General features: G+C 68.8%; 61 protein-coding genes (2 of these 61 running past the window's edge). 31 read left to right on the top strand and 30 right to left on the bottom strand.

All coding sequences use genetic code 11. The features are described 5' to 3' along the window. The 3 genes in view from petA to AC1DYP_RS04785 are tightly spaced (at most 5 nt apart) and all read left to right on the top strand, a layout consistent with a single transcriptional unit that may run on beyond the window. Positions 1-2 carry a 2-nt sliver of a ubiquinol-cytochrome c reductase iron-sulfur subunit gene (petA, locus tag AC1DYP_RS04795; RefSeq protein WP_477035230.1) on the top strand. The gene continues 550 nt to the left of window position 1, outside the view, so only 2 of the gene's 552 nt are visible here; its start codon lies off the left edge, out of view; only part of the stop codon is in view: it crosses the left edge, with 2 bases visible at positions 1-2. A 5-nt stretch (positions 3-7) separates the two neighbouring features. After that, positions 8-1327, top strand: coding sequence for a cytochrome b (locus tag AC1DYP_RS04790; protein ID WP_477035231.1), 1320 nt, complete (start codon positions 8-10; stop codon positions 1325-1327). 5 nt (positions 1328-1332) lie between these two features. Beyond that, on the top strand, positions 1333-2187 hold the full coding sequence (locus AC1DYP_RS04785) for a cytochrome c1 (RefSeq protein ID WP_477035232.1): 855 nt from the start codon (positions 1333-1335) through the stop codon (positions 2185-2187). 22 nt (positions 2188-2209) lie between these two features. On the opposite strand, the gene AC1DYP_RS04780 is transcribed toward AC1DYP_RS04785, so the two are convergent. Continuing rightward, entirely contained in the window at positions 2210-3007 is a 798-nt protein-coding gene (locus tag AC1DYP_RS04780; RefSeq protein ID WP_477045351.1) for a pepsin/retropepsin-like aspartic protease family protein, read from the bottom strand. Positions 3008-3133: 126 nt separating this feature from the next. Here AC1DYP_RS04780 and AC1DYP_RS04775 point away from each other — a divergent pair, with 126 nt between their 5' ends. Next, a complete protein-coding gene (locus AC1DYP_RS04775) occupies positions 3134-3706 on the top strand; it encodes a DUF1579 domain-containing protein (RefSeq protein ID WP_477045350.1) in 573 nt (190 codons plus the stop codon). Here the strand turns inward: AC1DYP_RS04775 and AC1DYP_RS04770 are convergent. The 5 genes from AC1DYP_RS04770 to ychF form a co-directional block, all read right to left on the bottom strand. Further along, complete coding sequence (locus AC1DYP_RS04770; protein WP_477045349.1) at positions 3703-4395, bottom strand: dienelactone hydrolase family protein; 693 nt, start codon at positions 4393-4395, stop codon at positions 3703-3705. The genes AC1DYP_RS04775 and AC1DYP_RS04770 overlap by 4 nt on opposite strands. Continuing rightward, positions 4388-5077 carry a hypothetical protein gene (locus tag AC1DYP_RS04765; RefSeq protein ID WP_477045348.1) on the bottom strand — a complete coding sequence of 230 codons (690 nt, stop codon included), beginning with the start codon at positions 5075-5077 and terminating at the stop codon, positions 4388-4390. The genes AC1DYP_RS04770 and AC1DYP_RS04765 overlap by 8 nt, the downstream gene beginning before the upstream one ends. Positions 5078-5158: 81 nt before the next feature. Beyond that, positions 5159-5839 carry a dienelactone hydrolase family protein gene (locus AC1DYP_RS04760; protein WP_477045347.1) on the bottom strand — a complete coding sequence of 227 codons (681 nt, stop codon included), beginning with the start codon at positions 5837-5839 and terminating at the stop codon, positions 5159-5161. Then, positions 5836-6273 carry a hypothetical protein gene (locus AC1DYP_RS04755; protein ID WP_477045346.1) on the bottom strand — a complete coding sequence of 146 codons (438 nt, stop codon included), beginning with the start codon at positions 6271-6273 and terminating at the stop codon, positions 5836-5838. The genes AC1DYP_RS04760 and AC1DYP_RS04755 overlap by 4 nt, the downstream gene beginning before the upstream one ends. A 110-nt stretch (positions 6274-6383) precedes the next feature. Continuing rightward, positions 6384-7484, bottom strand: coding sequence for a redox-regulated ATPase YchF (gene ychF / locus AC1DYP_RS04750; RefSeq protein WP_477045345.1), 1101 nt, complete (start codon positions 7482-7484; stop codon positions 6384-6386). Between the two features lie 869 nt (positions 7485-8353). Between ychF and AC1DYP_RS04745 the strand changes: the two genes are divergently transcribed. After that, positions 8354-8572, top strand: a complete 219-nt coding sequence (locus AC1DYP_RS04745) for a hypothetical protein (RefSeq protein ID WP_477034058.1) — start codon at positions 8354-8356, stop codon at positions 8570-8572. Positions 8573-8576: 4 nt separating this feature from the next. Here AC1DYP_RS04745 and AC1DYP_RS04740 read toward each other — a convergent pair whose 3' ends face one another. The 4 genes from AC1DYP_RS04740 to AC1DYP_RS04725 form a co-directional block, all read right to left on the bottom strand. Then, complete coding sequence (locus AC1DYP_RS04740; protein WP_477034059.1) at positions 8577-8825, bottom strand: DUF2188 domain-containing protein; 249 nt, start codon at positions 8823-8825, stop codon at positions 8577-8579. 101 nt (positions 8826-8926) lie between these two features. After that, on the bottom strand, positions 8927-9514 hold the full coding sequence (locus AC1DYP_RS04735) for a hypothetical protein (RefSeq protein WP_477045344.1): 588 nt from the start codon (positions 9512-9514) through the stop codon (positions 8927-8929). A 98-nt stretch (positions 9515-9612) separates the two neighbouring features. Further along, entirely contained in the window at positions 9613-10620 is a 1008-nt protein-coding gene (gene cobS / locus AC1DYP_RS04730; protein WP_477045343.1) for a cobaltochelatase subunit CobS, read from the bottom strand. A 127-nt stretch (positions 10621-10747) separates the two neighbouring features. Continuing rightward, positions 10748-11140, bottom strand: coding sequence for an RcnB family protein (locus tag AC1DYP_RS04725; RefSeq protein WP_477034061.1), 393 nt, complete (start codon positions 11138-11140; stop codon positions 10748-10750). A 275-nt stretch (positions 11141-11415) separates the two neighbouring features. Here AC1DYP_RS04725 and AC1DYP_RS04720 point away from each other — a divergent pair, with 275 nt between their 5' ends. Then, positions 11416-12081: a phosphatase PAP2 family protein gene (locus tag AC1DYP_RS04720; protein ID WP_477045342.1), complete on the top strand. Its 666-nt coding sequence runs from the start codon at positions 11416-11418 to the stop codon at positions 12079-12081. Positions 12082-12084: 3 nt separating this feature from the next. Here the strand turns inward: AC1DYP_RS04720 and AC1DYP_RS04715 are convergent, their stop codons facing one another. Further along, complete coding sequence (locus AC1DYP_RS04715; protein WP_477034062.1) at positions 12085-12735, bottom strand: J domain-containing protein; 651 nt, start codon at positions 12733-12735, stop codon at positions 12085-12087. 59 nt (positions 12736-12794) lie between these two features. Here AC1DYP_RS04715 and AC1DYP_RS04710 point away from each other — a divergent pair, with 59 nt between their 5' ends. Both AC1DYP_RS04710 and cdd read left to right on the top strand, forming a co-directional pair. Then, positions 12795-13067 (top strand): BolA family protein, encoded by a 273-nt coding sequence (locus AC1DYP_RS04710; RefSeq protein WP_056441183.1) that lies wholly within the window; start codon positions 12795-12797, stop codon positions 13065-13067. A 90-nt stretch (positions 13068-13157) separates the two neighbouring features. After that, positions 13158-13592, top strand: a complete 435-nt coding sequence (gene cdd, locus AC1DYP_RS04705; RefSeq protein WP_477045341.1) for a cytidine deaminase — start codon at positions 13158-13160, stop codon at positions 13590-13592. Between the two features lie 56 nt (positions 13593-13648). On the opposite strand, the gene AC1DYP_RS04700 is transcribed toward cdd, so the two are convergent. Beyond that, on the bottom strand, positions 13649-15682 hold the full coding sequence (locus AC1DYP_RS04700) for an alpha/beta hydrolase family protein (RefSeq protein WP_477034065.1): 2034 nt from the start codon (positions 15680-15682) through the stop codon (positions 13649-13651). Positions 15683-16003: 321 nt separating this feature from the next. On the opposite strand from AC1DYP_RS04700, the gene AC1DYP_RS04695 reads away from it, so the two are divergent. Further along, a complete protein-coding gene (locus AC1DYP_RS04695) occupies positions 16004-19021 on the top strand; it encodes a TonB-dependent receptor plug domain-containing protein (RefSeq protein ID WP_477045340.1) in 3018 nt (1005 codons plus the stop codon). A gap of 120 nt (positions 19022-19141) precedes the next feature. Here AC1DYP_RS04695 and AC1DYP_RS04690 read toward each other — a convergent pair whose 3' ends face one another. The 3 genes from AC1DYP_RS04690 to AC1DYP_RS04680 form a co-directional block, all read right to left on the bottom strand. Continuing rightward, positions 19142-19510, bottom strand: coding sequence for a response regulator (locus AC1DYP_RS04690; RefSeq protein ID WP_165184675.1), 369 nt, complete (start codon positions 19508-19510; stop codon positions 19142-19144). Between the two features lie 3 nt (positions 19511-19513). Then, entirely contained in the window at positions 19514-21103 is a 1590-nt protein-coding gene (locus AC1DYP_RS04685; RefSeq protein WP_477045339.1) for a sensor histidine kinase, read from the bottom strand. Positions 21104-21283: 180 nt separating this feature from the next. After that, the gene (locus AC1DYP_RS04680) at positions 21284-22567 is read right to left on the bottom strand and encodes an HlyC/CorC family transporter (RefSeq protein WP_477045376.1); all 1284 of its coding nucleotides are present in this window, start codon (positions 22565-22567) and stop codon (positions 21284-21286) included. Positions 22568-22683: 116 nt separating this feature from the next. Between AC1DYP_RS04680 and AC1DYP_RS04675 the strand changes: the two genes are divergently transcribed. The 4 genes from AC1DYP_RS04675 to AC1DYP_RS04660 all read left to right on the top strand — a co-directional run bounded on the left by AC1DYP_RS04675 (position 22684) and on the right by AC1DYP_RS04660 (position 25966). Beyond that, positions 22684-23622, top strand: a complete 939-nt coding sequence (locus tag AC1DYP_RS04675) for a LysR family transcriptional regulator (RefSeq protein WP_477045338.1) — start codon at positions 22684-22686, stop codon at positions 23620-23622. Positions 23623-23759: 137 nt separating this feature from the next. Next, complete coding sequence (locus tag AC1DYP_RS04670) at positions 23760-24470, top strand: SDR family NAD(P)-dependent oxidoreductase (protein WP_477045337.1); 711 nt, start codon at positions 23760-23762, stop codon at positions 24468-24470. Between the two features lie 115 nt (positions 24471-24585). Beyond that, the gene (locus AC1DYP_RS04665; RefSeq protein ID WP_477034070.1) at positions 24586-24822 is read left to right on the top strand and encodes a tautomerase family protein; all 237 of its coding nucleotides are present in this window, start codon (positions 24586-24588) and stop codon (positions 24820-24822) included. A 91-nt stretch (positions 24823-24913) separates the two neighbouring features. Continuing rightward, positions 24914-25966, top strand: a complete 1053-nt coding sequence (locus AC1DYP_RS04660; protein WP_477045336.1) for an NAD(P)H-dependent flavin oxidoreductase — start codon at positions 24914-24916, stop codon at positions 25964-25966. An 11-nt stretch (positions 25967-25977) separates the two neighbouring features. Here the strand turns inward: AC1DYP_RS04660 and aroB are convergent, their stop codons facing one another. After that, entirely contained in the window at positions 25978-27087 is a 1110-nt protein-coding gene (gene aroB / locus AC1DYP_RS04655) for a 3-dehydroquinate synthase (protein ID WP_477045335.1), read from the bottom strand. Beyond that, on the bottom strand, positions 27084-27701 hold the full coding sequence (locus AC1DYP_RS04650) for a shikimate kinase (RefSeq protein ID WP_477045334.1): 618 nt from the start codon (positions 27699-27701) through the stop codon (positions 27084-27086). Before AC1DYP_RS04650 ends, aroB begins: the two co-directional genes overlap by 4 nt. 121 nt (positions 27702-27822) lie before the next feature. Between AC1DYP_RS04650 and AC1DYP_RS04645 the strand changes: the two genes are divergently transcribed. From AC1DYP_RS04645 to AC1DYP_RS04635, 3 genes are all read left to right on the top strand, one after another. Beyond that, a complete protein-coding gene (locus tag AC1DYP_RS04645; RefSeq protein WP_477045333.1) occupies positions 27823-29262 on the top strand; it encodes a hypothetical protein in 1440 nt (479 codons plus the stop codon). Next, a complete protein-coding gene (locus AC1DYP_RS04640) occupies positions 29259-30188 on the top strand; it encodes a site-specific tyrosine recombinase XerD (RefSeq protein ID WP_477045332.1) in 930 nt (309 codons plus the stop codon). Before AC1DYP_RS04645 ends, AC1DYP_RS04640 begins: the two co-directional genes overlap by 4 nt. 150 nt (positions 30189-30338) lie before the next feature. After that, the gene (locus AC1DYP_RS04635) at positions 30339-30560 is read left to right on the top strand and encodes an alkylphosphonate utilization protein (protein ID WP_056758688.1); all 222 of its coding nucleotides are present in this window, start codon (positions 30339-30341) and stop codon (positions 30558-30560) included. On the opposite strand, the gene AC1DYP_RS04630 is transcribed toward AC1DYP_RS04635, so the two are convergent. The 4 genes from AC1DYP_RS04630 to AC1DYP_RS04615 form a co-directional block, all read right to left on the bottom strand. After that, the gene (locus AC1DYP_RS04630) at positions 30557-31219 is read right to left on the bottom strand and encodes a hypothetical protein (protein ID WP_477034076.1); all 663 of its coding nucleotides are present in this window, start codon (positions 31217-31219) and stop codon (positions 30557-30559) included. The genes AC1DYP_RS04635 and AC1DYP_RS04630 overlap by 4 nt on opposite strands. After that, a complete protein-coding gene (locus tag AC1DYP_RS04625; RefSeq protein WP_477045331.1) occupies positions 31219-31536 on the bottom strand; it encodes a PadR family transcriptional regulator in 318 nt (105 codons plus the stop codon). The genes AC1DYP_RS04630 and AC1DYP_RS04625 overlap by 1 nt, the downstream gene beginning before the upstream one ends. Before the next feature lie 218 nt (positions 31537-31754). After that, positions 31755-32237, bottom strand: coding sequence for a VOC family protein (locus AC1DYP_RS04620; RefSeq protein ID WP_477034078.1), 483 nt, complete (start codon positions 32235-32237; stop codon positions 31755-31757). Positions 32238-32334: 97 nt separating this feature from the next. After that, positions 32335-32661: a DUF1330 domain-containing protein gene (locus tag AC1DYP_RS04615; protein ID WP_477034079.1), complete on the bottom strand. Its 327-nt coding sequence runs from the start codon at positions 32659-32661 to the stop codon at positions 32335-32337. Positions 32662-32785: 124 nt separating this feature from the next. On the opposite strand from AC1DYP_RS04615, the gene AC1DYP_RS04610 reads away from it, so the two are divergent. Then, positions 32786-33919 (top strand): aminotransferase class I/II-fold pyridoxal phosphate-dependent enzyme, encoded by a 1134-nt coding sequence (locus tag AC1DYP_RS04610; RefSeq protein WP_477045330.1) that lies wholly within the window; start codon positions 32786-32788, stop codon positions 33917-33919. Here the strand turns inward: AC1DYP_RS04610 and AC1DYP_RS04605 are convergent. Next, positions 33891-34373: an Lrp/AsnC family transcriptional regulator gene (locus tag AC1DYP_RS04605; protein WP_477045329.1), complete on the bottom strand. Its 483-nt coding sequence runs from the start codon at positions 34371-34373 to the stop codon at positions 33891-33893. The two genes, AC1DYP_RS04610 and AC1DYP_RS04605, sit on opposite strands and share 29 nt — an antisense overlap. A gap of 111 nt (positions 34374-34484) precedes the next feature. Here AC1DYP_RS04605 and AC1DYP_RS04600 point away from each other — a divergent pair, with 111 nt between their 5' ends. The 4 genes from AC1DYP_RS04600 to AC1DYP_RS04585 all read left to right on the top strand — a co-directional run bounded on the left by AC1DYP_RS04600 (position 34485) and on the right by AC1DYP_RS04585 (position 38998). Further along, complete coding sequence (locus AC1DYP_RS04600) at positions 34485-35084, top strand: glutathione S-transferase family protein (RefSeq protein WP_477045328.1); 600 nt, start codon at positions 34485-34487, stop codon at positions 35082-35084. A gap of 192 nt (positions 35085-35276) precedes the next feature. After that, positions 35277-36281: an aldo/keto reductase gene (locus AC1DYP_RS04595; RefSeq protein WP_477045327.1), complete on the top strand. Its 1005-nt coding sequence runs from the start codon at positions 35277-35279 to the stop codon at positions 36279-36281. A 220-nt stretch (positions 36282-36501) separates the two neighbouring features. Then, positions 36502-37527, top strand: coding sequence for a mechanosensitive ion channel family protein (locus AC1DYP_RS04590; RefSeq protein WP_477045326.1), 1026 nt, complete (start codon positions 36502-36504; stop codon positions 37525-37527). A gap of 421 nt (positions 37528-37948) precedes the next feature. Continuing rightward, the gene (locus tag AC1DYP_RS04585) at positions 37949-38998 is read left to right on the top strand and encodes an HpcH/HpaI aldolase/citrate lyase family protein (RefSeq protein ID WP_477045325.1); all 1050 of its coding nucleotides are present in this window, start codon (positions 37949-37951) and stop codon (positions 38996-38998) included. A 147-nt stretch (positions 38999-39145) separates the two neighbouring features. Here the strand turns inward: AC1DYP_RS04585 and AC1DYP_RS04580 are convergent, their stop codons facing one another. Both AC1DYP_RS04580 and AC1DYP_RS04575 read right to left on the bottom strand, forming a co-directional pair. Continuing rightward, positions 39146-39562 (bottom strand): OsmC family protein, encoded by a 417-nt coding sequence (locus AC1DYP_RS04580; RefSeq protein WP_477045324.1) that lies wholly within the window; start codon positions 39560-39562, stop codon positions 39146-39148. Positions 39563-39650: 88 nt separating this feature from the next. Continuing rightward, complete coding sequence (locus AC1DYP_RS04575) at positions 39651-39851, bottom strand: hypothetical protein (RefSeq protein ID WP_337687235.1); 201 nt, start codon at positions 39849-39851, stop codon at positions 39651-39653. Positions 39852-40246: 395 nt separating this feature from the next. On the opposite strand from AC1DYP_RS04575, the gene AC1DYP_RS04570 reads away from it, so the two are divergent. The 4 genes from AC1DYP_RS04570 to AC1DYP_RS04555 all read left to right on the top strand — a co-directional run bounded on the left by AC1DYP_RS04570 (position 40247) and on the right by AC1DYP_RS04555 (position 43694). After that, the gene (locus AC1DYP_RS04570; RefSeq protein WP_477045323.1) at positions 40247-41209 is read left to right on the top strand and encodes an acetyl-CoA carboxylase carboxyltransferase subunit alpha; all 963 of its coding nucleotides are present in this window, start codon (positions 40247-40249) and stop codon (positions 41207-41209) included. Between the two features lie 95 nt (positions 41210-41304). Next, positions 41305-41997 (top strand): hypothetical protein, encoded by a 693-nt coding sequence (locus AC1DYP_RS04565; protein WP_477045322.1) that lies wholly within the window; start codon positions 41305-41307, stop codon positions 41995-41997. 91 nt (positions 41998-42088) lie between these two features. Beyond that, positions 42089-42523, top strand: a complete 435-nt coding sequence (locus tag AC1DYP_RS04560) for a carboxymuconolactone decarboxylase family protein (RefSeq protein ID WP_477034091.1) — start codon at positions 42089-42091, stop codon at positions 42521-42523. Between the two features lie 193 nt (positions 42524-42716). Next, the gene (locus tag AC1DYP_RS04555; protein ID WP_477045321.1) at positions 42717-43694 is read left to right on the top strand and encodes an NAD(P)H-dependent flavin oxidoreductase; all 978 of its coding nucleotides are present in this window, start codon (positions 42717-42719) and stop codon (positions 43692-43694) included. Positions 43695-43709: 15 nt separating this feature from the next. On the opposite strand, the gene AC1DYP_RS04550 is transcribed toward AC1DYP_RS04555, so the two are convergent. Continuing rightward, a complete protein-coding gene (locus AC1DYP_RS04550; protein ID WP_477045320.1) occupies positions 43710-43910 on the bottom strand; it encodes a hypothetical protein in 201 nt (66 codons plus the stop codon). A 188-nt stretch (positions 43911-44098) separates the two neighbouring features. Between AC1DYP_RS04550 and AC1DYP_RS04545 the strand changes: the two genes are divergently transcribed. From AC1DYP_RS04545 to AC1DYP_RS04530, 4 genes are all read left to right on the top strand, one after another. Continuing rightward, complete coding sequence (locus AC1DYP_RS04545; RefSeq protein ID WP_477045319.1) at positions 44099-46342, top strand: putative bifunctional diguanylate cyclase/phosphodiesterase; 2244 nt, start codon at positions 44099-44101, stop codon at positions 46340-46342. 157 nt (positions 46343-46499) lie between these two features. After that, positions 46500-46970, top strand: coding sequence for a recombinase family protein (locus AC1DYP_RS04540; RefSeq protein WP_477045318.1), 471 nt, complete (start codon positions 46500-46502; stop codon positions 46968-46970). A 10-nt stretch (positions 46971-46980) separates the two neighbouring features. Beyond that, positions 46981-47817 carry a helix-turn-helix domain-containing protein gene (locus AC1DYP_RS04535; protein ID WP_477045317.1) on the top strand — a complete coding sequence of 279 codons (837 nt, stop codon included), beginning with the start codon at positions 46981-46983 and terminating at the stop codon, positions 47815-47817. Positions 47818-47901: 84 nt separating this feature from the next. Further along, positions 47902-48435, top strand: coding sequence for a DUF1579 family protein (locus tag AC1DYP_RS04530; RefSeq protein WP_477045316.1), 534 nt, complete (start codon positions 47902-47904; stop codon positions 48433-48435). Here the strand turns inward: AC1DYP_RS04530 and AC1DYP_RS04525 are convergent. The 3 genes from AC1DYP_RS04525 to AC1DYP_RS04515 all read right to left on the bottom strand — a co-directional run bounded on the left by AC1DYP_RS04525 (position 48432) and on the right by AC1DYP_RS04515 (position 51305). Continuing rightward, a complete protein-coding gene (locus AC1DYP_RS04525) occupies positions 48432-49451 on the bottom strand; it encodes a beta-eliminating lyase-related protein (RefSeq protein ID WP_477045315.1) in 1020 nt (339 codons plus the stop codon). The two genes, AC1DYP_RS04530 and AC1DYP_RS04525, sit on opposite strands and share 4 nt — an antisense overlap. A gap of 53 nt (positions 49452-49504) precedes the next feature. Next, on the bottom strand, positions 49505-50605 hold the full coding sequence (locus AC1DYP_RS04520; protein ID WP_477045314.1) for a Zn-dependent alcohol dehydrogenase: 1101 nt from the start codon (positions 50603-50605) through the stop codon (positions 49505-49507). A gap of 232 nt (positions 50606-50837) precedes the next feature. Continuing rightward, positions 50838-51305 (bottom strand): chemotaxis protein CheW, encoded by a 468-nt coding sequence (locus AC1DYP_RS04515; protein ID WP_477045313.1) that lies wholly within the window; start codon positions 51303-51305, stop codon positions 50838-50840. 234 nt (positions 51306-51539) lie between these two features. Here AC1DYP_RS04515 and AC1DYP_RS04510 point away from each other — a divergent pair, with 234 nt between their 5' ends. Beyond that, positions 51540-51929 (top strand): hypothetical protein, encoded by a 390-nt coding sequence (locus tag AC1DYP_RS04510; RefSeq protein WP_477045312.1) that lies wholly within the window; start codon positions 51540-51542, stop codon positions 51927-51929. A 155-nt stretch (positions 51930-52084) separates the two neighbouring features. Here AC1DYP_RS04510 and AC1DYP_RS04505 read toward each other — a convergent pair whose 3' ends face one another. Both AC1DYP_RS04505 and AC1DYP_RS04500 read right to left on the bottom strand, forming a co-directional pair. After that, complete coding sequence (locus tag AC1DYP_RS04505) at positions 52085-52885, bottom strand: inositol monophosphatase family protein (protein ID WP_477045311.1); 801 nt, start codon at positions 52883-52885, stop codon at positions 52085-52087. A gap of 155 nt (positions 52886-53040) precedes the next feature. Further along, the gene (locus AC1DYP_RS04500; protein WP_477045310.1) at positions 53041-53271 is read right to left on the bottom strand and encodes a hypothetical protein; all 231 of its coding nucleotides are present in this window, start codon (positions 53269-53271) and stop codon (positions 53041-53043) included. Between the two features lie 173 nt (positions 53272-53444). On the opposite strand from AC1DYP_RS04500, the gene AC1DYP_RS04495 reads away from it, so the two are divergent. Then, on the top strand, positions 53445-53580 hold the start of the coding sequence (locus tag AC1DYP_RS04495) for a hypothetical protein (RefSeq protein WP_477045309.1). Its footprint extends 257 nt past the window's final position; the window shows 136 of its 393 coding nt (coding positions 1-136); the start codon lies at positions 53445-53447; its stop codon lies off the right edge, out of view.

Here is a 53580-nt window from a genome sequence, read left to right as displayed (position 1 = left end):
AAGCGAGATGAGCGGACATTCGACCTACGAACCCAAGACCGGTTTCGAGCGCTGGCTCGACGCCCGTCTGCCGATCGTGCGCCTGGGCTACGACAGCTTTGTCGACTACCCCACGCCGCGTAACCTGAACTACTGGTGGACCTTCGGCGGCATCCTGTCGCTGTGCCTGGCCTCGCAGCTGATCACCGGCATCATCCTGGTGATGCACTACACGCCGAGCGCCGACCACGCCTTCGCCAGCGTCGAGCACATCATGCGCGACGTGAACTACGGCTGGCTGATCCGCTACATGCACGCCAACGGCGCGTCGATGTTCTTCATCGCCGTCTACATCCACATGCTCCGCGGCCTCTACTACGGCTCCTACAAGGCGCCGCGCGAAGTGCTGTGGCTGCTGGGCTGCGTGATCTACCTGCTGATGATGGCCACGGCCTTCATGGGCTACGTCCTGCCCTGGGGCCAGATGAGCTTCCACGGCGCGGTCGTGATCACCAACCTGTTCGGGGCCCTGCCGCTGGTCGGCGAGAGCATCACCACCTGGCTGTGGGGCGGCTTCGCGGTCGACAACCCCACCCTGAACCGCTTCTTCTCGCTGCACTACCTGCTGCCCTTCATGATCGCCGGCGTGGTGATCCTGCACATCTGGGCGCTGCACGTGGTGGGCCAGAACAACCCGACCGGCGTCGAGCCCAAGTCGAAGGCCGACACCCTGCCCTTCACCCCGTACGCGACGGTGAAGGACGGGTTCGCGATGAGCGTCTTCCTGATCCTCTTCGCCTGGTTCGTCTTCTTCATGCCCAACGCCCTGGGCCACGCCGACAACTACATCCCGGCCAACCCGCTGGTGACGCCGTCGCACATCGTTCCGGAATGGTACTTCCTGCCGTTCTACGCGATCCTGCGCGCCGTTCCGGACAAGCTGATGGGCGTTCTCGCCATGTTCGGCGCGATCGCCTGCCTGTTCGCCCTGCCGTGGCTGGACACGTCGAAGGTGCGCTCGATGCGCTACCGCCCGACCGCGAAGATCCACTTCTTCATCTTCGTGGTGGCGTGCTGCATCCTGGGCGTCTGCGGCGCCAAGCTGCCGGACGACCAGGTCATCCCGGGCCTGACCACGTTCCAGCTGATGTCTTCGGACCTCAACAGCTTCGTGTGGCTCAGCCGCGTGGCCGCGCTGTACTACTTCGCTTTCTTCCTGGTGATCCTGCCGCTGCTGGGCCTGACCGAAAAGACCCTGCCGGTGCCGGATTCCATCGCCTCTCCCGCCCTGTCGCACCCGGCCGCCGCTCCGGCCGAAGCGACCGCCGCGCCTGAAATGAAGGGCTGATCCCGATGCTGCGCAAACTCTCCGTCATCGCAGCGGTCGCGGGTCTCCTGACGGCCGGCGTCGCCGGTCCGGCCCTGGCGGCCCACGGCGCCCTGCCGGCCAAGAAGGTCGAGTGGTCGTTCGACGGCCCGCTCGGCAAGTTCGACAAGAACCAGCTGCAGCGCGGCTACAAGGTCTATCGTGAGGTCTGCTCGGCCTGCCACGCGATGAGCCTGGTCAGCTTCCGCAACCTCGGCGACAAGGGCGGTCCGTTCTACGACGAGAAGTACCCGAACTCGAACGACAACCCGTACGTCAAGGCGATCGCCAAGGACTACGAGGTCGCCGACATCGACAACGAGACCGGCGACACCATCAAGCGCCCGGCCACCCCGGCCGACCGCTTCCCGTCGCCGTTCCCGAACGAAGCCGCGGCCCGCGCCGGCAACGGCGGCGCCCTGCCGCCGGACATGTCGCTGCTGGCCAAGGCCCGCGAAGAGGGTCCGGACCACATCTACTCGATCGTCACCGGCTACGCGGCCCCGCCGCCCGGCCTGAAGATGGATCCGACCCAGCACTACAACAAGTACATGGCGGGCGACCTGAGCTCGTATTGGTCGGGTCCGCACGACCACGTGCCCCCGGGCGGCTTCATCGCCATGGCTCCGCCGCTGAAGGCCGGCCAGGTGACCTTCGACGACGGCACCCCGTCGACGCTGGACCAGCAGGCCAAGGACGTCTCGGCCTTCCTGATGTGGGCCGCCGAGCCCAAGCTGGAAGAGCGCAAGCAGACCGGCTTCGTCGTGCTGATCTATCTGGTGCTGTTCGCGGGCCTGCTCTACGCGAGCTACCGCAAGGTCTGGAAGAACGAGTCGCACTGACCCGTTCTGACGCCTGAAGAGATCAGGGCTCGGCGGTGACGCCGGGCCCTTTTTCTTGGCCGATCGGGTGGGGCGCCGGAGCAGGGGTCAGCCACAGCCGCAGGGCCTGGGGATCCAGCCGCAGGTGATAGGCCGACAGGACGTCGACGCCGACGGCCCCGACCACGCCGTCGGGCAGGTCGCCGGCCACCACGGCCGGCAGGTCCTGGCGCAGGGTTCCGTTCAGCGACAGGCCGCGCAGGGTTCCGGCCGGCTTCTGGCGCGGCCCGTCGGCGGCCCCGCGGGCCCGAACGCCGCCGCCCGAGGCGGTGTCCAGGGCGAAGGGGCCGGAGACCCCCGTCAGGCCGTCCGAAGCCGCCGCCGGGATGGTCGGCACGCCGCCCACCATGACGACGCGGATCGCGCCCCGCTCGTGGCCGTGCGTCGATCCCGGCCGCTCCAGCCGCAGGCGGCAGGGGGCGAAGTCCAGGGTGACCACATAACGGTCCAGGATGTCGGCCCCGATCACCCCGGTGATCGGCGTGAAGAAGCCGACACCGCGATAGTCGAGGTCCTCGACCGTCACCGCCGTCCCGGGCGCTTGCTGTCCGGCCACCCGCACCGGCAGGGTCAGGGCCGTCTCGGCATAGCCGCCGCGCTGGGCGGCGGTGTTGTGCAGCAGGGTGCGGGGCGCCGACAGGTCGATCACGAAGTCGCCCGCCATGTCGCCGATCGCGGCGGGGGCCACCACGGCGCCGTTCTCGAACCAGCAGGCGGTCTCGCCCGCCATGGCCGGCGTCGCCGTCAGGCTCAGGAACAGCAGAGGGGCGAGGCGACGCATGATCCGATCCTAGCCAAGGTTTGCGCCGCGGGCGACCGTCGAGCGCGACCGGTGTTCGATAAGGGTTGACCCAGATAACTCTGCTCCAGAGTAATCTGCATAAGCCGATCCAGTCCCGAGATCCTCATGCGCATCCTGTCCGTTCTCGTCCTCGCCGCGACCCTGGCCGCCGCGCCTGCCTGGGCCCAGAGCCCGCCCGATCCGGCGGCCCGGATCGCCAGGCAGCAGGCGGCGATGAAGGCCCTGTCGTGGATGGACGGCGTCTGGCGCGGCCCGGCCGTGACCACCCGCCCCGGCGGCCAGAAGCTGACCGTCACCCAGACCGAGCGCAGCGGTCCGCTGCTGGGCGGCGCGGTGCATGTGGTCGAGGGGCGCGGCTACAACGCCGACGGCTCGACCGGCTTCAACGCGCTGGGGATCATTTCCTACGACCCCGACAAGGACGCCTACAGCATGCGCTCCTACGCCATGGGCCAGGCCGGCGACTTCCCGCTGACCGTGACTCCGAACGGCGCGATCTGGACCATCGCGGCCGGGCCGGCGACGATCCGCTACACGATCACCGCCAAGGACGGCGTCTGGCGCGAGGTGGGCGAGCGCGTGGTCGAGGGCCAGCCGCCGGTCCAGTTCTTCGAGATGACCCTCAAGCGGATCGGCGACAGCAGCTGGCCGGCGGCGGGCGCGATCCCGCCGAACTAGGCCTCGCCCCGGCTCCCGCCGGCCCGCTGGAACAGCTGCAGGGTCCGCAGCATCGCCAGGCTGGCGCTGTCGGCGTGATAGCCGTTGGGCGCGACGAAGGCGTGGCCCGCGTCGTACAGCCATACGGGCCGGTCGGGATGGGCGGCGATGATCGTCTCGACGTCGGCCAGCGGGATCATCGGGTCCGTCCGGCCAAAATGCAGGATGGTCGGGACCTTGGGCTGTTCGTCCACATAGCTGGCGATGTCGCCGCCGTAGAAGCACGACACCGCCGTCAGCCCGGCGCAGCGGGCCGAGGCCAGCCAGGCCGTGGTGCCGCCGAAGCAGAAGCCCATGGCGAAGACCTTGCCCTGATCGGACAGGGCGTCGATCGCCGCCTGCACCCGGGGCAGGGCCGCCGCGCCCCAGCCGCTGGCCAGGCCCATGGTCATGCGGACGTCCAGGTTCGGCGGGTCGAGGTCGGCGACCGGGAAGGGCGCGTCGGCGTCGTCCAGCAGGCTGGGGGCGATCACCTCGTAGCCCTGCTCGGCCAGGCTGTCGGACAGGGCGCGGATGTGCGGCGTCACCCCCCAGATGGCGTGCAGGATCACCAGCCCGCCACGCCGCGCCTCGCCGGGCGGGGCGTGGTAGGCCGAGACCGCCTCGCCGTCGGCGGTGGTCAGGACGATGCGCGCGCCGGCCTCAGCCATGCTTCTTGTCGGTCAGGGTGCAGGCCACGCCGGCCGCCTTGGCTTCCTCGCAGGACAGCGACGACTGGGTCGCGGTCGAGCCCGGTGCCGGGGCGTCGACGATGTAGCCGCCGCCGCCCTTGCAGGCGATCTCGTAGCGCCGGATCGGCGGATCGCCGCCGCCGCCCAGGAAGGTTCCGTCGGCCACGGTGCAGGCGGGCGAGGCCTTGGCGGCCAGCGCCTTGAGGCCGGCGACGGGAGCGGCGTTGCCCGGCAGCGAGCAGACCATGCCCTTGGGCCAGGTCTTGCCGGCGGCCAAGGCCCCGGTGTCCAGCGCCAGGCAGTCGTTCAGCTGCGGCTTGCCGTCGGGACCCGTGCTGATGATCCAGCCCAGAGCGTCCTTGCAGACGAGCTCGTATTCCGGCTTGCTGCTGGGACGGGTGGCGAGCGGGGCGGCGTCGATCACCTCGCACGGCGCGTGCAGCTCGGCGGCGATCTTGGCGGCCGTCCTCACCACCATCGGGTTGCCGGGTTCGCGCGGCACGAGCCGGGCGGTCGGCCGGTTGACCGAGCTGTATTCCGTCATGTTGTACTGCTGGGTGCCGTAGAGCCGCGTCGGCGGGGGCGGCCCGGTTTGGGCCAGCGCCGACCCCGCGGCCGCCGCCAGCGCGGCGGCCAGGATGAACAGGCGTCCGATCTTCATTTTCAAATCCCCCGACAGATTTCGCTGAGCTCTAGGTTGTATCGCCTTGGGGCGCTCCGCAAGCCCCCGACGAGACAGGCGTTAGCTCGCGCCGTGCGCCTGGAACAGCGCCAGCGACCGTTCGCGCGCCATCTTGGCGTCGTCCAGATCGGAGTCGGGGCGGCCGTCGTTGTTGAAGCCGTGGCCGCTGTTTTCGTAGATGTGGACGGGCGTGTCGGGATGGGCGGCCAGGACCTTGGCCTTGACCTCGTCGGCGGGGATGTGGCCGTCCTTGCGGCCCAGGTGGACGACCACCGGCGCGTTCAGCGGCAGTTCGGCGTTGGCCGCGATCATGCTGCCGTAATAGGCCGCGCCGGCCGCCAGGCCCCTCAGCTTGCTGGCCGCCAGCCAGACCAGCGAACCGCCCAGGCAGTAGCCGACCGCGAACACCGGTCCGCGCGGGGCCAGTTCGTCGATGCAGGCCTGGATGTCCGACAGCATCTTCTCCAGGCCGATCGCCTGCACATGGCCGACGCCGATCGGGAAGGCCGCCGGCTCGTGCTCGGCCACGTAGCCGGGCGCGGCGCGGTCGAAGATCGACGGGGCCAGCACCTCGAAGCCCAGAGCCGCCCAGCGCGCCACGTCGGCCATCACGTAGTGGTCCAGGCCGAAGATCTCCTGCACCACCACGATCCCGCCCTTGCGCTCGCCCTGCGGCGTCGCGTGAGCGGCGGTGAACTGGAAGCCGTCGATGGCGGAGGTCAGGGTGACGGTGTCGGTCATTCGGCCTTGGCTCCAAGATTCAGCGGTTTGACGATCCGGACCGTGGCTGAGCGGCCGTCTGGCGTGGGGGTGAGCAGGATCTCGCCGTTCGACACGTTGACGATCGCCCCGTCGGCGATGCGCTTGGCGGACACGATTCCGATATAGGCCGCGCGGCGTGGCCAGCGGACCTCGACCATCATTTCCGCGTCGCCGGCGGCGTTCCACTTGCGAAAGACGTAGTTCAAGGAAAGGGGAACGCCGAAGTCGGCCGGACCCGGGGTGACCTCGAGGGGCGCTGCGAACATGGCCTGACCGGTGCTCAGCATGGTGGGATAGAGCCCGCCGCTCATCACCATCTGGGTCGCGCCGGTCGGGATCTCGACGAAGCAGTTCGTGCTCCACGCTTCTTTGCCCGGGCGGCTGTCGGTTGCGACCGGCGCGCACCAGACCATCTGCGACCCGCCCCCCCCCCCCCGTCTCCTGAGCACAGGCCTGGCCCGCGAGGGCCAAGGTGAAGCCAAGCGCGACGATCATTCTCATACCCAGCCCCCCGGGCGTCGAACTAGACGTTGAACCGGAAGTGCATCACGTCGCCGTCCTTGACGACGTAGTCCTTGCCTTCGGCCCGCATCTTGCCGGCTTCCTTGGCGCCGCTTTCGCCGCCCAGCTTGACGAAGTCGTCATAGGCGATGGTCTCGGCGCGGATGTAGCCCTTCTCGAAATCGGTGTGGATGACGCCGGCCGCCTGCGGGCCGGTGTCGCCGACGTGGATGGTCCAGGCGCGGGCTTCCTTGGGGCCGACCGTGAAATAGGTCTGCAGGTCCAGCAGGCTGTAGGCCTCGCGGATCAGGCGGTTCAGGCCCGGCTCTTCAAGACCCAGGGTTTCCAGGAACTCGGTGCGTTCCTCGGCGTCGAGCAAGGCGATCTCGCTCTCGATCTGGGCCGAGATGACCACGGCCTTGGCGTTGTCCTTGGCGGCGCGTTCGGCCACCAGGTCGCTGTACTTGTTGCCCTTGTCGGCGCTGCCTTCGTCGACGTTGCAGACATAGAGGGCCGGCAGCGAGGTCAGCAGCTGCAGCATGTGCCAGGCCTTCTCGTCGTCGGCGTCGATCTTGGCGGCGCGGGCCGGACGGCCTTCGCGCAGCAGGTTCAGCGCGATCGTGGCCAGGCGCAGGGTGTTGGCGCTTTCCTTGTCGGCGCCGACCTTGGCGCGCTTCTCCAGGGCGGGAACGCGCTTCTCCAGGCTTTCCAGGTCGGCCAGCATCAGCTCCATCTCGATGATCTCGAGATCGCTGATCGGGTCGATGCGGCCTTCGACGTGGACGATGTCGCCGTCCTCGAAGCAGCGGGCCACGAAGGCCACGGCGTCGCAGTCGCGGATATTGGCCAGGAACTGGTTGCCCAGGCCCTCGCCCTTGGACGCGCCGCGCACCAGGCCGGCGATGTCGACGAAGGTGATCCGGGCCGGGATGATCTCCTTCGAACCGGCGATCTTGGCCAAGGCGTCCAGGCGCGGCTCGGGCACGGCCACTTCGCCGGTGTTGGGCTCGATCGTGCAGAACGGATAGTTGGCGGCCTGGGCCGACGCCGTCTGGGTCAGCGCGTTGAACAGGGTGGACTTGCCGACGTTGGGCAGGCCGACGATGGCGACTTTAAGGGCCATGGAACTCTCATGAATTTCGTTGGCGCGCGATTAGCACGGATCGGCGGGGAAGTCCCGGTGGACGAGCATGGGTGGTGCGGCGAGCACTTGCCCCCTACGGACCGCTTCGCGGTCGTCTTCCCCCAGAGGGGGAAGAGGGGAGCCGCGTTTGCGTCCTCCGCCCCCTGTGGGGGCGGACAGACCGCGAAGCGGTCAGGTGGGGGCAAGTGTTCGCGGGCATGGCGTCTCAAGCTCACGCGGTCTCCCGCTGAGTTGGTGGAAAGGGTCGCGGAGCGCCGGACGACGTCCGGAAGAAATAGAGAATAACCGTTTCGACGAAGCCTGCCGCTCCGCGCCATCGTTATCCGCAAGCCCGCGACGCTAGGCCCTGTTAGGGCCGCGCCTTGGAGCCCGCGACGGGCGGGTCAGGCCAACGCGCCTGATCCCGGACCGCGAGCGTCATCCGCCCGCCTGCTGCCAAGTCGGCCCCCAGCCAACGCTGTATCCGTGTTCCGAGCCCAGCCGGCACCAGATGGATGGGGTTTGACGAGGTCCCTACACACGCGGACGCCGTCGCCGACAGAGCTTCCCGCTCGATCGCCCCTCGCCGCCGCATCGGTCGCTGGCCATGCGCCCTTTCCCTGCGTCGAGGTGAGATCAGGATACGGGCGTCACGAAAGGGTGAGGGGATTAAAGATTTAGGCTAGCCATATCAGTGCCTTGGCGTCGAAAGTCGTGTGGAGTTCGGGCCGTCGCATGGCCCTGTTTCGCCGATCCGCGCCCTGATTGTCGGGAAGCTGACCGACGGCGCTTTCGCCATCGCATTAGGCTCGCGGCCTAGCGAAGGGCCGCCGTCATGGCGTTCCTTCGCCCAGGGCGGGCGAGCGCATATGGGGCAGACCTACACCTTCGTGGCCTTGACGACAGACGGCCGCTCGCCGTTCCTCGACGTGCGGGTGCTCGACGCCGGCGAAGACCTCGCCGCTCACGCCCGCAAGCTGCTGGCCGAGCATCGCAGTTGCTCGCGGATCGAGGTCTGGGACGGCCAGGTCCGCCTGATGGTGGTCGGCTGCGACCTCGCGGATGTGGGCGAGGTCGCGCCGGACTGAGGTCCTACTTCTTGCCGTCGACCACCTGGGTCGTGGGGCGGTCGTCGCCGGCCGACAGCTCGTTGTGCCACTGACCCCGGGCGTCTTCGTAGGAGATGCCGGTCTCTTCGCCGGCCACGCGCTGCTCGCCGGCCGCGCGCTGCGCCGCGTGCAGGGCGGCGTCATGGGTCTTGAAGGTCTCGGAGAACACGTCGCCCACCTTGTAGGCCCAGCCGCCGTCGTGCTCGACGATGTTGTAGGTGATGTCGGTCATGGGCGTGGCTCCGTTCAGATTGGCTCACAGAAACTGCGCCTCGAAGGTCACGGTTCCAAGCGCGAAGTCTTGAACGGATGCGCCGGCCCGCTCGCTCTGGCTCAGCGACGCGCCGGCGCCAGCGCGACGCGGACGGCGGCCAGCCAGGGGTCGGTGTCGCCGAACACTTCGACATAGACCGGGCCGGGGGTCTCGAGGACCTTGTCATGGTAGCGGACGGCGACGTTCTGGCTCAGCAGCCGACCATGCGAGTCCCGGAACACCAGGTAGCGCCGGCCCACCGCGCTGTAGAGCGGCGTGATGCACGCCCCGAATCCTGGCCAGGTGTCCAGATCGGCCGAGCCCAGCCGGGCGCGGAGCTGGACCACCGCATCGTGTGAACTTTGCGCGCGCCGCAGCTCGGGCGAGGTCCGCATGCCGTTGAGCGTGAAGGTCTTCGATCCCTGGCCCTTGAGGCTCTGGACGACGCGATAGCGGAAGCGCCCGCCATCGCCGGCCCATTCTGCCTTCAGGTCCGCCAATACCTGGGCCTTGTTCGCGGTCTGGCCGGAGTTCGCCAGGGCGGCGGCCAGGGCCTGGGGCTGGGTCCCGACTTCGTAGAGATCGTCGACGGCCTCGGCGACCACCAGATCGATGCTGGCGGCGGACCGCGCCAATCGTTCGGCCGTCGGGGGCAGGGAGACGCCCACGGTCCTTGGCCACCCCGGCGGCGGGCTGCAGGCCTGGGCGGACGCGGTCGAAAGCAGCGTGAAGGCTAGGGCGGAGAAAAGGGCCCTTCGCCTTGGGCTCACGCCACCTTCACCCGCGCCGCGCTCTCGGGCAGGTCGGTCCCGAACGCGCGCTGGTAGAACTCGGCCACGGTCGGGCGTTCCAGCTCGTCGCACTTGTTCAGGAAGGTCAGGCGGAAGGCCAGGCCGATGTCCTTGTCGAAGATCTCGGCGTTCTGGGCCCAGGTGATCACCGTGCGCGGGCTCATGACGGTCGAGATGTCGCCGTTCATGAAGGCGTTGCGGGTCATGTCGGCGACGCGGACCATGGCGGCGATCGTGCGCTTGCCCTCGGGCGTGTCGTAGGACGGGTTCTTGGCCAGGACGATGCCGGCCTCGACGTCGTGGTCGAGATAGTTGAGCGTCGTGACGATGCTCCAGCGGTCCATCTGGCCTTGGTTGATCTGTTGGGTGCCGTGATAGAGGCCCGTGGTGTCGCCCAGACCGATGGTGTTGGTCGTCGAGAACAGCCGGAAATACGGGTTGGCGCGGATGACCCGGTTCTGGTCGAGCAGGGTCAGCTTGCCGCCGGCCTCCAGCACGCGCTGGATGACGAACATCACGTCCGGGCGGCCGGCGTCGTATTCGTCGAACACCAGGGCGATCGGGCGTTGCAGGGCCCACGGCAGGATGCCTTCGCGGAACTCGGTGACCTGCTTGCCATCCTTCAGGACGATGGCGTCCTTGCCGACCAGGTCGATGCGCGAGACGTGGCTGTCGAGGTTCACCCGCACCAGCGGCCAGTTCAGCCGGGCGGCGATCTGCTCGATGTGGGTCGACTTGCCGGTGCCGTGATAGCCCTGGACCATCACCCGGCGGTCATGGGCGAAGCCGGCGCAGATCGCCTTGGTCGTCTGGGGATCGAACTTGTAGGCGGTATCGACCTCGGGGACGTGGCTGTCCTTGTGGCTGAAGAACGGAACCTTCATGTCGCTGTCGACGCCGAACGCGTCACGAAGCGTGACCCACTTGTCGGGGGCCAGGGTGATCAGGGGATCTGCGGCGTGGCTGTCGGTCAGGTCGGGCATGCTTTCCGATTACCGCCTTGACCCCAGGGAGGGGAAGGGGCGAGGGGCCTTTCAGGCTTGAAAAAACGCAAACGCCCCGGACAGCGGAACTGTCCGGGGCGCTCGAATGAGGCTCTTGGGAAAGGGCCTAGTTGTTGGCGATGATCACCGAGGCGATCAGGCCGGTGGCCACGGCGGCCAGGATGTAGCTGTCGTCCACGCGCTGCCAGCGATAGCCGCGGGGCGGGGCGCGCAGGCCGTGACGACGATAGTCGTTCACATAGTAGCGGTTGTCGCGATAGCGGGCGTCCAGGCGCTGGCCGCGCTGCCAGTGACGATATTCGCGACGGTCGTCCCGACGGTCATGGGCGTAGTCGCGACGATCGTGGCCGTAGTCGCGGCGATCATGATCGCGGCTATCGTGACGTTGGTCGTAGCGGCCGCGGTCGTCGTAACGTTGGCCGGCGGCCATGGCGGTCCCCGACAGGGCCGTACCGGCCAGCAGGGTGGCGGCCAGGGTGGTGATGATCAGACGCTTCATAACGAGGTCCTTTCCTGTTGTGTGGCAGTCCGACACTGCCGAACCTCTTCGATAGTCCGACACTAGCGAGAGTGGTTTGGACCGGACATGAACGGCGCTGGTCAGGAATGGTTCATCTTGTTTCGAGGCCGAAACATTTCGTGGCCGCCCTAGAATACTGGCGGGCGCGAAACCGAGTTTTGTGCGTTCACTTGCACATGATGCGTTTTCCCTCCTTTCAACCTCGCCGGGATTTGCCGCGACTGCTGACCGCGGCGCGAAACGAGCTGGGCGCCGTGGCGGCCTTGCTGGTGCTGGCGGGCGGCGCCCTGGCGTTCCTGGACCTGTCCGAGGACGTGGCCGAGGGCGACACGACCGCCTTCGACCTGGCGATCCTCAAGGCCCTGCGCCTGCCGGGCGATCCCAACAGCCTGATCGGGCCCAAGTGGCTGCACGTGGCGGCGGCCGATGTCACCGCCCTGGGCTCGGTGACCGTGCTGAGCCTGATCGTCACCCTGGCCTTCGCCCTGATGCTGTGCCTGAAGCGCTGGAGCGAGGCGCTGGTGGTGTTGATCGGCGCGGGCGGCGGGGTGCTGATCAGCCAGGGCCTGAAGCAGCTGTTCGGGCGTGAGCGGCCGGACCTGGTCTATCGCGCGGTCGAGGCGGCCAATCCCAGCTTCCCGTCCGGCCACGCCATGCTGTCGGCCGTGGTGTTCCTGACCCTGGGCGCCCTGGCGGCCCGGTTCGCGCCCCGCAAGCGGGTCAAGGCCCTGGCCCTGGGCGCGGCGGTGCTGCTCAGCCTGCTGGTCGGCGCCTCGCGGATCTATCTGGGCGTCCACTGGACCAGCGACGTGCTGGCGGGCTGGAGCCTGGGCGCGGCCTGGGCCATGGCCTGCTGGGTGGCGGCGTGGGCCTGGGAGCGGAGGTTCGGCTCCCTCTCCAAAAACCCGGGGGGAAGCTGAACCCTACTTCGCCAGACCGGACTTCTGCAGGGTCTTGTAGGCCTTGATCACCCGCTGGAGCTTGTGCTCGGCGCTGCGGTCGCCGCCGTTCATGTCGGGGTGGCAGCGCTTGAGCAGGTCCTTGTAGCGGGCGCGGATCGCCGCGCCGTCGGCGCCGGCTTCCAGGTCCAGGTCCGCCAGGGCCTGGCGCTCCAGCTTGCCCAGGGCGCGGCCCGAGGCGGCCGACTCGGCCTTGCGCTGCTGGGCGCGGAACAGGCCGAACGGATCGTTGACGTGGCGGGCGTCGCGGGCGGCGGCGGCGGCGGCTTCGCGCGAGTTGGCGTCGGCCTTCATCGACCAGGTCGGCCGGCCGCCGGTCATCTTCTCTTTTTCCTGCGACGCGCGAATCTGGCCCTCGCTCATGCCGGCGTAGAAGTTCCAGTTCTTGTTGTACTCGGCCGCGTGGCGCTGGCAGAAATTGTAGTAGACCCCCGGCATGTCGCGCGACTTGGGCGCCTTGGCCGTGGCGGCCGAGCGGCACTCGGGGTGATCGCAACGCACTTCGCCCGGTTTCAGGGCGAAGACGTCGTTCTCCCGAGCCGCCTCCTCCGGCGATTTCGGGGGGCGGACACGGATGTCGAAAAACTTGGGGCGATATTCGAAGTCGGCGCTCATGGCGCTTAGAGTAAGCCGCAGCTATTTCCGTTCAAGGATTGACAAGCAAGGAAGCCATCATGGGCGCCGTCGCCGATGCCATCGCCGCCAAACTGACCACCGCTTTTTCGCCCACGAGGCTGGAGGTGGTCGACGACAGCGACCGCCACCATGGCCATGCCGGACACCGCGAGGGCGGGGAGAGCCACTTCAACCTGCTGATCGAGGCCCAAGCCTTTGCCGGTAAGGCCCGGGTGGCCCGACAACGCCTGATTTTCCAGGCGCTTGCCGAGGAGATGGCGGGCCCGGTCCACGCCCTTTCGATCGTCGCCAAGGCGCCGGGCGAAGCTTGATCGCCAGGCGTGAAATCGGGCTTGCAAGCGGGCCCCGCGACTGATTGCCTCTCCGCCCGGCGCGACCCTGCCGGAGAGGCAAATCACGGCATGAGCGCGCGCGAAATTCTTTCCGTTTCCCCTCCCGCCCCGGACGAGGACGAGCTGGCGGCCGCCTTGCCGGCCCTGCTGGCGCGATCCTACGCCCGATATTCGAACTTCACGGTGGCCGCCGCGGTGATCGACGAGGACGGCCGCGCCCATCTCGGGGTCAATGTCGAGAACGCCGCCTATCCGTCCGGCACCTGCGCCGAGCAGACGGCGATCGGGGCGATGGTCACGGCCGGCGGGCGGGGAATCGCCAAGGTGCTGATCGCCGCCGGCTCCGACGCCGTGGTCCAGCCCTGCGGCGCCTGCCGCCAGCGCATCGCCGAGTTCGCCACGGACACCTGCGAGATCGTCTCGGTCCAGGGCGGCAAGGCCACGCGCCGCACGCCGTTCTGGAGCCTGCTGCCCGATTCGTTCGGACCCCGCGACCTGGACTAGGGCCAAGAAAAAGGGGCGACGTTTCCGCCGCCCCTTCGCCGTTGATCGCCTGGCCGCTAGAGGCCGCCGGGCTTGCACTCGTTCTGGAAGAACTTCTCGATCTCGACCAGCTGGGTCTCCATCATGGCCGGGGTCATGGTCATGTACGGGTGGCCCATGTCCTTGATTTCCAACCACTTGTAGGGCTTGTTCGCGGCCTTGAGCCCGGCGATGAAGCGCCGCGAGTCCTTGATGTCGACATTGGTGTCGCGCTCGCCGTGGTACAGGAAGATCGGGATCTGGGCCTCGCCGGCGTGCTGGATGGCGTCCAGACCGCCCACGAACGGGCGCTGGTATTCCCGCATGGTGCGACTGTCGGCGGTGACCCGCTTCATGTCGGCCAGGCTGCCGCCCGCGCCCGACACCGCGCACTGGTAGAGGCCGTTGGGGCGGATGCTGGCGGCGAGGGCCGAATAGCCGCCGTAGGAATAGCCGAACATGGCGACGCGCTTGGGGTCGGCGATCTTCTGGTCGATCAGCCACTTGGCGCCGTCGTCCTTGTCGTCCTGCATCTTCTGGCCCCACTCGTTGTCGCCGGCGGTCCAGAGCTTGCGGCCCCAGCCCTCGCTGCCGCGGAACTGGGGCTGCAGGACCGCGTAGCCGCGGCTGGCGAAGTACTGGGTCCAGCCGCCCGGATCCCAGCCGAGGGTGTCGCGCGACCAGGGACCGCCATGCGGCAGGATGATCGTCGGATAGGGGCCCGGACCGGCGGAAGGCGGGGGCGTGGTCAGGAAGCCGGGAATCACCAGGCCGTCACGCGCCGTGTATTCGATCAGCCGGGTGTCGCCGAGCGTGTCGGGCTTGATCCACGGGCGCTCCTTGCCCAGCAGCGACAGCTTGCCGTCCTTGGTGAACAGGTAGTAGTCGCCAGGCTCCTTGGGGCCCGACTTCCGCACGATGATCGTGCCATGGTCGTCCGACCACGAATCCACCGACAGGTCGGCGCCGTCGGCGACGCTGATCTTGGCCTTCTGCCCGGTGCCCGGGTCGGTCCAGGCCAGGGGCGTGGTCTTGACCCCCAGCGCCGCGCGGACGCCCTTGTCCATCGCCGCCATCTGCGGATCGACCCAATAGATGCTGTTGCTGGCGCCCTGGTAGCTGAAGCCCAGCAGGCGGTCGGACTCGTCCTCGACCACCCCGCGGGCGTCGAACAGCTTATGCTCGAAGGCCGGTTCGACGATCTTCTTGGCCGTGACGTCGTAGACGTAGATCCCGGTCTTGTCCGCGCCGGGCTGGCGGCCCGCCACGTAGACGATGTTGGGGTCGTCGCTGAAACCGGCGACGCCGAAGATGTTGCGGTCCTTGAAGTAGGAGCGGAAGTGCGGCTCCCACTGCCCTTTCGGGTTCTTGATCCACTGGATGTAGACCGCCTTGCCGTCCTCGAAGTCCAGCTCGACCTTGGCGCGGATTTCGCCCTTGGCGTCGGCCTGCAGGTCTCCGAACTTCTCCGAACCGCGCTCCACCCGCTCGGCCGTGCCGTTGTAGATGTTGGCCCGATAGACGTCGCCTTCGCCGTCGGTGCTGGTGTCCATCACCAGGATATGCTGCGGATCGCCGGGCAGGTGGCTGAGGATCGCCGGGCTGCCCGCCTGTTTCTCGAACTCGGCGCTGTCGCTGGTGGCGCGCTCCTCCGGCAGGGCCGGCTTCCAGTCCTGGCCCTTCAGGTCGGTGATGTAGATCTTTTCCAGGTGACCCTTCATGGAGCCGACGGTCAGGGTCTGCTGCACGACGATCGCCAGCCGGTCGTTCTTGACGAACTCGACGCTCATCAGCCGCATGTGCCGCGAGGCGATGATGAACGGCTGGCGGTCGGGGTGGGCGGTCTCCCAGACGGCCAGCAGGCGTTCCTCGCCGTCGGTGGAGATCAGGCCGGCGATATGCAGGCCGTCCGGCGAGATCACCACGTCCGACAACGCGGCGTAGCGCGAGAAGTCCTTGGCGCTGGGCGCCGCGGCCAGGGCGGCCGGCGCGCAAAGGGTCGCCGCCGAGGCCAGGCCCAGGCAGGTCGCCGCGGCCATGGCCATCAGCAGTTTCTTGGATTGAGTCCGCACGTGACCCTCATTGGAATGAACCGACTGTCCAGACGGTAGCGACAGTTTGCGGGTGTCCGCAATGTGGCGGCGATGTATCGCAATCCTGGGTCGTTGCCGGGAATCCAAATACGCCAGGTAGCGAGGCATGCCCAAGAAAGGCACGAAATACGGCTAAGCTAAGCCATTGTGGCGCCCATGTGACTAAATTGTAACTCGTGGCGCAAGAAATCACCGGTCGCCCATCGCGTTCGTTGAAGCGCGGCTTTTGACCTGCCTAACTGGCCGCTTGAGCCTTGGGGGACGCCATGTCGCAAGGCTTCCTTAGCGCGGGGAGTAAAAATGTTCTTACGTAAAACCCTATTGTGCACGACCATGATCGCCGGCGCGATCGTGGTGGGCGCGCCGACCTTCGCGGCGGCCCAGGACACGACCGCAGCCCCGCCCGCCGCGGCCCCGGAAGGGACGGAAGTCGACGAGCTGGTCGTCACCGGTTCGCGGATTCGCCGCAACGAGTTCAACAGCATCTCGCCGGTCCAGGTGATCACCACCGAGGGCTCGACCCTGGCCGGTCTGGTCAGCGGCAGCGAGATCCTGCAGGGCGCCTCGGTCTCGGCCGGTTCGACTCAGATCAACAGCCAGTTCACCGGCTTCGTCGTCAACGGCGGCGGCGGCGTGAACACCGTCTCGCTGCGCGGCCTGGGCGACCAGCGCACCCTGGTGCTGCTGAACGGCCGGCGCCTGCCCCCGGCGGGCACCCAGGGCGCGGTCGCGGCCGTCGACCTGAACATCCTGCCCGACGCGATCGTCGACCGGTATGAAATCCTGAAGGACGGCGCTTCGTCGATCTACGGCTCGGACGCCGTGGCCGGCGTCGTCAACGTCATCACCCGCAACAAGCTGGACGGCGGCCGCCTGGAAGCCTCGGGCAAGTTCGGCGGCGGCGGCGACGGCGGCAACGAATACACCTTCAGCGGCGCCTACGGGCGGGTGCTGGACAAGGGGCGTTTCCAGATCAGCGGCCAGTACTACGAGCAGAAGGCGCTCAAGTTCGGCGACCGCAAGGACCTGATGTGCCAGGAGCAGTACAGCTTCAACCCGACCACCGGCGCGCGCAACGACTGGATCGACGTCGACACCGGCACCTTCAAGTGCCTGGGCCCGTCCGGCGCCCAGTTCAACTACATCCCGGTCTATTCCTCGTCGGGCGCCTTCTACGGCAGCCGGGCCAAGATCTCGACCGACGGTCCGGCCTATCCGGCCAACCCACCGATCGTCGCCGCGTCCGCCGCCGACCCGCGTCTGCCGGGCTACCGGTTCGCGCCGCTGAACGACCGCGATTCGGTCAACGCCCTGGAGCGTAACGTCGACTTCATCTCGCCGACCAAGCGCTACACCATCTATGCCGACGGTCAGTACGACCTGAACTTCGGCGAGGCCTATGGCGAGTTCCTGGGCCACCAGCGCAAGTCGTCCCAGACCAATATCCAGCAGTTGTTCCCGATCATCGCGCCGGAAGCCCCGTGCGATGTGAACCCGTTCAACTGCCCGGGCGCTTCTTTCGCCAACACCGCCCAGACGATCTCGGGCGTGGGCCTCTACGCGCCTCAGGCCCTGGCTCTGACGCCGTACAAGTTCACCCAGGACGTGACCGTGGTTCGCGGCATCGCGGGCCTGCGCGGCAAGTTCGGCGAGGGCCTGGGCTTCCTCAACGGTTGGACCTGGGACGGCTATCTCAGCTATTCGAAGAACCATGGCAAATACAGCCTGACGGGCATCGACAGCGAGAAGTTCCTGGCCGGCATCGGCGGCGACTGGGCGACCAGCGACTTCACGCCGATCCCGGCCGGCGTCCGCCATATCAACCTGTTCTCGGACCAGGTTCTGTCGACCGGCAATCTGACGCCGGACGACTACGCCTATCTGAAGCTGACCGACAAGGGCGTCACCGACTACGAGCAGACCATCGGCGAGTTCTCGGTGACGGGCGACCTGTTCAAGCTGCCGGCCGGCCCGCTGTCGGGCGCGTTCGGCGTGTCGTACCGTCATGACAAGCTCGACGACAAGCCGGGCCCGGACCTCACCGCGCAGAACTTCTACAACCTGGCCACCGCCAGCCGCACGAAGGGCAGCGACACCGTCTGGGAAGGCTACGGCGAACTGGAAGCGCCGCTCCTGAAGGCCCTGCCGGCGGTCGAGTCCCTGACCGCGAACCTGTCGGGCCGGGTGTCGGACTACGACTCCTACGGCACCAACTACACCTACAAGGCCGGTCTGAACTGGCAGATCACCAACGCCTACCGGCTGCGGACCAGCTACGGCACCTCGTTCCGCGCCCCGGCGCTGTTCGAGCGCTTCCTGGGCGACCAGGGCGGCTTCCTGGGCCAGGCCTCGGTCGATCCCTGCATCCGCTACGCTCCGCCGGAAGGCGGCGGCGTGTCGAACCCGACCATCGCGGCCAACTGCGCCGCGCAGGGCATTCCGGGTGATTACGGTGGGGCCAACCCGTCGGCGTTCATCATCACCGGCGGCGGCGAGAACCTGAAGCCCGAGAAGTCCAAGGCGTTCAGCGCGGGCTTCATCTGGACCCCGGACTTCGCCGACATCAACGTGGCGGTCGACTACTACGAGATCGACGTCAACGATCAGGTCACCAGCAACGGCGCGGCCGTGGTGGGTCAGTGCTACGCGGCGGCTGACTTCCCGACCAACCCCTTCTGCGCCCTGTTCACGCGCGATCTGGATCCCGACTCGCCCACCTATCTGGGCATCACCGAGATCGACGGCTCGTTCCGCAACATCGTCAGCCAGACGAGCCGCGGCATCGACCTGACGTTCCGCTACAACCGCGAGATCGGCCCGGGCAAGCTGACCCTGGACGGCCAGTTCAGCTACACGCTGGAAGACAGCCAGGAACTCTTCCCGGGCAACACGGACGACTTCAACGGCGTGATCGGCGAACCGAAGGTGGTCGGCAACACCCAGCTGCGCTACCGCTGGAACGACTTCACCGTCACGTGGTCGACCGAGTTCGTGGGCCACCAGTCGAACTACGACTACCAGTTCGGCACCAACCTCTCGCCGCCGTCAAACCTGACGACGCCGCAGGGCGCGGCCTTCATCGCCAAGAACCACGCCGAGGCGATGTGGTACCACGGCCTGTCGGTTCGCTATGAGGCCGACAAGTGGGAAGGCATCGTGGGGGTGACCAACCTCTTCAACGAAGCGCCGCCCAAGGTGTCGCCGGCCCTGCAGGACCGCGGCAACTTCACCTACGGCCGTGTCGGCAGCTACGCCTTCGCGACCCAGTACGACTACATCGGCCGTCAGGTGTTCGTGAACCTGACCCGTCGCTTCTAGGTGTCCGGACTAGAGCCTGTCCTCGGACAGGCTCTAGGACGACCGCGACGACCAAAGCAGAAGGGGCGGACCATCGGTCCGCCCCTTTTTCTTTTGCAGGTCGATGAAGGCGAGGCGGTGCTAGACCACCTGGGCGGCCAGGCCTTCCAGCACCTTGCGCAGGTCGGCTTCGCGGAACGGTTTCTGCAGCACGGTCGCGCCCTTGTGGCCTTCAGAGAGGCCGGCCTCGCCATAGCCGCTGGCGAAGGCGAACGGCACGCCGCGCTCCTTCAGGGCGTCGGCGACCGGGAAGATCGGACGTCCCCCCAGATTGACGTCCAGCAGGGCCGCGTCGATGTCGGCGCTGCCGGCCAGGCGCAAGGCTTCCTCCAGCTCGGCGGCGGGACCGACCACGACGCAGCCAAGATCGCTGAGCATGTCTTCCACCAACATCGAGACCAGCGCCTCGTCTTCGACCACCAGGACCTTAAGGGCGGCGAGGGTCTTCATTGTTCAGGGCTCCAGAGCACGGATCGGCAACCTCATGGTGCATACGAGGCCAAGGCTATCATAGGCTAGGTTGACCTGGGCGGACAGTTCGCCCGCCAGGCCCTTTTCGAGAAGACGTGCGCCAAATCCGTGACGCGTCGGCGGAGCGACCGGAGGGCCGCCTTGTTCGGTCCAGGTCAGGCGCAGGTGGGGAACCTCGCCAGACTCCAACGCCCAGACCACCCGCACCGTCCCCTCGGGAACCGACAGGGCGCCGTATTTCAGCGCGTTGGTCGCCAATTCGTGGACCGCCATGCCCAAGGCCACCGTCGCCTTGGGGCTCAGTTGCAGGTCCTGGGCATAGTTGAATTCGATGCGATCGCGGGCCGCGAAGGCCTCCAGCTCGAAATCGAAGATCTCGCGCAGGCTGACGCCTTCCCAGTTCTGCTCGGTCAGCAGGTTGTGGGTGTGCGACAGGGCCATGATCCGGCCCTCGAAGGCGTCGCGGAAGGCCTCGGGCGTCTCGGTGGTGCGCAGGGTCTGGCTGGCGATCGACTGCACGGAGACCAGGGTGTTCTTCACGCGGTGGTTCAGCTCGTTGACCAGCAGCTTCTGGCGCTCCTCGGCGCGCTTGCGCTCGGTGACGTCCAGCGACACGCCGGCCATGCGCCGGGCCCCGCCGTGGTCGGTGGTCTGGGCGGCCCGGCCGCGGGCGTGCACCCAGCGGGTTTCGCCGGCCGGCGTGCGCACCCGGTATTCGATGTCGTATTCCGCGCCGTGACGGATGGCCGCCTCGATGGCGGCGGTCATCCGCTCGCGGTCGCCCGGATGCACCGAGGCGATCAGGTCGGCGAACGCGAAGTCGTCGTCGGGGCCGCGCCCGTAGTTGGCCTTGCAGATGTCGGAGGCCAGGTAGGCGCGGGTCTCGACGTCCAGCTCCCACGAGCCCAGCCGGCCGGCGTCCAGGGCGAACTTCAGGCGCTCCTCGGCCCGGCGGCGCTGGGCCAGCTCGACCTGGGCGGCGTTGTGGGACCGCACGGACTCGATGGCGACCGCCGCCTGGGCGGCCAGGCCGACCACCAGGGTCTCGGCGCGCACGTCGAAGCGGCCCGTCGCGGGATGGCCGAAGAACAGGCCGCCCAGCACGGCGCCCTCGCGGGTGACAACCGGCACGGCCAGATAGCTGCGCACCGGCAGATGCCCCTCGGGCATGCCGCGGCGCGGCGCGTTCCGGCCGTAGCGGGGGTCCTTGGTGATGTCGTCCGACCGCACCACGCCCTCGCCATTGAAGGTCGGGGCGAAGACGGCGGTGTTGCGCGGCATCGGGAAGGCTTCGAAAGCCGCGCGCGGCGCGCCCGACAGGCTGTAGAGCGTGAAGCTTTCGCCGGCCTCGTCGACGACATTGTAGAAGAACGCGCCGAACTGGGCGCCGGTCAGCTCGACGCCGCCGTCGACGACCGTCTGGATCAGGTTCTCGGCGTCGTGCCCGGCCCCGATGGCCTCGGCGATGCGGTTGAGGGCGCGCGAACGGCGCACCTCCTCGGCCAGGGCCTCTTCGGCCGCGTTGAGGCGCGCGACAAGGTCCTCGAACCCGTCCTCTTCGGCGCGGCCCATAGCCTTGACCAATCCCGTGATCCCCCCAAACGCCCCGTCTTCCGGGCGCGCTCACCAACGCGCCGCTACGGTGATGGTTCCCGAGGGGCGCATCCTGCGCCCGACCCGGGCCGCTTCAAAGTGGTTCGTTGCGGAAAACCGTCAAAATCAAGCGGTTGCGTCGGGTGGCCGACGGAGCGGCTAGCGGACGCTCTCGTCCAGCCGCCCGCTGATCCGCAGGCCCGTGACCTGGTTGCGCTGGCGACGCAGCACCTGGAAGCGGTGGTGGTGGAAGATGAAGATCTGGCCCGGCTCCGGAATGGTCTGGGCCTCGTGGATCACCAGGCCGGCGATGGTCACCGCGTCGCCTTCCGGCAGACGCCAGTCCATGGCCCGGTTGAGGTCGCGGACGGTGACGTGGCCGTCGACATGCACAGAGCCGTCCGCCTGCGGACGAAGGCCTTCGACCTTGGTGTCGTGCTCGTCCTCGATCTCGCCGACGATCTCCTCGAGGATGTCCTCCAGGGTCACCAGGCCTTGCAGGGCGCCGTACTCGTCGACCACCAGGGCGAAGTGGCTGCGGCGCTTGAGGAAGGCGTTCAGTTGGTCCTTGAGGTTGGTGGTGTCGGGGATGAACCACGGCTCGCGCTGGATGGTGGCCACGTCGATGTCGTCGATCGCCCCGTTGGCGGCGGCCAGGGCCCGCAGCAGGTCGCGGGCGTGCAGCACGCCGACGATGTTGTCGGGGTTCTCGCGATAGAGCGGGATGCGGGTGTGCTGGGCCTCCAGGGCCTCGGCCACCAGTTCGCGGATCGGCAGGTCGGCGTCGATCAGGGTGATCGACTTGCGGTGGACCATGATCTCCGAGACGTCCATGTCCGACAGGTCCAGCACCCCGCCCAGCATCCGCCGGTCGCCGCTTTCGACCCCGCCTTCGGAGTGGTGGTACTCGACCGCGCCGCGGATCTCCTCGTGGGCGGCCAGCACGTCGACCCCCATGTCCAGCTTGACGCCGAACAGCCGCAGGGTGCGGCGCACGATCCACTGGATCGTGTAGATGATCGGCCCGAACACCCGCACCACCAGCAGGGTGGGGGCCGACAGGAAGCGGGCCACGTCGTCGGACTTCAGGATCGCCAGGGTCTTGGGCAGCACCTCGGCGAACACCAGGACCAGCACGGTCATCGCGCCGGTCGCCGCCGCCACGCCCCATGGGCCGGGGATGGCGGCGGTCAGCACCTGGGTCGCCAGGGCCGAGGCCAGGATGTTGACCAGGTTGTTGCCCAGCAGCACCGCCCCGATCATCGTCTCCTGGTCGGACAGCAGCTTGTTGACCCGCTTGGCCGGCTTGTCGCCCTCGCGCTCCAGCTGGTGCATGCGGGCCCGGGAGGCGGCGGTCAGCGAGGTCTCGGCGGCCGAGAACAGCGCCGATACGGCCAGCAGGGCGATGATGATCGGCGCGAGGCCGAGGATGGCGGTCAGGATCATGGCGCGGTTGTACGACGCGGGCGCCCGCAGGGGGAGGGGCGGCATGGATTGTTCCGCCAAGCGGCGGTATGCTCGGCTTCTGGCGTCCAATCTTGCTTCAGGCGGAAGATCGAATGGATCGTATCGAGGCGATGCGGGTGTTTGTCGCCGCCCTTGACGAGGGCAGCCTGGCCGGGGCCGGGCGACGGCTGGGCCGCTCGCCAGCCGCCGTCAGCCGGGCGATCGCCTTTCTGGAGCACCATGTCGGCGCCGAACTCCTGCACCGCACCACGCGCTCGCTGAGGCTGAGCGAAGCGGGCGAGCGCTACGCCGCCGCCTGCCGGCGCATCCTGGTCGACCTGGAGGAGGCCGACCTGATCGCCCTGGGCGAACGCTCGGCTCCGCGGGGGACCCTGACCATCACCGCGCCGCCGATCAGCGGCGAGGAGATCCTGCGTCCGGTCATCGACGCCTTCCTGGACGCCTATCCGGCCGTGGCGGTGAACCTGCTCCTCCTCGACCGCCACGCCAGCCTGGTGGAGGAAGGGATCGACGTCGCCCTGCGGGTGGGGCAACTGCCCGACTCCTCGATGGTCGCGGTCCGGGTGGGCGGCGACGTCAAGCGGGTGATCGCCGCCGCGCCGCGATACCTGGCCGACCATCCCCGCATCGACGAGCCGGCCGACCTGGTCCGGCATCGGATCGTCACCACCACCCACTTCGGCCACGACACCTGGGTCTTCCCGCCCGCGTCGGCCGGCGGGATCGCCCGGTCGGTGCACTTCAAGCCGCGTCTGGTGGTCAACAGCGTCCGGGCGGCCGTGGCCTCGGCGGTCGCGGGTTGCGGGGTGACCCGGCTCTACACCTATCACGTGGCCGAGCGCGTGCTGGACGGCAGCTTGCGCCTGCTGCTGCGCGACGCCGAGCCGCCCTCGCTGCCGGTGCATCTGATCACGCCCCAGGGACGGACCTCGACGCCGAAGGTCCGCGCCTTCCTGGATTTCGCCGCGCCTCGCCTGAGGGCCGAGTTCGCGCGGCTGTCGGCGGAAGCCGAGGCCCTGGTCCCGCGCTAGGCGTTGTTTCGTTTTGCGGAAGGCTGACCGCCGTTCGGCGAGTATTCAGTCGTTTCGCGGACGGGCCGACATAGACGCTCATCGGTCGTCGAGACCGCCGGCCGCGATCCGCGCGCCGGGCGTCATGGAAGCAAGTCATGAGCAACGCACGCAAGGTCGCCATCGTCACCGGCGCATCGCAAGGCATCGGGGCCAGCCTGGTGAAGGCCTATCGGGACCGCGACTATCGGGTCGTGGCCACGTCCCGCTCGATCAAGCAGGGGTCCGATCCCGACATCCTGGCCGTGGCCGGCGACATCGGCGATCCGGCGACGGCCGAGCGCGTGGTGGCCGAGGCCGTCGCCCGTTTCGGGCGGGTCGACACCCTGGTCAACAACGCCGGGATCTTCACGGCCAAGCCGTTCACCGCCTTCACCGCCGAGGACTTCGAGGCCAATCTCTCGACCAACCTGGTCGGGTTCTTCCACATCACCCAGCGCGTCGCCGCCGAGATGATCAAGCAGGGCTCGGGCCACATCGTCAGCATCACCACCACCCTGACCGACCACGCCATCGCCGACGTGCCCTCGGTGCTGGCCAGCCTGACCAAGGGCGGGATCAATTCGGCGACGAAGTCCCTGGCCATCGAGCTGGCCGGCAAGGGCGTGCGCGTCAACGCCGTCTCGCCCGGCGTGATCAAGACGCCGATGCACGCGCCGGAAACCCACGCCTTCCTGGCCGGCCTGCATCCGGTCAATCGCCTGGGCGAGATCCGCGACGTCGTCGAGGCGGTGCTCTATCTGGAAACCGCCGGCTTCGTGACGGGCGAGATCCTGCACGTCGACGGCGGTCAAAGCGCTGGTCACTAGGGTGTTTCCTGACCTGATTGCATCAGGCCAGGAGCTCTAGTCTTTTGTTTTGACGCATTTTCTTCACGCGAACCGGAAGCTGCTTCGCTCGAAAATGCTGGAGGGAGAAACCGCCATGCCGATCGTCAACATCCAGGTCACGCGGGAAGGCTCCGGCCCCGGCCGCGACGCCGTCACTGCCGAGGAAAAGGCCGCGCTGATCGCCGGGGTCAGCCAGTTGCTGCTCGACGTGCTGCACAAGCCGCTCGACTCGACCTTCGTGGTCATCGAGGAGGTCGAGCTGGAGAACTGGGGCTGGGGCGGCCTGCCCGCCCTGGAGTACCGTAGGCGAAGGGCGGCGGGACAGGGCTGAACCCTCGGGGCCGCGCGCCGTCGCGGCCCCCTCCCGCACCTACCATCGACCGCTTCGGCGGAGACCCGATCCGGAAACAGGAGCGTTGTTCATGAGCCTCCAGAACCACCGCCGCCTGCTCGACCTTCTCGGCGTCGAGCTGCCGGTCATCCAGGCGCCGATGGCGGGCGCGACAACGCCGGACATGGTGATCGCCGTCAGTAACGCCGGCGGCCTGGGCTCGCTGCCCAGCGCCCTCTATTCCGAGGCCGAGCTGCGGGCGGCGCTGGACGCGGTGCGGGCCGGGACCAGCGGTCCGATCAACCTCAACTTCTTCACCCACCTCGCGCCGGCCGAGGATCCGGCGCGTCAGGCCGCCTGGCGACGCCGGCTGGCGCCCTACTATGTCGAGGCCGGGCTCGATCCGGACCAACCCCTCGCGGCCGGTGGGCGCGCGCCGTTCGACGAGGCCTTCTGCGCGGTGGTGGAAGACTACCGACCCGAGGTGGTCAGCTTCCATTTCGGCCTGCCGACGCCCGCGCTGCTGGACCGGGTGAAGCGCACCGGGGCCAAGGTGTTGTCCTCGGCCACCACCCTGGCCGAGGCCCAGTGGCTGGAGGCCCGGGGCGTCGACGCGGTCATCGCCATGGGGGCCGAGGCCGGCGGCCATCGCGGCAACTTCCTCACCGACGACATGGGCGCCCAGGTCGGCACGTTCGCGCTGCTGCCCCGGATCGCCGACGCCGTCTCGGTTCCGGTGATCGCGGCGGGCGGGATCGCCGATCGTCGCGGGGCGCTGGCCGCCTTCGCCCTGGGGGCGGAAGCCGTCCAGGTCGGCACGGCCTATCTGCTGACGCCGGAAGCCAAGGTTTCGGCCGTCCACCGCGAGGCCCTGAGGTCGGCCGAGGAGGCGACGGCGATCACCAACCTGTTCACCGGCCGTCCGGCGCGCGGGATCGTCAATCGCCTGATGACCGAGCTGGGCCCGCTCTCCGACCTGGCCCCGGCCTTCCCGACGGCCGGGACGGCGCTGGCGCCGTTGCGGGCGGCGGCGGAGGCGGCCGGTCGCGGCGACTTCAGCCCGCTGTGGGCCGGCCAGGCCTTCCGCCTGGCCAAGCCTATGTCGGCCGCCGCGTTGACGCGAAGCCTGGGCGGCGTCGACTAGGGCGAGCCGTCCTAGACCGCGCCTTCCTCGATCAGGAACGCCAGCAGGTCCTCGCGGTCCACGTTCTTGGCCACGAAGGCGTCGCCGATGCCGCGCACCAGGATGAAGGTCAGCAGTCCGCCCTCGGCCTTCTTGTCCTGGGCGCTGTGGGCGATCAGGGCGTCGGCGCTGAACGGCTCGGGGCGGATGTCCGAAAGCTTGGTCGGCAGGCCGGCGGCCTTGATGGCGGCCTCGGCGCGGACGGCGTCCTGGCTGGAGCACAGGCCCTGGCGCGCCGAGAAGCGGAACGCCTGGGCCATGCCCAGGCCCACGGCCTCGCCGTGCTTGAGCGCGTCGCCGAAGCCCATCTCGCCCTCGACCGCGTGGCCGAAGGTGTGGCCCAGGTTCAGCAAGGCGCGGCGGCCGACTTCCTTCTCGTCCTCGGCGACGATCTCGGCCTTCATCTCGACCGAGCGGCCGACGGCGCGGACCAGGGCCGAGGTGTCGCGCTCCAGCACCGCGTGGACGTTGGCCTCCAGCCACTCGAAGAACGGGAAGTCGCCCAGCAGGCCGTACTTGATGATCTCGGCATAGCCGCAGGCCAGCTCACGGGCGGGCAGGGTGGCCAGGATGTCCAGGTCGGCCAGCACCAGGCGCGGCTGGTGGAAGGCGCCGATCAGGTTCTTGCCGCGCGGCGTGTCGATGGCGGTCTTTCCGCCCACGGACGAATCCACCTGGGCCAGCAGGGTGGTGGGGATCTGGATGAAGTCGATGCCGCGCTTGTAGATCGCCGCCGCGAAGCCGGTCAGGTCGCCGACCACCCCGCCGCCGAACGCGATGACCATGTCGCCGCGCTCCAGCTTCAGGGCCAGCAGGCGGTCCGACAGGTCGGCCAGGCCCTCGAAGCTCTTGGTCTCCTCGCCGGGCGGCACCAGGATCACGTCGGTGGCGATCCCCACGTGCTCCAGCGCATTGGCCAGCCGCTCGCCGTGGTGCTCGCCGACGATGGTGTCGGTGACGATGGCCACGCGCTTGCGCTTGAGCAGCGGGGCGATGTGCTCGCCCGCCCGGTCGATCAGGCCCGTGCCGACGACCACGTCATAGGCGCGCGCGCCCAGGCCCACGGGGATGGTGGTGATCACGTCGACTCACTTTCGGACTGGGTCTTCAGATGGGCCTTCAGGGCCTGGATCACGGCCTCGACCGCCACGCCGTGGGCGGTGTCGCCGGTCTCGACCGTCAGATGGGCCTCGCCGTAGGCGGGATAGCGCAGGGTGGCGTGCTCGCGCAGCACGTCCATCGGGTCGCGGCCCTTGAGCAGCGGCCGGCCTTCCTTGCGGCCCACGCGGCGGGCCAGCAGCTCCAGGTCGGCCTTGAGCCAGACGGCGACAGCCTTGGACTTGATCAGGGCGCGGGTCTCGGCGTTAACGAAGGCCCCGCCGCCGGTGGCCAGCACGTGCGGCGGCTCGTCCAGCAGCCGGGCGATGACCCGCCGCTCGCCGTCGCGGAAGGCCGGCTCGCCCATCTCGGCGAAGATTTCGGGGATCGAGCGGCCGGCGGCGGCCTCGACCTCGTTGTCGGCGTCGCGGAACGGCAGGTCCAGGGCGGTGGCCAGCCGGCGGCCGACGCTGGACTTGCCCACGCCCATCAGCCCCACCAGGACGATCGTCCTGTGGCGCAACGCGGCCCTCGGGTCCGGACCCTGGGATTCAGGCGCCTGGATTTCGGGGCGGGAGGGAGCGGGATCGTCGGTCATGGCCTGATGGCGGTTTACACGAGGGCGAGGCCTCCCGCCAAGGTTTGGACCAAAGCCACGTTCAGGGTGTTCCGGAGGGCGAAAAGTTTCGCCAACCCCTGTCCTGCGGCATAGTTGAACCATGGCTCCTTCCAAGCGACTCACGACCTGTTCGGCCTTCGCCCTGGCGGCGGCGCTATTCTCGACCGCGCCGGTCCTGGCTCAGGTGCAGGTCCAGTCCCTGTCCGCGCTGGACCTGTTCTCGCCCCCGGCGGCCGAGACGGGGCTGTCGGGCGATCTGTGGAAGGACGCCTCGCCCGGCGTGGTCAAGGAAGCGCTGCCCAAGCTGGCGACCAAGCCGCTGTCGCCGGCCGCCACCGGCCTGGCGCGGCGGGTGCTGGCCACCGGGGCCAACGCTCCCGCCGGGATCGGCGACGACCCGGAGCTGGGCGCGACCCGGGCCCTGGCCCTGATCGCCCTGGGCGAGGCCAAGGGCGCCGACGCCGTGCTCGACCGGGTCCCGGGCGTCTCGGGCAGCGCCCAGCTGTCGATGGCGGCGGCCGAGGCGGCCCTGATCACCGGCGCCGACGACAAGGCCTGCAGGATCGGCGAGGCGCTCAGCGTCGAACGGAGCGCGCCCTACTGGCTGCGGCTGCGGGCCTTCTGCCAGGCCCTGGCCGACCAGCACGACGCGGCCCAGCTGACCTTCACCCTGGCCGCCCAGCAGACCAAGGACGCCGACTACGCCCGGCTGATGAACGCCCTGCTGTCGGGCACGCCGGCTGGGGCGGCCAACCTGAAGAACGGGATCAACTACGCCTTGTCGCGCAAGCTGGGGCTGGACGTGTCGTCGGCCGCCGCCCAGGCCACCGCCTCGCCGGCGTTGAAGACGGTGATCAAGCCCGCCGACGCGCCGAGCGACCTGACCGCCGGCCAGGCCTCGACCCTCGCCGGCCTGCGCGCGGCCAAGGGCCTGCCCGCCTTCACCGACGCCGCCAAGGCCGCGCAGCCGACGATCGTCGCCCTGGCCGGGGCCGGCGCGCCGCTTGAAGACCCCGTCCTGTTCGCCCGCGCCGCCCTGGCCGCCGGCGACCTGGCCACGGCCCAGGCCATCCGGGGCAAGCTGACCGGCGACACCATTCCCGGCGCCAGCACCCTGGATCTGGCCCTGCTGGACGCGACCCTGGCGGCGGCCGAAGGCAAGAAGGACAGCCAGATCCTCGACGGCCTGATCGAACGCGGCGTCCAGGGCGGCGCCAAGTCGCCCGCCCAGCCGGCCGCCCTGATCCTGGCCGCGTTCGGCGCCGCCATGAGTCCCGAGGCCCGCGCGCCGTTCGCCGCCTTCGATCCCGGCAAGCCCGTCGCTCCGGCCGGGCGGCTGATCGTGCTCGATGACGCGGCCGCCGCCGGCCGCCAGGGCGAGACGGCGCTGCTGGCCCTGTCGATCGCCGCGGACGCCGGCCCCGCCGGTCCCGCTCCGGTCGACCGCGCCCGGCTGGTTCGGGCCCTTCTGAAGGTCGGGCTCGAGGCCGACGCCCGCGCCTTCGCCGTGGAGGGGCTGCTGGCGCTGCAGCTGAAATGAGCGGCGCCCCTTCTTCGGGAAAGACCACAGGTTGGATCGACGCCTTCCTGGAGATGATGGCGGTCGAGCGCGCGGCGGCCCGCAACACCCTGACCGCCTATGAGAAGGACCTGATCGACGCCCGGCTGTTCCTGGCCTCGCGCGGCGACCTGGACGGGGCCTCGGCCGAGGCGGTCGAGGCCTATTTCGCCGACCTGGGCGCGCGCGGCCTGTCGCCGGCCACCGCCGCCCGCCGCCGCTCGGCCCTGCGCCAGTTCTACCGGTTCGTGCTGGGCGAGGGCTGGCGCGACGACGATCCCTCGCGCCGGGTCGAGGCCCCCAAGGCCGGCCGGCCCCTGCCCAAGGTGTTGTCGCGCGACGCGGTGCTGCGGCTGATCGCGGCCGCCGCCGCCAAGGACGGCGGCCAGGGCCTGCGCCTGGCCTGCATGATCGAGCTGCTCTACGCCTCGGGCCTGCGGATTTCCGAACTGCTGAACCTGCCCCTGGCGGCCCTGGCCCGCGACCCGGCGTTCCTGATGGTCAAGGGCAAGGGCGGCAAGGAGCGGCTGGCCCCGCTGAACGACGCGGCTCGCACGGCGGTGAAGGCCTATTTGGAAGCAAGGCCGCAATTCCTGCCAAAGGGCGTCAAGGAGAGCCCCTGGCTGTTCCCCTCGCGCGGCAAGGGCGGGAAGCTGACCGCGCGGCGGGTCTCGCAGTTGCTGGAGGACGCCGCCATCGCCGCCGGGATCGACCGCGAGACGGTCAGCCCGCACGTCCTGCGCCACGCCTTCGCCACCCACCTGCTGGAGGGCGGCGCCGACCTGCGGGTGATCCAGACCCTGCTGGGCCACGCCGACATCGCCACGACCCAGATCTACACCCACGTGGCGGGCGATCACCTGGCCCAGGTGGTGAAGAGCAAGCACCCGCTGGGGCGGAAGGGATAGGTCGCGGCCGAAACTGGGGACACACACTCACAGCGCCTTCGGTTCCAGGACTGGCGAGGCCTTGGCGTGAGTGTGTGTCCCGACCTTCAAGCGCGGCATGACAAGGCGAGCAGTCGCCTGCTAAGCACCCCCACCTTTCAGGAGAACGACATGTCGGACGAAACCCGCGACAGCAACGGCACGATCCTGGCCGACGGCGACAACGTCACCCTGATCAAGGACCTGAAGGTCAAGGGCTCGGGCGGCGTGACGCTGAAGCGCGGGACCCTGGTCAAGAACATCCGCCTGACCGGCGACACCGACGAGATCGAGGCCAATGTCGAGAAGGTGCGCGGCCTGGTGTTGCGGACCGAGTTCGTGAAGAAGGCCTAGATCGCCAGCCGGGCCCTGGTCGTCCAGCGATCCAGGCCCAGGAACGCCGCGGCCGCGACCAGCAGCAAGGCGAGGGCCAGATAGTCCAGCCAGGCCAGCGCCGGGTGGATCAGATAGGGCGACGGCCAAGTCGCGATCAGGCTCAGGGTGTTGGCGGTATGGATCGCCGCGCCGACCCCGACGGCGATCGGCAGCCGCCTGAAGTCGCCTCGCGCCACGAACCAGGCCGCCGCCCCGAAGACGCCGGCCAGGCCCAGCATCGCGGCCATGTGCCAGGCGGGCATCAAGAGCAGACCGGCGGCGGCGCTCTCGGCGGTCTGGTCCTCGAACAGCGGGAAGCCGCCCGCCCATCCGTTCAGGCTGTTGCGCTTCAGGTCCGCGACGATGGCCAGCATGTAGAGCGGCAGGAAGGCGTGGGCGACGGCGGTCAGCAGGCTGACGGCGGCGACGGCCAGGCGGCCGGTCAGCAGCGCGATCCTCATGAGCGAGATCCTTTGGCTGTAGGCGGTCCAGACGCAGCCGCCGGCGAACGCCAGGGCTTCTCCGGCGGAGGGTATGGCGACCAATTCGGCCCGCATGGCCAGGCCCCAGTCTCGGCGGTTCGCCGGCATGACCTTGGCGGCGTGGTCCAGCAGCCGTTCGGCGAGCGCGCGGGACATCAGGCGGGCTCCGGCGCGTTGGAGGTGGACGCGAAGGCATGGGGCGGAGCATCCAGGGTCCGTTCCCGCGCCAGGGCCGCGCCCTTGTCGGTCAGGCGATAGGCGTGGCGCGGCGGCCGGCCGGGTTGCAGGGGCTGGCGCCATTCGGCCTCCAGCAGGCTCTGGTCGCTGAGCCGGATCAGCAGCGGATACAGCGTGCCCGACTTCAGCCCGGTCTCCTTGGACAGGTCGTAGCCGTAACGCCAGGCCTGCGGCTGGGCCAGCAGGGCGGCGAGAACACAACGGGTCTGTCGCGAGATGTTTGGCGCACGGGTCATGCAGCCATTAGCAACATATGTAGAGTTTGAGTCAAGGAGGGCGTCTTCGAGCGCCCAAACAGGTCCTCCCCCTGTGGGGGAGGTGTCGGCGAAGCCGACGGAGGGGGAGTGGTCGGGCGGCTGCCGCCCCGGATCGGCGATCCTGGAGCTCCCCCCACCGATCGCTGCGCGATCGGCTCCCCCACAGGGGGAGGGCCTGCTCCGCCGGCTCGGGCCTGCTACCCCTCGAACGCGGCCTTCAGCTTGGGCATGTCCAGCTTCACCATCTGCATCATGGCCGCGAACATCCGCCCGACGGCGGCCTTGTCGGGGCTGGAATAGAGATCGAGCAACTCCTGCGGCACGATCTGCCAGGACAGGCCGTACTTGTCCTTCAGCCAGCCGCATTGGCTTTCCTTGCCGCCGTCGGCGGTCAGGGCGTCCCAGTAGCGGTCGACCTCGGCCTGGTCGGCGCAGTGCACCATGAACGACACCGCCTCGGTGAAGGTGAAGTGGGGACCGCCGTTCAGGGCGGTGTAGGCCTGGCCGTCCAGTTCGAAGCTCACGGTCATGACCCGTCCGGGCGGCCCCGCGGGCGGTTGGGAGTCGCTGGGATAGCGAGCCACCTCGGTGATCTTCGAGTTGGGAAACAGCGAGACGTAGTAGTTCGCGGCTTCCTCGGCCTGGGTGTCGAACCACAGGAACGGGGTGATCTTCTGCATGGCGTCCTCCAGGGCCGGTCAGCGGCCGTTTGGTCGAAGGACGATCAAGACCCGCCGGTCCCGACATCGGCGCGCGCTTTTCGACCAACCGCCGGTGTCACGCGGCCGCCAGCAGGTCCGTGCTCCTGTGGTCGGGCGCGCAGCCAGGGACCAGGATCACGTCGCCCTGAGAATTGTCGGTGCGCAGGGCGAGGATGGCCTGGTAGGCGGGCGAGGCGTACCAGGCGCGCGCCGTCGCCAGGTCCGGAAAGGCTATGATCACGATGTCGCCGGGCCACTGGCCCTCCAGGACCTCGACCTTGCCGCCGTGGACGACGAAGCGGCCGTCATAGGGTTCGAGCGTGGCGTCGATGCGCTGCAGGTATTCGATGATGCCGGCGCCGAAATCGACGCTGCGCAGATGGGCGATGCCGTAGGCGGGCATAGCGGGGCTCCTCGTGTTGACGAGCAAGCTTCGCGCGCCGTGTGCGGGGAAGCGATGACCTGGGACGTCATGCCTCCGCAACGCCGCCGTTGCCGCCTTCGCCGCCGCGCACTAGTTACGCTGCATGCCCGCTTCCGAGATCGAACCCTTCCACGCCATCGCCATCAGCCGTCTGGCCCACCAGATGAAGGCGCAGGGCAAATCGATCATCCACATGGAGTTCGGCCAGCCCTCGACCGGCGCCCCCGCGGCGGCCATCGCCAAGGCGCACCATGTGCTCGACACCGACGGCATGGGCTATTGGGAAAGCCCGCTGCTGAAGGCGGCGATCGCCAAGCGCTATGCCGAGCTGGACGGGGTGAGCGTCGATCCCGAGCGGATCATCCTGACCTGCGGCGCCTCGCCGGCCCTGGTGCTGGCCCTGGCGTCCAACTTCCAGCCGGGCGACCGCGTGGCGTTGGCGAGGCCGGGCTACGTGGCCTATCGCAATACGCTGAAGGCGCTGAACCTGGTCCCGGTCGAGATCGCCTGCGGGGCCGAGAGCCGCTTCCAGCTGACCGCCGACCACCTGGCCGCCCTGGAGCCCGCCCCGGCCGGGGTGATCATCGCGAGCCCGGCCAATCCGACCGGCACCATCATCCCCGCCACCGAGCTGGAGGCCATCGCCGAGGTTTGCCGGGTGCGTGGAATCCGGATCATCTCGGACGAGATCTATCACGGCCTCAGCTACGGCGAGCCGGCCCGCTCGATGCTGGCGTTCCAGCCGGACGCCCTGATCGTCAACAGCTTCTCCAAGTATTTCAGCATGGCCGCCTGGCGGCTGGGCTGGGTGGTCGTGCCGGAGGGCCAGGTCCAGCGGGCACGGGCCTTCATGGGCAACCTGTTCCTGACTCCGCCGTCGCTGAGCCAGCACGCGGGCCTGGTCGCCATGGACTGCCTGGACGAGCTGGAGGGCCATGTGGCCGTCTACCGCGCCAACCGCGCCCTGCTGCTGAACGCCCTGCCGGTCCTGGGCCTGGCCTCGATCGCGCCGCCGGACGGGGCCTTCTACATCTATGCCGACATCGGCCACCTGACCGACGACAGCCTGGCCTTCTGCGAGGCCCTGCTGCGCGACACCGGCGTGGCCACCGCGCCGGGCGTCGATTTCGACCCGGTCGACGGCCGGCGGTTCATCCGCTTCAGCTTCGCGGTCTCGACGGCGGAGGTCGAGGAGGCGCTGCGGCGGATCACGCCGTGGTTCGCGGCGAGGACTTAGAGAGCAGCGCCTTGCCGATCGGCCTTGGCGGCTGGCTCTGCAGCACCACCGAGGTCGTCACCGGGCCGAAGCGGCCGATCGTGTCGACGATGGTCGCCAGGTCGCCGGCCGAGGGGACCAGCGCCTTGAGCACGTAGCAGTCGTCGCCGGTCACCCGATGGACCTCGACGATGTAGGGCAGGCGCTCGAAGGTCTCGAGGCAGGCGCGCATGTGCTCGTGGGTGGTCTTCAGGCGGATGATGGCGCTGAGCGCCAGGCCCAGGGCCAGCGGATCGATCCGCGCGCCGTAGCCGGTGATGATCCCGCGCTCCTCCAGCCGCTTGACCCGCTCCGACATCGACGGCTGCGACAGGCCGATCCGCCGTCCCAGCGCCGACAGCGAAATGCGCCCATCGGTCTGAAGCGCCTCCAGAATGGCGATATCCTTGGCGTCGAGGCCATCCGGGAGGGGCATGTGCGGTTCTCGCCTTGAATTCATCGGAACTATCGCGCTTTGACCGATGAATGGCCATGCACTTTGGGTCGTGGTTCGACCATCCTGAGCAATGAAGCGAGGGAGAGCGCGATGCGACTGATCGGGATGCTGGATTCGCCCTATGTGCGGCGCGTGGCCGTGGCGTTGCGGCTGCTGGACCTGCCGTTCGAGCACGAGCCGGTCTCGGTGTTCCGCCACTACGAGGTCTTCGCGGCGACCAATCCGGTGGTCAAGGCGCCGACCCTGGTGACCGACGGCGGCGTGGTGCTGATGGAGTCCGGCCTGATCATCGAGCACCTGGAGCGCCTGGCGGGGCGGAGCCTGGCGCCCGCCGGCGTCGCCGATCACGCCCGCGCCCAGCGGATTCTCGGCCTGGCCCTGGCCGCCTGCGAGAAGACCGTGTCACTGGTCTACGAGTTCAACCTGCGTCCCGAGGAGAAGCATCACGCCCCCTGGATCGACCGGGTGCGCGGCCAGGTCGACGCGGCCTGGAGCCTGCTGGAGGCCGAGCTGGCCTCGCCGCCGGCCTGGCTGGAGGGTTCGCAGGCATGGCTGACCTGCGCGGTGGTCTGGACCTTCGCGACCAGGACCCTGCCGGAGTCGGTCGACGCGGCGGCCTGCCCCAGCCTGGTCGCCCTGACCGCGCGCGCCGAGGCGACGCCGGCCTTCCTGGCCACGCCGTTCGACTGAAGACGCGTTCGGGGAACCAGGCCAAGCCGCGGCCAGGGTCATTGCTCGATCCGGCGAACGTCTTGCCCATTCCTGCGCCGTCGATTTCGAGGCCTTATAGTCGCGGCGAACGGCGCCCATCTTCCTTCGTGGCCCACCTCCCTCGTGGAAGGCGGACCTTCCCACGCGACATTCCAAAATCAGGAGCTCACCATGAAGACGCGCAAACTCGGCGACGGGCTGGAAGTCTCGGCCATCGGCCTGGGCTGCATGGGGATGGGTCAGGTCTACGGCACGGCGCTGGACAAGGCCGACGCCTTCAAGGTGCTGGCCCGCGCGGTCGAGCTGGGCGTGACCTTCTTCGACACTGCCGAGGTCTATGGCCCCTATCTGAACGAAGTGCTGGTCGGCGAAGGCCTGAAGCCGTTCCGCGACAAGCTGGTGATCGCCACCAAGTTCGGCTTCGACATCGCTCCGGAGGGCACGGGTGAAGGATTCAGCCGCATGCGCGGCACCGACAGCCGGCCCGCCCACATCCGCGAGGTGGCCGAGGCGTCGCTGAAGCGTCTGGGCGTCGAGGTGATCGACCTGTTCTACCAGCACCGCGTCGATCCGAACGTGCCGATCGAGGACGTGGCCGGGACGGTCAGGGACCTGATCGCCGAGGGCAAGGTCAAGCATTTCGGCCTGTCGGAAGCCGGTCCCGAGACCATCCGCAAGGCTCACGCCGTGCAGCCGGTGGCGGCCCTGCAGAGCGAGTATTCGCTGTGGTTCCGCGACCTGGAGGCGACGACCTTGCCGGTGCTTCGCGAACTGGGGATCGGCCTGGTGCCCTACAGCCCGCTGGGCCGGGGCTTCCTGACCGGCGCGATCAAGGCCGACGCGCCCCTGGCCGACAACGACTTCCGCCGCGGCCTGCCGCGCTTCCAGGGCGAGGCCCTGGCCAAGAACTTCTCCCTGGTCGAAGCCCTGACCCAGATCGCCGCCGACAAGGGCGTGACCCCGGCCCAACTGGCCCTGGCCTGGATCCTGGCCCAGGGCGAGCACATCGCCCCGATCCCGGGCACGACCAAGATCAGCCGGCTGGAGGAGAACCTCGGCGCGGTGGACGTGGCGCTGTCGGCGGACGACCTGGCCAAGATCGCCGCCGCGGTGCCGGAAACGGCGGTCGAGGGCGAGCGCTACAGCGCGGCGGGCCTGGCGATGGTGGGCAGATAAGACATCCTCTCCCGGAGGGGAGAGGGAGGGACCCGCGGCGAAGTCGTGGAGGGTGAGGGGTGACGCCCTCACCGGCTCACGCAAACATCCCTGCCGGCACGCCGTCTGACGTCTTACCCCCTCACCCTCCCATGCTGGCGCATGGGCCCCTCCCTCTCCCCATGGGAGAGGGTAATCAGGGTATTGATCCTCTCGCCGTGACCTGCCCACACTCGCCGCCATGGCCGACAACCCCTTCGCCCGCCCGGACGCCATCGAACTGGTGAAGCTGGGCAAGACCTCGATCACCCTGGGCGGGGTGGGGGCGGCGATCGTCATCGTCGTGGCGTCGATCTACATCTCGCGCCTAGTGGCGTCGGGCCTGCGCAAGCTGCGCGAGCGGTCGGTCGGCAGCGCGCCGACCCTCTACATCATCGAAAAGCTCAGCACCTACGGCCTGCGCACCGTCGGCCTGCTGGTGGCCCTGTCGGTGATGGGCATCAACCTGACCTCGCTGGCGGTGTTCGCCGGGGCTCTGGGCGTCGGGGTGGGCCTGGGCCTGCAGGGCCTGGTCAAGGACTTCGCCTCGGGCGTGTCGCTGATGTTCGAGCGGCTGGTGGCGGTGGGCGACTTCGTCGAGCTGCAGAACGGCGCGCGCGGCGTGGTGCACGAGATCGGCCCGCGCTCGACGCGCATCCGCACCAACGACAGCACCGACGTGATCGTGCCCAACTCGGTGCTGGTCAACGAGCAGGTGATCAACTGGACCCTGCACCACACAACCCGCCGCATCCACGTGCCGTTCGTCACCGCCTTCGGGACCGACAAGGAGAAGGTGCGCGAGGCCGTCTTGAAGGCCGCCCATTCGGTGTCGTTCACCTCGCCCGACGACGCCAACCGCAAGGCCCAGGTCTGGCTGGTGGGCTTTGGCGAGTCGTCGCTGAAGTTCGAGCTGATCGTCTGGCCCACTGTCGACTCCGTGCGGCGTCCAGCGGCGATCTTCGCGGCCTACACCTGGGCGATCGACGACGCCCTGCGCGGGGCGGGGATCGAGGTGCCCTATCCGCAGCGGGACGTACGTCTGCGCGGCCTGTTCGGCGAGGAGGGCGACGACGCCCGCGCCGCCCTGCGGCTTGAGACCCGCGCCGGCCGCAAGGCCAAGGCCAAGGCCGCCGCCGCCTCGCGCAACGACGCCGCCGAGGACCTCAAGCGCGAGGATCCGGAGGAGCCGCCGCTGCCGGTGCAGGGGCCCCCGGCGAAGGCGTAGCTAGGGAAATTTGACGCCAGCGTAGGCGTGGTCGGCCTGGGAGCATTTCTCGAAGGCGATATCGTAGAGCCACCCCTTGTCTCTACACACTCGACATACCCCGCCAGCGCCTCGGCGCACCTGCGCATCGGAATATGCGTTCGCTTGTCTTGCGAGTTGGCCGCACGAGATTTCTCGGTGCGCAAACCACCCGACGGTCGCCAGCAGCAGAGCGCCGGCAACTATAGACAGGGCTAGAAGGCGCGGTTTCTGGACGAACATGCCGTCAGCGTAGCGGTTTGGCATCCTCTAGCCACCTCCTGAGTTCCCAACACCGGATCGACCGCCCACTGACCTGTGCGTCAGCCTTGACCCCGACAGCCCCCCGCCGCAGTCTTCTCGCAACTGCGAAATAAGAAACGACGACGCCGGGAGCGAGCGCATGAAGACCCCCCGAGGCTTTTTCAAACCCCTGGCCATCGGCGCGCCGACCCCGTGGCGGGAGCTTCCGGCCCGGGTCGAGCGCATGATCCACTTCGTGCCGCCGCACCTGGACAAGGTGCGCGCCAAGGTCCCCGAGATCGCCCCGACCGTCGACGTGATCCTGGCCAATCTGGAGGACGCCATCCCCGCCGAGGCCAAGGGCGCGGCCCTGGCCGGCGCGATCGCCATGGCCCGCGAGACCGACTTCAAGGCCCTGGGCGTGGGCCTGTGGGTGCGGATCAACTGCCTCAACTCGCCCTGGCACCTGGACGAGGTGGCCACCCTTGTCGAGAAGGCCGGCGACCGCATCGACGTGATCATGGTCCCCAAGGTCGAGGGGCCGTGGGACATCTTCTACATGGACCAGCTGCTGGCCTCGCTGGAAGCCAAGCACGGCGTCGCACGGCCGATCCTGCTGCACGCCATCCTCGAGACCGCCGAGGGGGTGATGAACGTCGAGGCCATCGCCGGGGCCAGCCCGCGCATGCAGGGCATCAGCCTGGGTCCGGCCGACCTGGCCGCCAGCCGCGCCATGAAGACCACCCGGGTCGGCGGCGGCCATCCCGGTTATCGGGTGATCGAAGACCCGCACGCCGATGGTTCGCCCCGCGTCTCCGTCCAGCAGGACCTGTGGCACTACACCTTCGCCAAGATGGTCGACGCCTGCGCCGCCCACGGCATCAAGCCGTTCTACGGCCCGTTCGGAGCCATCGACGATCCGGTCGCCTGCGAGCAGCAGTTCCGCAACGCCTTCCTGATGGGCTGCGCCGGGGCCTGGAGCCTGCACCCCAGCCAGATCGAGATCGCCAAGCGCGTCTTCTCGCCGGCCCCCGACGAGGTGATCTTCGCCAAACGCATCCTGGAGGCCATGCCCGACGGCACGGGCGTGGCCATGCTGGACGGCAAGATGCAGGACGACGCGACCTGGAAGCAGGCCAAGGTCATGGTCGATTGCGCGCGGCAGATCGCGGCCAAGGATGCGGAGTATGCGGCGCTGTATGGGTTTTAGTTAGGTCCTCCCCCTGTGGGGGAGGTGTCGGCGAAGCCGACGGAGAGGGGAGTGATCGGCAGGCGACCTCCTGCAGGACCCATCTCCCTAAAACTCCCCCCACCGATCGCTACGCGATCGCCTCCCCCACAGGGGGAGGGCCTGGGCTCACGCCGCCGTCGTCACCACCCGCGATCCCGCCACCAGCATCTTGTGCACCGGGCAGGCCTCGGCGATCTCCATCAGCCGCGCGCGCTGGGCCTCGTCCAGGTCGCCGCCCAGGGTGATCACCCGCTCGAACACGTCGGCCGGCTGCGAGGACGGATCGCGCCGCCAGGTCACCTCCACATGCATCGCGCCCACCGGCCAGGCCTTGCGCCTGGCGTAGAGCCGGAGCGTCTGGGTGGTGCAGGCCGCCAGGCCGGCGGCCACCAGGTCATGGGGATTGGGTCCGATGTCCAGCCCGCCGTCCACGGGGCCCAGGTCGGCCGCGAAGCGGATGGGGCCGGCGGTGACGAGGATCTGCACGCCGCCGTGGCCGCTGTCGTCGGCGATGGCGGAAGGGCGGGCGGGGGCGGCGATCATGAGGCGACTCCGGGCTGGGGCCAGAAACTGCCATCACCACGCAGAGCCGTCTTGGATGGATTTGAAGCCATCCCCGGAATTGTGGACTTCAGGCGGCCGCCTGCTGGGCCGACGTCACGGCGAACAGTTGGGTCGCCCCGCGCCACACCTCGACGGTGTCGCAGCCGCGATGGACGCCGACCAGTTCTTCGGCGCGGCGACGCGCGGCCTGGTCGTCAGGGCAGGGGGTGACGTCGAAACGCGGCACCGAGCCATCGGATTCGACACAGAAGAAGGTGAACACCTGCATGGGAACATCCGTTCGCATCAGGCGGGACCGGGTCCATATTCGATGGGCGGGGCCGCGGGCGTCGGCGGGATTCTCAGCCGACCAGAAGGATATAGGTGAGAAGCCCGTGATTAACCAGAGAGCGCAGGTTTCAATACAAGACTCTCCACAGGACTCTCACGAAGACGAATCCCTGAGACTCGCAGGGGTTCCGGCCGAGTCATGGTGTCGCTGCGACGACGAGTCGCAGGCCAGGGCCCCGCGCATCCTTCCTGGAACCCCAATGAGTCCGGCGTGAGTCCCGTACAAGGCGAGGTTTGGCGATTTCGAGGCGCCGAACCGCCAAAAGCGGTTTCGTTTTCGGTTATCGCGCTCTAGGTTCGCCACCTTTCCGCAACGGCGACGTTAAGAGACCCATGGCCGCGCATTATCTCGACTTCGAGCGACCCATCGCCGATCTGGAAAGCAAGATCGAGGAGCTGTCGCGGCTCTCCGAGACGGCTGGTCCGGGTGCGTTCGAGACCGAGATCCAGGCCTTGCGAGACCGCGCGCAGCAGCTTCGCAAGGAAGCCTATGCCGGTCTGGACGCCTGGCAGAAGACCATGGTCGCCCGCCATCCCGAGCGTCCGCACCTGAAGGACTACGTCGCCGGCCTGATCGACGAGTTCGTCGAGCTGCGCGGCGACCGCAAGTTCGCCGACGACCAGGCGATCGTCGGGGGCCTGGGCCGGTTCCGCGGCATCCCCGTGGTCGTGATGGGCCACGAGAAGGGCCACGACACCACCACCCGCCTGAAGCACAATTTCGGCATGGCCCGCCCCGAGGGCTACCGCAAGGCCGTGCGCCTGATGGACATGGCCGAGCGCTTCAACCTGCCGGTCATCACCTTCGTCGACACCGCCGGCGCCTATCCGGGCCTGGGCGCCGAGGAGCGCGGCCAGGCCGAAGCCATCGCCCGCTCGACCGAGCGCGGCCTGGTGCTGGGCACCCCGATGGTCGCCACCATCGTCGGCGAAGGCGGCAGCGGCGGCGCCATCGCCCTGGCCGGCGCCAACAAGGTGCTGATCCTGGAGCACTCGATCTATTCGGTGATCTCGCCGGAAGGCGCGGCTTCGATCCTGTGGCGCGACGGCGCCCGGGCCAAGGACGCGGCCGCCAACATGAAGATCACCGCCCAGGACCTGATCCAGCTGAAGATCGTCGACCGCATCGTCGAGGAGCCGGCCGGCGGGGCTCATTCCGATCCGTCCGCCGCCATCGAAGCCGTCGGCGACGCGGTCGAGGACGAGCTGAAGGCGCTGATGAAGCTGTCTCCCGCCGAGCTGAAGAAGCAGCGCGCGGCGCGGTTCTACGCCATCGGCCGCGAAGGCCTGCAATAGGCCGCCAAAACCGCGAAGGGACCGCTAACCCGGCGATTGACCTGTCGCCGTCGGAACTTCATCCTCAATTGTAATAACAATAGGGGAGGTCGGTCATGAACCGCCGTACGTCATTGGCCTTGGGGTTCGTGCTGGTCGCCGTCGGCCTTGGCGCGGCTGGTCAAGGCGCGGCGCGGGAGGACGAGGCGCTTCCCGTGGTGACCGAGGGGCTGGTCTCGACCCTGCCGGGCGGGGTGATCAGCATCAAGGCCGATCCCGTGCTGTCCAACGGCCGGCTGGTCCTGCGGGTGGCGGCCTTCAACAACGGAGCGGCCCCGGCCGTCATCAACCCCGCGGACATCAAGCTGTTCACCGCCGCCGGCCAGCCCGTGGCGCTGATGTCGCTGGACCAGTTGATCGCGGAGGTCGCGAGCCCCGCGCCCGCCCGGCCCACGGGGTCGGCGACCGGCTATGGCGGCCCCGCCATAGCGACCGGCCAGGACGGCCGGATGGACGTCAGCGGCTTTTCCGGCGCCAATCAGACGGTGGCCGGCGGGCTGTCGAGCCAGGTCCAGTCGCAGATCGCCACGCCCGGCCGCAAGCTGAGCAAGGCCGACCAGACGCAGGTCGACGGCCTGAAGGCGGCGATCCTGCAGCCCACCCCGGTGGAGCCGGGCAAGGCGGTCGGCGGCCAGATCGTCAGCGAGAAGCTGAAGTTCGATCGCGACGGATCCCGCGAGCTGAAGATGCTGGTCCGCTTCAACGGCGAGAAGCACGGCTTCATCTTCACCGCCCCTCCGGCCCGCTGACTCGAATTTTCCGCGCCCGGCGTGTCACGTATCGCCGGGCTGCGTCGTCTTGTTTCCGAAGCCCCATCCAGGGGCAGATGAGGACAAGACCATGAGCGCCGAAACCGCCCCCTTCCGTCACGACATCAATGTTCCGGCCGTCTACCAGGCCTTCATCGCCGCCGAGACCGCGGCGGTGGGCGCCGGGGTCGACGCCCACCTGGTGCACCTGGTCAAGCTGCGGGCCTCGCAGCTGAACCAGTGCGCCTTCTGCGTGAAGATGCATTCGAAGGAAGCCCGCGACGACGGCGAGACCAACGAGCGGCTGGACCGCCTGGTGGTCTGGAGCCACGTGTCGGACTTCACCGCCAAGGAGAAGGCCGCCCTGGCCTGGACCGAGGCCCTGACCCAGCTGCCGACCCACACCGAGCTGGGCCCGCTGCGCGCCGCCCTGCGCGAGCACTTCAGCGACGTCGAGGCCAGCGCCCTGACCACGGTGATCGCCATGATCAACCTGTGGAACCGCCTGGGCGTGTCGGTGCACTAGGTCGGCCCAATGGGCTCCTCCCCCTGTGGGGGAGGCGGCCCGAAGGGGCCGGTGGGGGGAGCGAACCGATGTCGGCAAACTCCCCCCTCCGTCGGCTGCGCCGACCCCTCCCCCACAGGGGGAGGACCTTTGCGCTTGCCTCTCCCCAACGTCACCCCGCCATACTCCCGCAAAACACAGAGGGAGCACGCCCGTGGCCATCAAGACCCGCTTCACGGAGATGTTCGGCGTCGAGCATCCGATCGCCCAGGGCGGCATGCAGTGGGTCGGCACCGCGCCGCTGGTCGGCGCCGTGGCCAACGCCGGAGCCCTGGGCTTCCTGACCGCCCTGACCCAGCCGACGCCCGAGGCCCTGACCCGGGAGATCGCCCGCACCCGCGAGCTCACCGACAAGCCGTTCGGCGTCAACCTGACCATCCTGCCGGCCATCAAGCCGCCGCCCTATGCCGAGTACCGCGCCGCCATCATCGAGGCCGGGATCAAGATCGTCGAGACGGCCGGCTACAAGCCGCAGGAGCACGTCGACGAGTTCAAGGCCCACGGGGTCAAGGTGATCCACAAGTGCACCGCCGTGCGTCACGCCCTGTCGGCCGAGCGGATGGGGGTGGACGCCATCAGCATCGACGGCTTCGAATGCGCGGGCCACCCTGGCGAGGACGACATCCCCGGCTTGATCCTGATCCCGGTGGCGGCCTCGAAGGTGAAGATCCCGATGATCGCCTCAGGCGGGTTCGGCGACGCGCGCGGCCTGGTCGCGGCCCTGGCCCTGGGCGCCGACGGGGTGAACATGGGCACCCGCTTCTGCGCGACGCAGGAAGCGCCGATCCACGACAACTTCAAGCAACAGATGGTCGCCAACGACGAGCGGGCCACCGACCTGATCTTCCGTACGCTGCACAACACCGCCCGGGTGGCCAGGAACGCGATCAGCCAGCAGGTCGTCGCCATCGAGCGGGCCGGCGGGGCCAGGTTCGAGGACGTGGCCGACCTGGTGAAGGGCGCGCGTGGGCGGGAAGGGCTGATCAGCGGCGACACCGATCACGGCGTCTGGTCGGCCGGCATGGTCCAGGGTCTGATCCACGACGTGCCGACCGTGCGCGAGCTGATCGACCGGATCGTTTCGGAGGCCGAGGAGATCATCCGCGGGCGGCTGGCGGGGATGGTCGCCTAGAGTCGCGGGACGCCCTTAGTCGACCTCGTCGTCTCTCAGCAACCGGTCAAGATCTTCCGGCGCGAGCTTCTTGATGGCCGCTTCCTGCTTGCGGTCGTAGTCGCGATCGTTGGGTTCTTGCCGCTTCTGTTTTGGGCGAGCGTACTGTCGAACAAAACGGGCCAGGTCCGCTACCTGTCGTGCGATTTTCTCGTCCCGATTCAGCTTCTTCGGCATGTGGTCAAGTTTAGCTGCAAACCCTTGCATGGAGAACACGAAACCTACGCGAGAGCGTCACGGTAAACACCCTCGCAAACACTGTGACAGCCCTATGAAGTTTTCGCGAAATAGCAGCGCTTCCGACCCCGGATTAGCCAGTCGTTAGGTCAGAAATGGTCCCTCCACCCGCGAGTGGAGGCGTATCTATGTTCACCTTGCGAGACACCGTTTCTTCCCTGGTTCCGGCCCGCGCCGACACCCTGGGCAAGACGCTGTACGAACGGTTCCGCGAGGAGCCGGACACCCTGATCGTGCCGGTGCTCGACGCCGACGACCGGCCGATCGGCCTGGTCGAGCGCAACGCCTTCTTCCTGCGCATGGCCGCCGAATACGGCCGCGCCCTCTACGCCCTGCGCCCGATCTCGGTGCTGATGGACAACGACCCCCTGGTGGTCGAGGCCGATGTCGAGCTGGCCGCCTTCACCAGCGACAGCCTGTCGTACCGGGCCAGCGACCTGCTGCGCGGCTTCATCGTCACCGACGGCGGGCGCTATCTGGGCGTGGGCACGGTGCTGGGCCTGCTGCAGGCGGCCAACGAGACCAATCGCCGGGGCGTCGCGGAACTGGCCGCCGCCAAGGCCAGCGCCGACCAGGCCCACACCTTCATGACCGCGGTCGTCGAGTCGATCCCGTCGATGGTGTTCGTCAAGCGGGCCGACGACCATCGCTACGTGCTGTTCAACCGGGCCGGCGAGAAGATGCTGGGCTATAATCGCGCCGACATGATCGGCCGCACCGACGCCGACTTCTATCCGGCCGAGCAGGCGGCGATCTATGCGGAGCGCGACGCCGAGGTGGCCCGTTCGGGCGAGGTGCGGGTCATCGAGGAGGACCACGTGCCGCGCCGCGACGGCTCGACCGCCTTGCTGCGCACCAAGAAGATCGCCATCCCGGGCCCCGACGGCCAGGCCGAGTACCTGCTGGGCATTTCCGAGGACATCGCCGAGCGCAAGCGGGCCGAGGCGCAGATCGCCCGCCTGGCCCACTATGATCCGCTCACGGACCTTCCCAATCGCCTGCTGTTCCAGAAGGACCTGTCGGCGGCGCTCAGCCGCGCGGCGCGGCGCGAGGACCTGGTGGCGGTGCACTGCATCGACCTGGACCGCTTCAAGACCGTCAACGACACCCTGGGCCATCCGATCGGCGACGCCTTGCTGAAGACCGCCGCCGAGCGCCTGCGGGCCTGCGTGCGCGAGGGCGACACCGTCGCGCGCCTGGGCGGCGACGAGTTCGCGGTGGTCCAGTGCGGCCTGACCGACCTGGGCTGCGCCACCCGCCTGGCCGGCCGCATCGTCGAGGCCCTTGCCGAGACCTTCGAACTGCAGGGCCACCAGGTGATGATCGGCGGCAGCGTCGGGGTGGCCGTGTCGCCCAACGACGGGTCCGACAGCGACGAGCTGCTGAAGAAGGCCGACATGGCCCTCTACCGCGCCAAGGCCGACGGGCGCGGGGCGTTCCACTTCTTCGAGCGGGCCATGGACGAGGCGCTGCAGGCCCGCCGGGCCCTGGAGCTGGACCTGCGCCTGGCCCTGGCCGAGGGCCAGTTCGAGCTCTACTACCAGCCGCTCTACAGCCTGGGCGCCGACCAGGTGATGGGCTGCGAGGCCCTGCTGCGCTGGAACCATCCGACGCGGGGCATGGTCTCGCCGGGCGACTTCATCCCGATCGCCGAGGAGATCGGCCTGATCAATCCGCTGGGCGAGTGGGTGCTGCGCGAGGCCTGCCGCGAGGCGGCCGGCTGGCCCCAGCACGTGCGCCTGGCCGTGAACCTGTCGCCGGCCCAGTTCCGCGACAAGCACCTGGTCGGCACCGTGGTCTCGGCCCTGGCGGCCTCGGGCCTGCCGGCCGAGCGCCTGGAGCTGGAGATCACCGAGTCGGTCCTGCTGCAGGACAGCGTCGGCAACATGTCAATCCTGCACGACCTGAAGGCGCTGGGCGTGCGGATCTCGATGGACGATTTCGGCACCGGCTATTCGTCGCTGAGCTATCTGCGCAGCTTCCCGTTCGACAAGATCAAGATCGACCAGACCTTCGTGCGCGACATCCTCGACGACGCCGACGCCCTGGCGATCATCAAGGCCGTGCTCGACCTGGGCGCCAGCCTGGGCATCACGACCACGGCCGAGGGCGTCGAGTCGGTGGAACAGCTGGACGAACTGCGCCGCCAGGGCTGCGGCGAGATCCAGGGCTACTTCATCAGCCGCCCCAAGCCGGCGGCGGAGATCGCGGCGATGCTGGGGGTGACGGTGGAGAACAAGCTGAAGGCGCCGGTCGTCACCTTCGCCCAACCTCAGGAAACCTTCTCTCATGGGGAGAAGGAGGGGCCCGCGACGAAGTCGTGGGAGGATGAGGGGGTTCCGAGTCCGACGGCGCGCCGGCAGGGCGTCTGAGTGAACCCGGTGACGGCGTAACCCCTCACCCCCCCACCGCTRCGCGGCGGGTCCCTCCCTCTCCCCTCCGGGAGAGGGTTTCAGATTTATCCCCGACCTTTCCGTCCATCGCCCCTAGCCTCGCGCCGCGATCTTCGCCACACACCGGCCCATGCGCATGGTCGGCTATCTCAGAGTTCCGCCCGTCAGGGGCGTGGTGATCGACGGGCCGCAGTCGCAGCGGCTGTTCGAGGCCGGCTGCGACCAGCTGTTCCACGACCGCTGCTACGGCCTGGCGGTGCACAAGCCGGGCCTGGATTCCGCCCTGGCGGTCCTGAAGCCCGGCGACGTGCTGGTGGTGATCAATCTTCACGCCTTCGCCGCCCATCTGGTCGACCTGCTGGAGGTGTTGGCGCGGTTCGAGGCGGCGGAGATCCATCTGCTGACCCTGACCGAGGGCGTCGACACCCGCGCGCCCGGCGGCTTCTTCACGGCCTGCGCCCAACTGGCCCGCTTCCACGACCAGCGCCGCATGGTGCGCACGGCCGAGGAAAAGATCGTGCGGGAAGGCGGGCGACGGCCGATTCTGGAGGCAGGCCCGGATGGACAAGAGGCCGAACCGATCCCAGATCTCGATCCCGAGGCCTGAGGAGAACGGCATGACGTCGACGCCCGCACCAAAACGTCCGTTGGAAGGGCGCCCGGCCATCGGCGTGCTGCTGCGCGAGCAGCGGGAGCTTCGGCGCATGAGCCAGCTGGACCTGGCGCACGACTCCGGGGTCTCGGCCCGCCATCTCGGATTCATCGAGGTCGGCAAGGCCCAGCCCAGCCGCGAGGCGATCGCCCGCCTGGCAGACGCCCTGGGCCTGCCGTTGCGCGAGCACAACGCCCTGCTGCTGGCGGCCGGATACGCCCCGCAATATGACGAGCGCGCCCTCGCCAACCCGGCGTTGGGGCCGCTCAGCCAGGCGATCGACCTGATCCTGAAGCACCAGGAGCCGTATCCCGCCTTCGTCATCAGCCGGCGCTTCGACGTGCTGGCCGCCAACGACGCGGCGGTGCGGGTCAATACGTTCCTGATGGAGGGACGGCAAAGTCCGCACACGAACCTGCTGCACCAGGTGTTCGATCCCGCCGACTTTCGCCCGGTGATCGCCAACTGGTCGGAGGTGGCGGCCAAGTTCGTGCGCCAACTGCAGGACGAGCTGATGGCCTCTCCCAACGACCCGGCGATCCGTCGGCTGCTGGACGAAATCCTCGCCTATCCCGACGTGCCCGCCGCCTGGCGGCTGCGCGCGCTGGGCGACGCGCCCGAACCGGTGCTGACCATGGTGTTCAACAGCCGCGCCGGGCCGCTGCGCTTCTTCGAGACGATCACCACCTTCGCCGCCCCGCGCGACGTGACCCTGGACGAGCTGAGGATCGACTGCGCCTTCCCGGCCGATGCGCACACCGCCGAGGTCTGCGCCAGGCTGGCCGCCGGCGAGCTGCACTGACCTTCCCTCAACGACGCGCGAGGTAGTTGCGACGCCTCGTGCGACCGCGCACGTCTGCCTTCGTCATCATCGAAGGGACGGATCATGCAGATTTGGTGGAAGGCAGCGGTTCTGGCGGCGCTGATCGGCACGGCGGCCCACGCCGCGCCCCTGGACGCCGAGCACGCGGCGCTGGCCCGGTTCGCGGGCCGCTGGTCGGTGAAGCAGAGCTACTGGACCAGCCCGGACAAGCCGCCCGTCGTCGACCGGGGCGAGGCCGACCTGGCCATGGTGCTGAACGGCCGCCACCTTCGGCAGGACCTGCGCATCGACGCCAAGGACAAGCCGTTCCAGGGCCTCGGCTACATCGGCTACGACGCCGCCGCCAAGACCTTCTTCAGCACCTGGATGGACGTCAACTTCACTGGCTTCATCGTCGCCAAGGGCGGCTATGACGCGGCGGCCGGGCGCTACACCTTCGTCGGCGAAACGCCGGACTTCGACCATCCGGGAAAGGCGATCCCGCTGCGCGAGGTGATGACGCGCCAGGACGACGACCACTTCACCTACGACTACTACGAGACGCGCGAGGGCCGGGAAGCCCAGGCCGTGCGGCTGGAATACACGCGCGTGCGCTAGGCGACGGCCTTCAGCGCCTCGCCCAGTTCCTCGACCATCTCGGGCGTGGTCGCCCACGAGCACATGAAGCGGGCCGTGCCGTCCAGGAAGCGGTAGACGAACCAGCCGCGCTCGCGCAGGCGCTCAAGGGCCGCGTCGTCCATGTCGACGAACAGGCCGTTGGCCTCGACCGGATGGCGCAGGGGGAAGGGCATCAGGCCGGCCAGCTTCCGGGCCATGGCGTTGGCGTGGGCCGCTCGGGCCGCCCAGGGACCGCCGTCGCCGGCTTCGCCCAGCAGGCCAAGCCAGGGGGCGGCCAGGAACCGGCCTTTCGAGACCAGCTGGCCGGCATGCTTGAGGCGGGCGTCCAGGCGGCGGCCGAGGTCCTTGTTCAGGAACACCACGGCCTCGGTCGGGGTCGAGCCGGCCTTGGTGCCGCCGATCACCAGGATGTCGACGCCGATCTGGGCCACGCGCTTGAGGTCGAAGCCGGCGGCCACGGCGTTGGCCAGCCGCGCGCCGTCCAGGTGCACGCCGTAGCCCTTGGCCTTGGCCGGCGCGATCAAGGCGGCCAGGTCGTCGGCCGAATAGACCGTGCCATATTCGGTGGCGTTGGTCAGGGACAGGGCGGCGGCCGGCTGGCGGTACGAGACGTCGGGCTCGTTCAGGGCCAGCTCCAGCCCCGGCAAGGCGATCTTGCCCGAGGCGCCGGGCAGGCCGATCAGGCCCACGCCCTGGCCGAAGAAGCCCGGGGCGCCGGTCTCGTCCGTGCAGATGTGGGCGTGCTCGTGGGCCAGCACCGCCTCGTGCGGATGGGCGAGGCACGTCAGGGCGAAGGCGTTGGCCGCCGTGCCCGAGGCGGTGAACCGCACCTCGGCGTCGGCGTCCAGCAGGGCGCGGATGCGGTCGGCGGCCGCGGCGCTGACATGGTCGGTCCCGTAGCCCGACGCCGTCCCGGCGTTGGCGGCGACGATCGCCTCGATGACTTCCGGCATGGCGCCGGCGACGTTGTCGGAGGCGAAGTCGTAACGGGCCATGGGCGGGTCTCGCGTGGGTCGGGAACTACGTCCCGATGCCACGCCGGCGAGGATCAATCAAACACGATCACCGACCGCGCCAGCTCGCCGCGCCTCAGCTCGTCGAAGGCCGAGTTGACCTCCTCCAGCTTGATGCGGCGCGAGATCAGTTCGTCCAGCTTCAGCTTGCCGGCCATGTAGGCGTCGACCAGCCGGGGCATGTCGACCGGGAAGCGGTTGGAGCCCATGAAGCTGCCCTGGATCTTCTTCTCGCCCAGGAAGTCGGGACCGTGCAGCTCGATCATGGTGCCCACCGGGATCATGCCGATGATGTTGGCCGTGCCGCCCCGGCGCAGCATCTTGAACGACTGCTCGGCGGTGGCCTTCAGGCCGATGGCCTCGAAGCTGTGGTGGACGCCGCCGCTGGTCAGTTCCTGCACCTGCTTCACCGCGTCGCCGTCGCTGGCGTTGATGACGTCGGTGGCGCCGAACTGCCTGGCCAGCTCCAGCTTGTGGGGGATGCGGTCGATGGCGATGATCCGGCCGGCGCCGGCCATGGCCGCGCCGTTGATCGCCGCCAGGCCCACGCCGCCGCAGCCGAGCACGGCCACGGTTTCGCCCAGGCGGACGTTGGAGGTGTTCACCACCGCCCCGACCCCGGTCATCACCGAGCAGCCGATCAGGGCGGCGCGGTCGAACGGCATGTCCTTGCGGATGGCGACGCAGGCGTGCTCGTGGACCAGCATCATCTCGGCGAACGACGACAGGTTCAGGAACTGGGCCATCCTGGTCTCGCCGGACCCGGACAGGTCCTCGCGGAACAGGCGCGGCTCCTCGCTTTTGGAGCGGCGCGTCTCCGGGCTGATGCACAGGTTCATATGCCCGGTCAGGCACACCTCGCAGTGGCCGCAATAGGGGTTGAGGCAGGTGATCACGTGGTCGCCGACCTTGACGGTGCGGACCTCGGATCCGACCGCCTCGACGATCCCGGCGCTCTCGTGGCCCAGCACGGCGGGCAGGGGGTGGGGGTAGGAGCCTTCGATGAAGTGCAGGTCGGAATGGCAGACGCCGGCGGCCTTGGTGCGGATCAGCACCTCGTGCGGGCCAGGCTTGCCGATCGAGACGTCCTCGATCTGCAGCGGCTTGCCCACCTCGCGCAGTACGGCGGCCTTCATCGGCGATCTCCCTCTCTGTTGGAGGGGACCCTAGCGGCAGGGCGGGGGGCGAAGGAAGAGGTTATTCGAACAAATGTTTGGAAGTCGTGGCTCAAACAACTTCGTTGTCATCCCGGACAAGTCCGGCGAAGCCGGGCGCAGATCCGGGACCGCCGGAAGCATGGCGCTCAGGCGTCGGTCCCGGATCTTCGCGCTGCGCGCTCGTCCGGGATGACAGCCGCTCTGGATGCGATCAGGCCGCCAGGGCGATCTTGCGTTCGGGCAGGATGGCGTCGACCGACAGGAGCACGACCATGGTCGTCTCGGTGGTGATCACCGCCGACACCAGGGGCGAGGCTTCCTCGCCCAGCGGCGGGGGCGGGCTGATGCTGTCGGCCGAGACGATGAAGCTGTCGCAGACCGCGTCGACCAGCAGGCCGGCGACGTCGTCGTGGTGCTCGACCACGATGATCACCTGGCGGGCGCTGTCGGCGGCGACGCCCTTGCCCAGGCGTTCGGACAGGTCGATGACCGGCATCACCTGGCCGCGCAGATTGATCACGCCGCGCACATAGGGAGGGGCGTCCGGCAACGGGGTGGCCGGGGTGACGCCGCGGATCTCGCGGACCGCGCCCACGGGCACGCAATAGGTCTGGGCTCCGACTTCGAACGACAGGATCTGCAGATCCTCGCCGGCCGTGTAAGCCACGTTCCTGGACATCGCCTGGTCGCCTTCAAGCCTGTCGTCGCCCGTTCTGGGCGCCGTCTTGGCCTAACCCTCGCGCGGAAAGGTGAATAAATCGGCCTTCTTTCAACGATTTGAGTCTCAAGGGGCGCAAGGTCCGGGCCGTGAAGCTGACGGCCCCGTTCAGCCTGCGTTCAGCCGCCGGGGCGGAAGATGAATCCCAAGATGGAGAGGCCTGTCGGAACGCCTTTCCAGAGAGGACATCATGTCATGACCCGCAATCTGAAGACCCTGATCGGCCGTGTCGCCGCCGGCGCCGCCGCCCTGGCCATGGTCGCCGGCGCGAGCGCCGCCTCGGCCGACTCCTACCGCCACGGCGGCTACTACGGCCACCGCGGCCATCACAACAACAACGACGTGGGCGTCGCCATCGCCGGCGGCATCGTCGGCCTGGCCCTGGGCGCGGCGATCGCCGGCAACAACAACAACCACTATCGCAGCGGCTACAGCTACGGCTACGCCCCTCCGCCGCCGCCCCCGCCGCGCTACTACGGCGGCTACGGCCGCCCCTATGGCTACGGCTATGGCCGCGACTGCTGGACCACGCGCGAATACGACCCCTATCGCGACCGCGTCTACGAGCGGACCGTCTGCCGCTAGCTCAGTCATCCTCGGACTTGTTCCAAGGCCCCTGCCGGGGTTCGCGTTTGAAGACAAGGAAAGGGGCGCTGCGTCGGCAGCGCCCCTTTTTCATGCCGCCTTGCCGGCGGATCGCGGGGTCCTCGGAACAAGTCCGAGGATGACGGAGGGGAGAACTAGCCCTGCGCCGCCTGCAGGCGCTCCAGCACCAGCGGATGCAGTTCCTGGTTCGAGGCCAGGATCGAGGCGCCGTCCACCGGGTTGCCGTGCTCCTCGATGGTCGAGACCTTGCCGCCGCTCTCGGTGACCATCAGTACGCCGGCCGCCACGTCCCAGGGCTTGAGGTTGCGTTCCCAGAAGCCGTCGAAGCGGCCGGCCGCGACCCAGGCCAGGTCCAGCGACGCCGCGCCGAAGCGGCGCACGCCGGCGACCTTCTGGCTGATCTGGTGCAGTTCCTTCAGGAACTGGGCGTGGCCGGGCTTGCCCAGGAACGGCACGCCGGTGGCCAGGACGCTTTCGTCCAGGTGGCGACGGGCCGCGACGCGCAGGCGCTTCTCGGCGCCCAGATAGGCGCCCTTGCCCTTTTCGACCCAGAACAGGTCGTTGGTGATGGGGTTGTAGGTGACGCCGGCCACGACCTCGCCCTCGCGCTGCAGGGCGATGTTGACCGCGAAGTGCGGGATGCCGTGCAGGAAGTTGGTGGTGCCGTCCAGCGGGTCGACCACCCAGGTGTGGGTCTTGTCGGTGCCCTCGATCATGCCGCGCTCCTCACCGAGGAAGCCGTAGCCGGGGCGAGCCTTTTCCAGGATCTCGAAGATCACCTGCTCGGCCTTCTGGTCGGCGGCGGTGACGAAGTCGGCGGGGCCCTTCTTGGACACCTGCAGCTCGGTGACTTCGCCGAAGTCACGGGCCAGGCCGCGGGCGGCTTTGCGCGCGGCGTCGATCATCACGTTCAGGAGGGCGGAAGCGGTGGCCAAGGCAGGTGTTCCTCATAGTTCCCCCTGCGCGGCGTCGCCCAAGGGGGAGCGACGGCGGGGGATATGCATGCGGGCGGATAGAAAGATCGGGAAAGTGGGCGCGATACCTAGTCGCCTGGGCCGCCGAAAGCAAGGCGAGGGGATTTTGCCGCGGTTCAGGCGTCCGGGTCGCGGGGGCGGCGAAGGACATGCTGCGTCACCCAGGCCAGCACCCCCACCACCGCCAAGCCGAAGACCGCCGGGAGGATGTGGCCGATCCAGACGGCGGTCTGAGCATACGGCTCCGGCGTGCCGGTTGCGGGCATCACCTCGACCTTAACCTCGAACATCGGGGGCGACGGGTTCAGCAGCAGGCCCGCGACGATCATCGCGATCGCTACGAGCACCAAGCCCGCCAGCTTCCATCGTGTGCGCATGTGTTCTGGATCTCGTCGCCCGCTCCGAACGGTCAAGCTGGCGGGATTTTCGGAGGCAGGCAACGGCCGGCGATTTTCCTGGCGCGATGTCACATCCGGGCGGCCTGCCTCGTCATGTCTCCAAACCCAAGGAGGGCACGACGATGCGTTGGGCGAAATGGATCCTGCCGGCGATCCTGGCGATCAACGGCGCGGTGATGATGCTGGCCCCGGCCTGGTGGTATCCACGCGTGCCGGGGGTGATCGAGACCGGGGCGTTCAACGACCACTTCGTCCGCG

The organism is Caulobacter sp. P1_D6 (genome assembly GCF_056406095.1).
The sequence above is the reverse complement of the archived record's forward strand: the minus strand, read 5'-3'. Positions and strand labels throughout refer to the sequence as shown.

Coding starts and splice junctions, on each gene's coding strand:
- AC1DYP_RS04790 (WP_477035231.1), top strand. CDS start 8: ATGAGCGGACATTCGACCTACGAACCCAAGACCGGTTTCGAGCGCTGG.
- AC1DYP_RS04785 (WP_477035232.1), top strand. CDS start 1,333: ATGCTGCGCAAACTCTCCGTCATCGCAGCGGTCGCGGGTCTCCTGACG.
- AC1DYP_RS04780 (WP_477045351.1), bottom strand. CDS start 3,007: ATGCGTCGCCTCGCCCCTCTGCTGTTCCTGAGCCTGACGGCGACGCCG.
- AC1DYP_RS04775 (WP_477045350.1), top strand. CDS start 3,134: ATGCGCATCCTGTCCGTTCTCGTCCTCGCCGCGACCCTGGCCGCCGCG.
- AC1DYP_RS04770 (WP_477045349.1), bottom strand. CDS start 4,395: ATGGCTGAGGCCGGCGCGCGCATCGTCCTGACCACCGCCGACGGCGAG.
- AC1DYP_RS04765 (WP_477045348.1), bottom strand. CDS start 5,077: ATGAAGATCGGACGCCTGTTCATCCTGGCCGCCGCGCTGGCGGCGGCC.
- AC1DYP_RS04760 (WP_477045347.1), bottom strand. CDS start 5,839: ATGACCGACACCGTCACCCTGACCTCCGCCATCGACGGCTTCCAGTTC.
- AC1DYP_RS04755 (WP_477045346.1), bottom strand. CDS start 6,273: ATGGTCTGGTGCGCGCCGGTCGCAACCGACAGCCGCCCGGGCAAAGAA.
- ychF (WP_477045345.1), bottom strand. CDS start 7,484: ATGGCCCTTAAAGTCGCCATCGTCGGCCTGCCCAACGTCGGCAAGTCC.
- AC1DYP_RS04745 (WP_477034058.1), top strand. CDS start 8,354: ATGGGGCAGACCTACACCTTCGTGGCCTTGACGACAGACGGCCGCTCG.
- AC1DYP_RS04740 (WP_477034059.1), bottom strand. CDS start 8,825: ATGACCGACATCACCTACAACATCGTCGAGCACGACGGCGGCTGGGCC.
- cobS (WP_477045343.1), bottom strand. CDS start 10,620: ATGCCCGACCTGACCGACAGCCACGCCGCAGATCCCCTGATCACCCTG.
- AC1DYP_RS04725 (WP_477034061.1), bottom strand. CDS start 11,140: ATGAAGCGTCTGATCATCACCACCCTGGCCGCCACCCTGCTGGCCGGT.
- AC1DYP_RS04715 (WP_477034062.1), bottom strand. CDS start 12,735: ATGAGCGCCGACTTCGAATATCGCCCCAAGTTTTTCGACATCCGTGTC.
- AC1DYP_RS04710 (WP_056441183.1), top strand. CDS start 12,795: ATGGGCGCCGTCGCCGATGCCATCGCCGCCAAACTGACCACCGCTTTT.
- cdd (WP_477045341.1), top strand. CDS start 13,158: ATGAGCGCGCGCGAAATTCTTTCCGTTTCCCCTCCCGCCCCGGACGAG.
- AC1DYP_RS04695 (WP_477045340.1), top strand. CDS start 16,004: ATGTTCTTACGTAAAACCCTATTGTGCACGACCATGATCGCCGGCGCG.
- AC1DYP_RS04690 (WP_165184675.1), bottom strand. CDS start 19,510: ATGAAGACCCTCGCCGCCCTTAAGGTCCTGGTGGTCGAAGACGAGGCG.
- AC1DYP_RS04685 (WP_477045339.1), bottom strand. CDS start 21,103: ATGGGCCGCGCCGAAGAGGACGGGTTCGAGGACCTTGTCGCGCGCCTC.
- AC1DYP_RS04675 (WP_477045338.1), top strand. CDS start 22,684: ATGGATCGTATCGAGGCGATGCGGGTGTTTGTCGCCGCCCTTGACGAG.
- AC1DYP_RS04670 (WP_477045337.1), top strand. CDS start 23,760: ATGAGCAACGCACGCAAGGTCGCCATCGTCACCGGCGCATCGCAAGGC.
- AC1DYP_RS04665 (WP_477034070.1), top strand. CDS start 24,586: ATGCCGATCGTCAACATCCAGGTCACGCGGGAAGGCTCCGGCCCCGGC.
- AC1DYP_RS04660 (WP_477045336.1), top strand. CDS start 24,914: ATGAGCCTCCAGAACCACCGCCGCCTGCTCGACCTTCTCGGCGTCGAG.
- AC1DYP_RS04650 (WP_477045334.1), bottom strand. CDS start 27,701: ATGACCGACGATCCCGCTCCCTCCCGCCCCGAAATCCAGGCGCCTGAA.
- AC1DYP_RS04645 (WP_477045333.1), top strand. CDS start 27,823: ATGGCTCCTTCCAAGCGACTCACGACCTGTTCGGCCTTCGCCCTGGCG.
- AC1DYP_RS04640 (WP_477045332.1), top strand. CDS start 29,259: ATGAGCGGCGCCCCTTCTTCGGGAAAGACCACAGGTTGGATCGACGCC.
- AC1DYP_RS04635 (WP_056758688.1), top strand. CDS start 30,339: ATGTCGGACGAAACCCGCGACAGCAACGGCACGATCCTGGCCGACGGC.
- AC1DYP_RS04630 (WP_477034076.1), bottom strand. CDS start 31,219: ATGTCCCGCGCGCTCGCCGAACGGCTGCTGGACCACGCCGCCAAGGTC.
- AC1DYP_RS04625 (WP_477045331.1), bottom strand. CDS start 31,536: ATGACCCGTGCGCCAAACATCTCGCGACAGACCCGTTGTGTTCTCGCC.
- AC1DYP_RS04620 (WP_477034078.1), bottom strand. CDS start 32,237: ATGCAGAAGATCACCCCGTTCCTGTGGTTCGACACCCAGGCCGAGGAA.
- AC1DYP_RS04615 (WP_477034079.1), bottom strand. CDS start 32,661: ATGCCCGCCTACGGCATCGCCCATCTGCGCAGCGTCGATTTCGGCGCC.
- AC1DYP_RS04610 (WP_477045330.1), top strand. CDS start 32,786: ATGCCCGCTTCCGAGATCGAACCCTTCCACGCCATCGCCATCAGCCGT.
- AC1DYP_RS04605 (WP_477045329.1), bottom strand. CDS start 34,373: ATGCCCCTCCCGGATGGCCTCGACGCCAAGGATATCGCCATTCTGGAG.
- AC1DYP_RS04600 (WP_477045328.1), top strand. CDS start 34,485: ATGCGACTGATCGGGATGCTGGATTCGCCCTATGTGCGGCGCGTGGCC.
- AC1DYP_RS04595 (WP_477045327.1), top strand. CDS start 35,277: ATGAAGACGCGCAAACTCGGCGACGGGCTGGAAGTCTCGGCCATCGGC.
- AC1DYP_RS04590 (WP_477045326.1), top strand. CDS start 36,502: ATGGCCGACAACCCCTTCGCCCGCCCGGACGCCATCGAACTGGTGAAG.
- AC1DYP_RS04585 (WP_477045325.1), top strand. CDS start 37,949: ATGAAGACCCCCCGAGGCTTTTTCAAACCCCTGGCCATCGGCGCGCCG.
- AC1DYP_RS04580 (WP_477045324.1), bottom strand. CDS start 39,562: ATGATCGCCGCCCCCGCCCGCCCTTCCGCCATCGCCGACGACAGCGGC.
- AC1DYP_RS04575 (WP_337687235.1), bottom strand. CDS start 39,851: ATGCAGGTGTTCACCTTCTTCTGTGTCGAATCCGATGGCTCGGTGCCG.
- AC1DYP_RS04570 (WP_477045323.1), top strand. CDS start 40,247: ATGGCCGCGCATTATCTCGACTTCGAGCGACCCATCGCCGATCTGGAA.
- AC1DYP_RS04565 (WP_477045322.1), top strand. CDS start 41,305: ATGAACCGCCGTACGTCATTGGCCTTGGGGTTCGTGCTGGTCGCCGTC.
- AC1DYP_RS04560 (WP_477034091.1), top strand. CDS start 42,089: ATGAGCGCCGAAACCGCCCCCTTCCGTCACGACATCAATGTTCCGGCC.
- AC1DYP_RS04550 (WP_477045320.1), bottom strand. CDS start 43,910: ATGCCGAAGAAGCTGAATCGGGACGAGAAAATCGCACGACAGGTAGCG.
- AC1DYP_RS04545 (WP_477045319.1), top strand. CDS start 44,099: ATGTTCACCTTGCGAGACACCGTTTCTTCCCTGGTTCCGGCCCGCGCC.
- AC1DYP_RS04540 (WP_477045318.1), top strand. CDS start 46,500: ATGGTCGGCTATCTCAGAGTTCCGCCCGTCAGGGGCGTGGTGATCGAC.
- AC1DYP_RS04535 (WP_477045317.1), top strand. CDS start 46,981: ATGACGTCGACGCCCGCACCAAAACGTCCGTTGGAAGGGCGCCCGGCC.
- AC1DYP_RS04530 (WP_477045316.1), top strand. CDS start 47,902: ATGCAGATTTGGTGGAAGGCAGCGGTTCTGGCGGCGCTGATCGGCACG.
- AC1DYP_RS04525 (WP_477045315.1), bottom strand. CDS start 49,451: ATGGCCCGTTACGACTTCGCCTCCGACAACGTCGCCGGCGCCATGCCG.
- AC1DYP_RS04520 (WP_477045314.1), bottom strand. CDS start 50,605: ATGAAGGCCGCCGTACTGCGCGAGGTGGGCAAGCCGCTGCAGATCGAG.
- AC1DYP_RS04515 (WP_477045313.1), bottom strand. CDS start 51,305: ATGTCCAGGAACGTGGCTTACACGGCCGGCGAGGATCTGCAGATCCTG.
- AC1DYP_RS04510 (WP_477045312.1), top strand. CDS start 51,540: ATGACCCGCAATCTGAAGACCCTGATCGGCCGTGTCGCCGCCGGCGCC.